The sequence below is a fragment of the Candidatus Electronema sp. PJ genome, assembly GCF_048287395.1.
Taxonomy (GTDB): Bacteria; Desulfobacterota; Desulfobulbia; order Desulfobulbales; family Desulfobulbaceae; genus Electronema.
Genome location: NZ_JBLWEO010000024.1, coordinates 1 through 55,325 on the forward strand (window position 1 = coordinate 1; position 55,325 = coordinate 55,325).

The 55,325-nt window shown below is 53.3% G+C and carries 60 protein-coding genes and 1 pseudogene (1 of these 61 running past the window's edge); 28 read left to right on the forward strand and 33 right to left on the reverse strand.

All coding sequences use genetic code 11. The features are described from left to right. Positions 1-8 precede the first annotated feature (8 nt). Positions 9-143, forward strand: a pseudogene (locus tag ACNKIB_RS02980) (transposase); the annotation flags it as partial. Positions 144-188: 45 nt separating this feature from the next. Here ACNKIB_RS02980 and ACNKIB_RS02985 read toward each other — a convergent pair. The 16 genes from ACNKIB_RS02985 to ACNKIB_RS03060 all read right to left on the reverse strand — a co-directional run bounded on the left by ACNKIB_RS02985 (position 189) and on the right by ACNKIB_RS03060 (position 12,310). Continuing rightward, positions 189-1,355, reverse strand: a complete 1,167-nt coding sequence (locus ACNKIB_RS02985; RefSeq protein ID WP_417909058.1) for a Glu/Leu/Phe/Val dehydrogenase dimerization domain-containing protein — start codon at positions 1,353-1,355, stop codon at positions 189-191. 30 nt (positions 1,356-1,385) lie between these two features. Next, positions 1,386-1,940: a hypothetical protein gene (locus ACNKIB_RS02990; RefSeq protein WP_417909059.1), complete on the reverse strand. Its 555-nt coding sequence runs from the start codon at positions 1,938-1,940 to the stop codon at positions 1,386-1,388. Between the two features lie 20 nt (positions 1,941-1,960). Then, positions 1,961-2,824 carry a universal stress protein gene (locus ACNKIB_RS02995; RefSeq protein WP_417909060.1) on the reverse strand — a complete coding sequence of 288 codons (864 nt, stop codon included), beginning with the start codon at positions 2,822-2,824 and terminating at the stop codon, positions 1,961-1,963. Between the two features lie 30 nt (positions 2,825-2,854). Next, positions 2,855-3,241: a diacylglycerol kinase gene (locus tag ACNKIB_RS03000; protein WP_417909061.1), complete on the reverse strand. Its 387-nt coding sequence runs from the start codon at positions 3,239-3,241 to the stop codon at positions 2,855-2,857. A gap of 3 nt (positions 3,242-3,244) precedes the next feature. Then, positions 3,245-3,478 carry a type II toxin-antitoxin system HicA family toxin gene (locus ACNKIB_RS03005; protein WP_417909062.1) on the reverse strand — a complete coding sequence of 78 codons (234 nt, stop codon included), beginning with the start codon at positions 3,476-3,478 and terminating at the stop codon, positions 3,245-3,247. After that, a complete protein-coding gene (locus tag ACNKIB_RS03010; protein WP_417909063.1) occupies positions 3,478-3,687 on the reverse strand; it encodes a type II toxin-antitoxin system HicB family antitoxin in 210 nt (69 codons plus the stop codon). The genes ACNKIB_RS03005 and ACNKIB_RS03010 overlap by 1 nt, the downstream gene beginning before the upstream one ends. After that, entirely contained in the window at positions 3,684-4,550 is an 867-nt protein-coding gene (locus ACNKIB_RS03015) for an NAD(P)H-hydrate dehydratase (RefSeq protein WP_417909064.1), read from the reverse strand. The genes ACNKIB_RS03010 and ACNKIB_RS03015 overlap by 4 nt, the downstream gene beginning before the upstream one ends. Before the next feature lie 2 nt (positions 4,551-4,552). Next, the gene (locus tag ACNKIB_RS03020) at positions 4,553-5,101 is read right to left on the reverse strand and encodes a DUF3343 domain-containing protein (RefSeq protein WP_417909065.1); all 549 of its coding nucleotides are present in this window, start codon (positions 5,099-5,101) and stop codon (positions 4,553-4,555) included. A 78-nt stretch (positions 5,102-5,179) separates the two neighbouring features. Then, entirely contained in the window at positions 5,180-6,010 is an 831-nt protein-coding gene (locus ACNKIB_RS03025; protein WP_417909066.1) for a hypothetical protein, read from the reverse strand. 56 nt (positions 6,011-6,066) lie between these two features. Next, positions 6,067-7,170, reverse strand: coding sequence for a YedE family putative selenium transporter (gene yedE / locus ACNKIB_RS03030; protein WP_417909067.1), 1,104 nt, complete (start codon positions 7,168-7,170; stop codon positions 6,067-6,069). Next, a complete protein-coding gene (locus ACNKIB_RS03035) occupies positions 7,171-7,728 on the reverse strand; it encodes a hypothetical protein (RefSeq protein ID WP_417909068.1) in 558 nt (185 codons plus the stop codon). A 15-nt stretch (positions 7,729-7,743) separates the two neighbouring features. After that, positions 7,744-8,700, reverse strand: coding sequence for a NosD domain-containing protein (locus ACNKIB_RS03040; RefSeq protein ID WP_417909069.1), 957 nt, complete (start codon positions 8,698-8,700; stop codon positions 7,744-7,746). A gap of 30 nt (positions 8,701-8,730) precedes the next feature. Next, complete coding sequence (locus tag ACNKIB_RS03045; protein ID WP_417909070.1) at positions 8,731-9,654, reverse strand: phosphate/phosphite/phosphonate ABC transporter substrate-binding protein; 924 nt, start codon at positions 9,652-9,654, stop codon at positions 8,731-8,733. Positions 9,655-9,682: 28 nt separating this feature from the next. Continuing rightward, positions 9,683-10,177, reverse strand: coding sequence for a tetratricopeptide repeat protein (locus tag ACNKIB_RS03050; RefSeq protein ID WP_417909071.1), 495 nt, complete (start codon positions 10,175-10,177; stop codon positions 9,683-9,685). A gap of 12 nt (positions 10,178-10,189) precedes the next feature. Continuing rightward, positions 10,190-10,768 (reverse strand): hypothetical protein, encoded by a 579-nt coding sequence (locus ACNKIB_RS03055; protein ID WP_417909072.1) that lies wholly within the window; start codon positions 10,766-10,768, stop codon positions 10,190-10,192. 153 nt (positions 10,769-10,921) lie between these two features. Continuing rightward, on the reverse strand, positions 10,922-12,310 hold the full coding sequence (locus ACNKIB_RS03060) for an SLC13 family permease (protein ID WP_417909073.1): 1,389 nt from the start codon (positions 12,308-12,310) through the stop codon (positions 10,922-10,924). Between the two features lie 225 nt (positions 12,311-12,535). Between ACNKIB_RS03060 and ACNKIB_RS03065 the strand changes: the two genes are divergently transcribed. After that, positions 12,536-13,732, forward strand: coding sequence for a GNVR domain-containing protein (locus tag ACNKIB_RS03065; protein ID WP_417909074.1), 1,197 nt, complete (start codon positions 12,536-12,538; stop codon positions 13,730-13,732). A gap of 6 nt (positions 13,733-13,738) precedes the next feature. On the opposite strand, the gene ACNKIB_RS03070 is transcribed toward ACNKIB_RS03065, so the two are convergent. From ACNKIB_RS03070 to ACNKIB_RS03095, 6 genes are all read right to left on the reverse strand, one after another. After that, positions 13,739-14,698: a hypothetical protein gene (locus ACNKIB_RS03070; RefSeq protein WP_417909075.1), complete on the reverse strand. Its 960-nt coding sequence runs from the start codon at positions 14,696-14,698 to the stop codon at positions 13,739-13,741. 102 nt (positions 14,699-14,800) lie between these two features. After that, a complete protein-coding gene (locus ACNKIB_RS03075; protein ID WP_417909076.1) occupies positions 14,801-15,139 on the reverse strand; it encodes a hypothetical protein in 339 nt (112 codons plus the stop codon). Positions 15,140-15,178: 39 nt separating this feature from the next. Next, on the reverse strand, positions 15,179-16,195 hold the full coding sequence (locus ACNKIB_RS03080) for a tetratricopeptide repeat protein (protein WP_417909077.1): 1,017 nt from the start codon (positions 16,193-16,195) through the stop codon (positions 15,179-15,181). A 132-nt stretch (positions 16,196-16,327) separates the two neighbouring features. Next, positions 16,328-18,172, reverse strand: a complete 1,845-nt coding sequence (recD, locus tag ACNKIB_RS03085) for an exodeoxyribonuclease V subunit alpha (protein ID WP_417909078.1) — start codon at positions 18,170-18,172, stop codon at positions 16,328-16,330. After that, a complete protein-coding gene (locus ACNKIB_RS03090; RefSeq protein ID WP_417909079.1) occupies positions 18,169-20,532 on the reverse strand; it encodes an AAA family ATPase in 2,364 nt (787 codons plus the stop codon). Before ACNKIB_RS03090 ends, recD begins: the two co-directional genes overlap by 4 nt. Before the next feature lie 323 nt (positions 20,533-20,855). Beyond that, complete coding sequence (locus ACNKIB_RS03095) at positions 20,856-21,941, reverse strand: ATP-binding protein (RefSeq protein WP_417909080.1); 1,086 nt, start codon at positions 21,939-21,941, stop codon at positions 20,856-20,858. A gap of 211 nt (positions 21,942-22,152) precedes the next feature. Here ACNKIB_RS03095 and dnaG point away from each other — a divergent pair, with 211 nt between their 5' ends. The 9 genes from dnaG (at position 22,153) to ACNKIB_RS03140 (ending at position 32,825) form a co-directional block, all read left to right on the forward strand. Continuing rightward, complete coding sequence (gene dnaG / locus ACNKIB_RS03100; protein WP_417909081.1) at positions 22,153-23,994, forward strand: DNA primase; 1,842 nt, start codon at positions 22,153-22,155, stop codon at positions 23,992-23,994. Positions 23,995-24,173: 179 nt separating this feature from the next. Continuing rightward, complete coding sequence (locus ACNKIB_RS03105) at positions 24,174-24,296, forward strand: hypothetical protein (protein WP_417909082.1); 123 nt, start codon at positions 24,174-24,176, stop codon at positions 24,294-24,296. A 118-nt stretch (positions 24,297-24,414) separates the two neighbouring features. Beyond that, positions 24,415-25,953, forward strand: a complete 1,539-nt coding sequence (locus ACNKIB_RS03110) for a sigma-70 family RNA polymerase sigma factor (RefSeq protein WP_417909083.1) — start codon at positions 24,415-24,417, stop codon at positions 25,951-25,953. A 17-nt stretch (positions 25,954-25,970) separates the two neighbouring features. Then, positions 25,971-27,086 carry a DNA-processing protein DprA gene (gene dprA / locus ACNKIB_RS03115; RefSeq protein WP_417909084.1) on the forward strand — a complete coding sequence of 372 codons (1,116 nt, stop codon included), beginning with the start codon at positions 25,971-25,973 and terminating at the stop codon, positions 27,084-27,086. Positions 27,087-27,125: 39 nt separating this feature from the next. Then, positions 27,126-29,225: a tetratricopeptide repeat protein gene (locus tag ACNKIB_RS03120; RefSeq protein ID WP_417909085.1), complete on the forward strand. Its 2,100-nt coding sequence runs from the start codon at positions 27,126-27,128 to the stop codon at positions 29,223-29,225. After that, a complete protein-coding gene (locus ACNKIB_RS03125; RefSeq protein ID WP_417909086.1) occupies positions 29,219-29,374 on the forward strand; it encodes a tetratricopeptide repeat protein in 156 nt (51 codons plus the stop codon). The genes ACNKIB_RS03120 and ACNKIB_RS03125 overlap by 7 nt, the downstream gene beginning before the upstream one ends. Before the next feature lie 206 nt (positions 29,375-29,580). After that, complete coding sequence (gene asnB / locus ACNKIB_RS03130) at positions 29,581-31,527, forward strand: asparagine synthase (glutamine-hydrolyzing) (protein ID WP_417909087.1); 1,947 nt, start codon at positions 29,581-29,583, stop codon at positions 31,525-31,527. Positions 31,528-31,549: 22 nt separating this feature from the next. Beyond that, complete coding sequence (locus ACNKIB_RS03135) at positions 31,550-32,569, forward strand: EpsG family protein (protein ID WP_417909088.1); 1,020 nt, start codon at positions 31,550-31,552, stop codon at positions 32,567-32,569. Between the two features lie 100 nt (positions 32,570-32,669). Further along, the gene (locus tag ACNKIB_RS03140) at positions 32,670-32,825 is read left to right on the forward strand and encodes a hypothetical protein (protein ID WP_417909089.1); all 156 of its coding nucleotides are present in this window, start codon (positions 32,670-32,672) and stop codon (positions 32,823-32,825) included. A gap of 21 nt (positions 32,826-32,846) precedes the next feature. On the opposite strand, the gene ACNKIB_RS03145 is transcribed toward ACNKIB_RS03140, so the two are convergent. Then, the gene (locus ACNKIB_RS03145; RefSeq protein WP_417909090.1) at positions 32,847-33,017 is read right to left on the reverse strand and encodes a hypothetical protein; all 171 of its coding nucleotides are present in this window, start codon (positions 33,015-33,017) and stop codon (positions 32,847-32,849) included. A gap of 351 nt (positions 33,018-33,368) precedes the next feature. On the opposite strand from ACNKIB_RS03145, the gene ACNKIB_RS03150 reads away from it, so the two are divergent. The 7 genes from ACNKIB_RS03150 to ACNKIB_RS03180 all read left to right on the forward strand — a co-directional run bounded on the left by ACNKIB_RS03150 (position 33,369) and on the right by ACNKIB_RS03180 (position 38,547). Continuing rightward, positions 33,369-33,866, forward strand: coding sequence for a hypothetical protein (locus ACNKIB_RS03150; RefSeq protein ID WP_417909091.1), 498 nt, complete (start codon positions 33,369-33,371; stop codon positions 33,864-33,866). Then, a complete protein-coding gene (locus ACNKIB_RS03155) occupies positions 33,863-34,534 on the forward strand; it encodes an SGNH/GDSL hydrolase family protein (RefSeq protein ID WP_417909092.1) in 672 nt (223 codons plus the stop codon). The genes ACNKIB_RS03150 and ACNKIB_RS03155 overlap by 4 nt, the downstream gene beginning before the upstream one ends. 119 nt (positions 34,535-34,653) lie before the next feature. Continuing rightward, a complete protein-coding gene (locus ACNKIB_RS03160; protein ID WP_417909093.1) occupies positions 34,654-36,501 on the forward strand; it encodes a carbamoyltransferase in 1,848 nt (615 codons plus the stop codon). A gap of 12 nt (positions 36,502-36,513) precedes the next feature. Next, positions 36,514-37,710 carry a hypothetical protein gene (locus ACNKIB_RS03165; RefSeq protein WP_417909094.1) on the forward strand — a complete coding sequence of 399 codons (1,197 nt, stop codon included), beginning with the start codon at positions 36,514-36,516 and terminating at the stop codon, positions 37,708-37,710. A gap of 24 nt (positions 37,711-37,734) precedes the next feature. Beyond that, the gene (locus tag ACNKIB_RS03170) at positions 37,735-38,139 is read left to right on the forward strand and encodes an SxtJ family membrane protein (RefSeq protein WP_417909095.1); all 405 of its coding nucleotides are present in this window, start codon (positions 37,735-37,737) and stop codon (positions 38,137-38,139) included. Between the two features lie 12 nt (positions 38,140-38,151). After that, positions 38,152-38,304 (forward strand): DUF5989 family protein, encoded by a 153-nt coding sequence (locus ACNKIB_RS03175; RefSeq protein WP_417909096.1) that lies wholly within the window; start codon positions 38,152-38,154, stop codon positions 38,302-38,304. A gap of 84 nt (positions 38,305-38,388) precedes the next feature. Then, positions 38,389-38,547 carry a hypothetical protein gene (locus ACNKIB_RS03180; RefSeq protein WP_417909097.1) on the forward strand — a complete coding sequence of 53 codons (159 nt, stop codon included), beginning with the start codon at positions 38,389-38,391 and terminating at the stop codon, positions 38,545-38,547. A gap of 210 nt (positions 38,548-38,757) precedes the next feature. Here the strand turns inward: ACNKIB_RS03180 and ACNKIB_RS03185 are convergent, their stop codons facing one another. Both ACNKIB_RS03185 and ACNKIB_RS03190 read right to left on the reverse strand, forming a co-directional pair. After that, positions 38,758-39,663, reverse strand: coding sequence for a biotin--[acetyl-CoA-carboxylase] ligase (locus ACNKIB_RS03185; protein WP_417909098.1), 906 nt, complete (start codon positions 39,661-39,663; stop codon positions 38,758-38,760). An 18-nt stretch (positions 39,664-39,681) separates the two neighbouring features. Further along, a complete protein-coding gene (locus tag ACNKIB_RS03190) occupies positions 39,682-40,530 on the reverse strand; it encodes a hypothetical protein (RefSeq protein WP_417909099.1) in 849 nt (282 codons plus the stop codon). A 126-nt stretch (positions 40,531-40,656) separates the two neighbouring features. Between ACNKIB_RS03190 and ACNKIB_RS03195 the strand changes: the two genes are divergently transcribed. The 5 genes from ACNKIB_RS03195 to ACNKIB_RS03215 are packed head-to-tail and all read left to right on the forward strand — an operon-like array spanning position 40,657 to position 44,660. Continuing rightward, the gene (locus tag ACNKIB_RS03195; protein WP_417909100.1) at positions 40,657-41,091 is read left to right on the forward strand and encodes a FixH family protein; all 435 of its coding nucleotides are present in this window, start codon (positions 40,657-40,659) and stop codon (positions 41,089-41,091) included. Positions 41,092-41,112: 21 nt separating this feature from the next. Then, positions 41,113-42,096: a hypothetical protein gene (locus ACNKIB_RS03200; protein ID WP_417909101.1), complete on the forward strand. Its 984-nt coding sequence runs from the start codon at positions 41,113-41,115 to the stop codon at positions 42,094-42,096. A gap of 12 nt (positions 42,097-42,108) precedes the next feature. Then, positions 42,109-42,765 carry a hypothetical protein gene (locus ACNKIB_RS03205; protein ID WP_417909102.1) on the forward strand — a complete coding sequence of 219 codons (657 nt, stop codon included), beginning with the start codon at positions 42,109-42,111 and terminating at the stop codon, positions 42,763-42,765. A 6-nt stretch (positions 42,766-42,771) separates the two neighbouring features. Further along, positions 42,772-43,962, forward strand: coding sequence for an ABC transporter permease (locus tag ACNKIB_RS03210; RefSeq protein WP_417909103.1), 1,191 nt, complete (start codon positions 42,772-42,774; stop codon positions 43,960-43,962). Further along, positions 43,962-44,660, forward strand: coding sequence for an ABC transporter ATP-binding protein (locus ACNKIB_RS03215; protein WP_417909104.1), 699 nt, complete (start codon positions 43,962-43,964; stop codon positions 44,658-44,660). The genes ACNKIB_RS03210 and ACNKIB_RS03215 overlap by 1 nt, the downstream gene beginning before the upstream one ends. 81 nt (positions 44,661-44,741) lie before the next feature. On the opposite strand, the gene ACNKIB_RS03220 is transcribed toward ACNKIB_RS03215, so the two are convergent. Beyond that, on the reverse strand, positions 44,742-44,912 hold the full coding sequence (locus ACNKIB_RS03220; protein WP_417909105.1) for a hypothetical protein: 171 nt from the start codon (positions 44,910-44,912) through the stop codon (positions 44,742-44,744). A gap of 188 nt (positions 44,913-45,100) precedes the next feature. Further along, complete coding sequence (locus ACNKIB_RS03225; RefSeq protein WP_417909106.1) at positions 45,101-46,357, reverse strand: cytochrome ubiquinol oxidase subunit I; 1,257 nt, start codon at positions 46,355-46,357, stop codon at positions 45,101-45,103. A 285-nt stretch (positions 46,358-46,642) separates the two neighbouring features. Here ACNKIB_RS03225 and rsmB point away from each other — a divergent pair, with 285 nt between their 5' ends. From rsmB to ACNKIB_RS03245, 4 genes are all read left to right on the forward strand, one after another. Beyond that, positions 46,643-47,992 carry a 16S rRNA (cytosine(967)-C(5))-methyltransferase RsmB gene (rsmB, locus tag ACNKIB_RS03230; protein ID WP_417909107.1) on the forward strand — a complete coding sequence of 450 codons (1,350 nt, stop codon included), beginning with the start codon at positions 46,643-46,645 and terminating at the stop codon, positions 47,990-47,992. A 108-nt stretch (positions 47,993-48,100) separates the two neighbouring features. Continuing rightward, positions 48,101-49,456 carry an AAA family ATPase gene (locus ACNKIB_RS03235; RefSeq protein ID WP_417909108.1) on the forward strand — a complete coding sequence of 452 codons (1,356 nt, stop codon included), beginning with the start codon at positions 48,101-48,103 and terminating at the stop codon, positions 49,454-49,456. Further along, a complete protein-coding gene (locus ACNKIB_RS03240) occupies positions 49,456-50,049 on the forward strand; it encodes an RloB family protein (RefSeq protein ID WP_417909109.1) in 594 nt (197 codons plus the stop codon). Before ACNKIB_RS03235 ends, ACNKIB_RS03240 begins: the two co-directional genes overlap by 1 nt. A gap of 86 nt (positions 50,050-50,135) precedes the next feature. Beyond that, on the forward strand, positions 50,136-50,594 hold the full coding sequence (locus ACNKIB_RS03245; RefSeq protein ID WP_417909110.1) for a hypothetical protein: 459 nt from the start codon (positions 50,136-50,138) through the stop codon (positions 50,592-50,594). 55 nt (positions 50,595-50,649) lie between these two features. On the opposite strand, the gene rsmA is transcribed toward ACNKIB_RS03245, so the two are convergent. Genes rsmA through tsaD form a run of 5 tightly spaced genes read right to left on the reverse strand, consistent with a single transcriptional unit; the run spans position 50,650 to position 54,092 of the window. Further along, positions 50,650-51,510: a 16S rRNA (adenine(1518)-N(6)/adenine(1519)-N(6))-dimethyltransferase RsmA gene (gene rsmA, locus ACNKIB_RS03250; protein WP_417909111.1), complete on the reverse strand. Its 861-nt coding sequence runs from the start codon at positions 51,508-51,510 to the stop codon at positions 50,650-50,652. A gap of 3 nt (positions 51,511-51,513) precedes the next feature. Next, the gene (locus tag ACNKIB_RS03255) at positions 51,514-52,029 is read right to left on the reverse strand and encodes a DUF2062 domain-containing protein (protein ID WP_417909112.1); all 516 of its coding nucleotides are present in this window, start codon (positions 52,027-52,029) and stop codon (positions 51,514-51,516) included. Next, positions 52,020-52,535 (reverse strand): DUF2062 domain-containing protein, encoded by a 516-nt coding sequence (locus tag ACNKIB_RS03260; RefSeq protein WP_417909113.1) that lies wholly within the window; start codon positions 52,533-52,535, stop codon positions 52,020-52,022. The genes ACNKIB_RS03255 and ACNKIB_RS03260 overlap by 10 nt, the downstream gene beginning before the upstream one ends. 30 nt (positions 52,536-52,565) lie before the next feature. Further along, positions 52,566-53,081, reverse strand: coding sequence for a DUF2062 domain-containing protein (locus ACNKIB_RS03265; RefSeq protein WP_417909114.1), 516 nt, complete (start codon positions 53,079-53,081; stop codon positions 52,566-52,568). Between the two features lie 3 nt (positions 53,082-53,084). Beyond that, positions 53,085-54,092, reverse strand: coding sequence for a tRNA (adenosine(37)-N6)-threonylcarbamoyltransferase complex transferase subunit TsaD (tsaD, locus tag ACNKIB_RS03270; RefSeq protein ID WP_417909115.1), 1,008 nt, complete (start codon positions 54,090-54,092; stop codon positions 53,085-53,087). A 129-nt stretch (positions 54,093-54,221) separates the two neighbouring features. Here tsaD and moaA point away from each other — a divergent pair, with 129 nt between their 5' ends. Further along, on the forward strand, positions 54,222-55,271 hold the full coding sequence (gene moaA, locus ACNKIB_RS03275) for a GTP 3',8-cyclase MoaA (protein ID WP_417909116.1): 1,050 nt from the start codon (positions 54,222-54,224) through the stop codon (positions 55,269-55,271). Positions 55,272-55,277: 6 nt separating this feature from the next. Here moaA and ACNKIB_RS03280 read toward each other — a convergent pair whose 3' ends face one another. Next, on the reverse strand, positions 55,278-55,325 hold the 3' portion of the coding sequence (locus ACNKIB_RS03280; protein ID WP_417909117.1) for a hypothetical protein. It continues 171 nt past the right edge of the window; only the last 48 of its 219 coding nucleotides appear in the window; its start codon lies off the right edge, out of view; its stop codon occupies positions 55,278-55,280.

The following is a 55,325-nucleotide window of genomic DNA, read 5'->3' on the forward strand; positions in this document are numbered from 1 at the left end:
TCGTCGTGATGGATAATGCAGCCTTTCACAAACGTGATGACATTCAGGAGGCCATCTCTTCATGTGGACATCAACTTGAATTCCTGCCACCTTACTCTCCTGATCTTAATCCGATTGAGCATAAATGGGCGCAGGCAAAAGCTCTCAGAAAAAAATATCGATGCTCGGTTGAGGAGCTTTTTATATCGCTACAGCTCGCCGTAAGGCCGAGTATCAGGATACAGCGGGGTCTCGGCGCAGATGCGCAGGGCTGCCTCGCGCGGGGAGATGCCCTCCTCGCGGCTGCGCTGGAGCATGTTTTTGACGATGCGGCGGGTCTTGCGGTCAACGTGATTGAGCACATCCTGCACTGAATGCGACTCGTCCGGCCCAAACAGGCCCTGCATGGAGAGCGAACCGCCGCAGCCTGCGACCATATCGGGAATAAGCAGAATGCCGCGCCGGTGCAGGACGGCCTCGGCCTCGTCGGTCACAGCGAGGTTCGCGCCGCAAGCAATGGCCTTGACCTGCATGGTTTCGGCCTCCTGCACATCAACAGCCCGCTCTATCGCCGCAGGAACAAAGACATCGCAGGATATATTGTAGATGTCTCTCTTGTCACCATACTGAAACTTGCTGGCATCCTGCGCTGATGGAATCAGCCCTTTGCAGGCCGCGCCAGCCAGCAGCGCGGGCAGGTCGAGCGGGGTGCCGTTGATGCTGCACAGGCTGCGTTCCCGGTCGGCCAAGGCGATGATGCGGACTCCGGCCTGATGGAGAAAATAGGATGCGCCTGCGGCCAGACCGCCGAAGCCCTGAATCACCACCCGCGCTTCCGGCAGGGGAATATTGAGGAATTCCAAAGCGGCCAAGCAGGATGCGGCCAAGCCCGCGCCCGAACGCAGCCTGCTCAGGGTTGCGTGTCCGACCGGCTGTTTGAGGAGCTGCACTCGCTCGCTGAAGGCTTCAGGCGTGAAGCCTTGACATTTGGCAATGACCGCCTTGATCGAGGGAATGCCGATGCGGGCGCAGACTGCGTCCAGCTCCGGCATGGTCGTGTTGAGGTCCGGCCCCATCGAATAGCGTTCGAGCAGAAACGGTTTGATCGCCCGAATGAAACGGAACATCGCTTCGGACTTGCCCGGACTTGCAGGATCGTAGTCAATGCCGCACTTGGCCCCGTCCGCCCGGATGCCTGCGATGCGCATCTTCAGGGTCATGGTCGCGGCCAGTTCCTGCACCATCTCGCGGGTCAGGCCGAGCTGCACTCTCATGCCGCCTGCGGCCATGCGGTGGGTCAACGAATCAATGACTAACCAGCCCTTGAATCCTTCCAGCGGGTCAGTGTATTCAACAATAAGTTCAGACTGTTTCATTCCGCTGCCGGACATGGGAAGGTTTATTGGTTATTCTTCGATGCGAATGGGAGTTTCCGCGCTGATCTCGCCTTCATAAAAGGCGCGGATGATCGGCTGCTCAGGATTGACCATCGAAATGATGAAGGAATACATCTTGCTGCCTTTGACCAAGACGGCATCCAAGCCGGTCGGGGTGTCGCGCAGCGGGTCGCCGGGCCACGGCACCACGTGAATGTGGTAGGCCCCGAACATGGTCAGACCGTCGCGCTTGCATAAGTCCATGCACTGCTTGAACTCAAACGGGTCAGTCACCCAGCCGCGCTGATCCATCGGCGTGGTTGAAGGCACGGCGTGCTGCTCCATGAGCTTGTCCATGAAGCTCTTTAATGGCTCGACGTTGCGGGCGTTCTTCTTGACCGGCAGAACTTGACGCACGTGCAGCGCGTCGCCCTCACGCAGTCCGGCCAAGATGCCAAAAGCCCTTTTCACCGGACTCTCACCGGGCAGGAACTCACCGGCCAGCTTTCTTCGGCAATGGGCGATGATGCTGTCCCAGACGGAACGGGGAAGCCGTATCAGGCGTATTTCGTGCTGCCAGCTCATGAAGTGGAGGAAAAGTATATTTAAACTGTCGCTGCCTTGCCGCCTTCGCCTTTCACCACCATGACCGCGCAGCCGACTAAGCCGATCACCCGTTCGGTCGAGCTGCCCATGAGCATCTTGGTCAAACCGGTTTTGCCGTAAGTGCCGACAACGATCAGATCAACGCCTCTACCGCCCGCAGCCTCGACAATCGCCTCATACGACCGGCCCATCGGAGTCAGCGTTTCAACAGCGACACCTTCTTTCTTGCCAAGCTCGACAACCTTGTTGACGTTGGCGGTCGCGTTGTCCTGCTCATAAATGGTGCGAATAGAAGAGAGGGCAATGATCTTGCCGCCGCACTGCTTGGCGATTGCCACGGCTTCCTGCACCGCCGCTTCGCTGTTGGAAGAGCCATCTGTTGCGACAAGGATGTTCTGATAGGTGATGTTTGCTGCTCTGGGCACAACAAGCACCTTGCGCGAGGAATAGCCGATCACCTTTGCCGCCACTTCGCCGAGCAACAGTTTGTCCAGCCATTTTGCGCCGCGCCGTCCGACCACAATCATGTCAACATTCTTTGCTTCTGCTGCCTCGACAATGCACTGATGCGGCTCGCCGCTCGCAAGGATGGTCTCGCACTTGGCCCCTGCCTGCTCCGCCCGTGCTTTGAGCTTCGCAAGATGCTCTTTGGCACTGGCCTCCAAAGACTCTTCAGCAGCTTGCGCTGAGAAACCTTCATAGTCAGCCATCGTCCGCAGTACAGAAATGGCATAAATGGTACTGCCGCACTTTTTGGCAAAGTTGATCGCTTCCCGTACAGCACCTTCGCTGTATTCCGTTCCGTCGGTGGCCAGAAGAATAGTCTGGAGTTTTCCTATCGGACAGCATTGATTGCAGTTCATGATGTTTTCTCCTTGATAGAATTTTGCTTCTTAGCGCATCGCCTGCCAGACGTGGACGGCCTCCAGCGACAGCGTGACTCCCCAAACCAGAATGCTGATGCCCGCTGCTGCCGCCGCAATGTCTTTGATGATGCCGATCTTGGCGTTTTCCTGCGGCTCAAGGAAATCGCAGAGAGCCTCTATGGTCGTGTTGAATATTTCAGCAACCATCATCATCCCAGTTGCCAGAAAGACGATGCTGAAATCAATCCATTGCCGATACCAGAAGCACCAGAGCAAAATTACAGCCGACAGCACGACCTTGTAGGCGACGGCAAAATCATGCAGCACAGCATAACGTGCGCCGGACAAAGCAATCCGCATCTTGCGGAGCGGATGAAAACCTTGATGGCCGGTGCCGAGGAATTTGTTCTGCATGGCTTAACTGTTTGTCTTGACATGAAGAAGCTCTTCAGCCGAGACTTCTATGTCCTTGGCAATCTGCCGCAGGAGGATCGGAGAAATGTCCCTTCCTTGATGGAAGGGAACAGTCGTTGCCCGTCCGTCAGCGTGCCGGAACTGCTTGTGCGAACCCCGCTGCCGCACTTCATGGAAGCCGAGCAGCACAAGCAGACGAATCACTTCCTGCGGTTTCAGCGGAGGAATCTTTGCCATCAAGCGATTGCAATCTGCTGGGTGCCGACAAACTCGGAAGTGAACGAAGGTTCGCCGTCTTCAAGCAGCATTTCGATGACTTCCTTCAGATTCCTGTTCAGCTCATCCAGCGTTTCCCCTTGCGAGTGCGCTCCGGGAAAATAGGGAACATAGCCTACATAAAGATGAGTATCTTTGCAATATTCAACCACAGCGGTAAACAGGCTCACAGCCCCAGCTCCTTATGCACTTTCGCCAATGCCTTGGGCAGGCAGCGGAGGATTTCCTCCACCTGCGTGGCCGGGGTGGGATTGGCTAATTCTCCAGCAGCACGGTTCACGCGGCCAGCAATGCGGCAGGCGAGCAGCGGGCTGCGGCCAGCGTGCATCAGGCCGCTGATCATGCCGGTGATCAAGTCGCCCGTGCCGCCGATTGGCTCCATAGTCTCGATGCTCGGTTCTCTGATGGTGTCAACAATCTCGCCGTCCTGGCAGATGTAATCAACAGCCCCTTTGACAAACATGGTCTTGGTGGCATTGCCGCCCGCGTAGGCCCGTCGGATCAGCTCCGGCACGTCGTCTTCCATATTGAAGATGAAGCCGCGCGTGTACGCCGGATGATCGGCCTTTTCATCCGCCAGAAAGGTGGCCTCGCCGATGTCTGGGGTGAAGACATCATAATATTTGGCATCACCGCCCGCCTTGGCCACATACATGCTGCCTGCGTCAGCAATCATCAGCGGCTTCTCGCGCATGGTGGCAACGGTCGCCAGCACCTTTTTGTTCAGCTTGAGATCAGGCATCACGTAGTGCATGGTCATCACATTGACCCCCATCGTCGGCAGATTCTCCGCGAGATGATTGTAAATCGCCGTGCTGCCCTCGCGCTTGCCAATGTCGCCCGCCACCATGCCCACTGGCATCTCCACGCCGTATTCCTGGCAGATCAGGCTGGCGGCCTTCATCATCGCCTCGTTGCCCCGGTTAATGGGCAGCTCGTGACCGTCAATCTTGATGCCGCGTTCGCTCAATGAGACCGGGCCGATGAGCAGGGGAAGGCGGTCAGCAGGAACCGCGCCGACTAACAGCAGCATGATTACGCTCCAAGTTCCCGGATCATCTCTTCCCGGGCGGTGTTGAGGGAATAGGCGCAGAGGGAGAAGCCGACTTCGTCCGGCGCGGGTGCTTCGTCTAACCGCTTGCCGATCATGGTCGTGGCGAGATAGGGCACGTCCGGGCAGCCGCCGCCGGAGATATTGACGATGATCTTGGTCTCCGCGTCAACGGTGATTTTCATGTTCGCCGCCCTGACCATCAGATACTTGCTGCCGTACCATTTCTTGCGGACAAAGTGCAGCGGCTCCATGCCTTCGGTGGTGATCGGCACCACATCAATCGGATGCAGCTTGACCGCGTTGAGCAGCTCAGTGATAGCCGCCTCTGCTTCCAGCGGGAATTCCACGCTCAGGTCGCAGCCGGTGCGGTAGGCAGGCGGCGGGCTGACCACCCGGATTTTGTAACCCTCGTCACGCAGCAGCTCTTCCACCGCAATGACGGTGGTCGGATGGGCGAAGATCAGCAGACCGCGAGTGACATTCTCGTGCTGAGGCTCTTGGGGCTTTTCCTTTTTTTTGAACCAGTTCATGGGGTATCTTGTTTTTCTAAGGCGATATAATCAAAGATTGTACTTTATCATAAATCGAACAGGCCATAACGATTGCAACTATTTAATCTCAGCATCTATAACCAACATTTGGTGGCCTTTGGCAAGATCAATACGGCGGTCACTTGCTGAGATTATTTTGTCGGTAGGCACAGCTATTAGAGATGACATTTTTTCCCACGGCAGCGCACTAATGGATACGCTCTGAACGCCATGAGAAGGACTCGCAATATTTACTGCATCGCTTTCCGATGTGAATCCAATAAGGATAGGTGAGCTATTTTGTGGATAATGAATCTCGAAATAAGCACTGCCATCTCCAAAACGATTAACAATCTTGTTGGTTAAACTTTCAGTCATACTTCCTTCAGAAAAAGTCATATAAAAAATGGAAACAAAGAAATATGTACCTCTTGGTATTTCAGCGATTGTTTGACCAGATTCTAAAATTTCCAAAGCTCGAAGCTGCCGTCGAGAACGGAGTGATTGCAATATGCTATTAACTTTCTTCTCTTGGATACCATGGACTGCCACAATATTTTCTGCTGAAGTAGGAAACGCTACAGTAGACGATTCTCCCGTCTTCTGCTTCTGATTAAATGCCTGTTGCTGCTTTACCACAATATTTTCTGCTGAAGTAAGAAACGCTACAGTAGACGATTCACCCGTCTTCTGCTTCTGATTAAATGCCTGTTGCTGCTTTATTGAGATCGCGCTATCTGTATTATTCTTCTTTGTATATTGAACCAGCCCCCACAAAACCGATACATTGCTACCTGATGCGGAAGTGAAGTGTGCTAAAGACCACAAAATAACGACACCTAATAATGCTGCAATGAATATACGTAGCAGCCCATATTTATCCAGAAGGCGTGATAAAAATTGATCCATCTGTTATTTGTCTATATACATATAACTGTGTTGATATATGGAAACTTTCCATCTTCTTATCCTGTATAAGACGCAGCCTTCCTCCGATACGCCAGCACCACCGTCAAGCAAAAGATCAACCCAGCCAGCGTGGCAATCTTGCCGTTGAATTCCGGGCCAGCCGAGGTGCTGCGGAGCTGCCAGCTAACGACAAAGGCCGCGCCGGTCAGCATTCCAAAGCAGGTGAGGCCCGCGTCCACATCGCCTTGGCCCGCCTTGATGAGCTGACGGAACGGGCAGCCATCCACAATCACTGCTGCCAAGCCGACCAGCACCATCGCTAAAAAGCTCCAGAGATTGCTGGGATGCGAGCCGGGTTGCTCGGAGAAACCAAGGCTAAAGCTAGCCTGCTCAGTCACACCGAACTTGTGCAGCAGGGCAACAAACAGAGAAATCAGCATGGCCGAGCCAAAGGCGGCAATGATGCCCATGAGCAGAGTTTTCTCGCGGAAAAGGAAGAAGTTGCGCAGGCCACCGGTGATGCAGAGGCCAGACCGCTGCGACAGCGCACCGATCAGCAGGCCGACTGCTAAAGAAATCAACATTGGCGCGTGCTGGGCCGCCGGGCCTGTGGCTCCTTGCTGAATAAACGCAGGCTGAAGCAGGGCGAAAACCAGCAGAAGCAGGCCGATGCCGGGCAAGATGTAGCCGTTTATCAGTGGCAGTTCTTTGTCTCTGTCCAAGACCGACCCGGCGCGGATGTAGCGGCTGCCAAGCCAGATGCCGAACATCAGGCCCAGCAGAGCAGCGATCGCAGTCAAATCGCCAGCGGCCAAACGGAGAATCATCTTGATCGGGCAGCCGATGAAGACCCCACAGCCGACGATCATGAAGAAGCCGAGCAGAAAACGGATGACCGGCGAAGAACCGCCAGTCACTCGGAACCTCCGCATCTTCTTGGCCATCAGGAAGGAGCCGAGGAGGAAGCCGATCAGCTCCGGCCTGATGTAGCTCATGCGACTGACATTGTGCATCTGGAGCGAGCCAGCCAAATTCTCCAGAAAGCAGGAGATGCAGATGCCGGAGTTGACCGGATTGCCAAGCAGGCTCAGGATTACCGCACCCGCACCGAGAACAATGCCAGTAGTAACAGCAAGATCAGGGAATTTCAAACGCGCCATTTATTCACATCCGCCAGCCAGTCGCCGCTGGACGTAAAGCAGTTCATTCAGTGCCCTTTTGATGTCAGGATCATTAGGCTTCAGCGTGACTTCGCGCTGCAATTTGTCTTTTGCTTCCAGCACGTTTTTCTTAATGGCCTTGCCAACAAAAATGGGCGATTTCCGGTCTATGTAGCCTGGTTCATGGTCAATGGCCTGACGGTAGCTGGCCAGCGCGTCAGCAAGGTCGCCGTTGTCGTACTGGAGCTGGGCCTGCCAGAGAAACGAACGAGGGTTGTCAGGATGCACATTTTGCACGTCCTTCAGCTTTTCCATTGCCGCATCGTACTGCCGTTGCTCGGCCAAGGCGGCTACTTCCTGATACAGTACCCTGTCCTGAGCCAGCCGCAGCTCAATCCGCCGAAGCTCTCCCGCCACGCCGCCAGACTCGGCAGCGTTCGGAGAAGCGGTCAGCCGCTGCTGTACGAGCATGAACAGCATGACTACTGTCAGCCCGGCCAGCGCGGCTTTCGTGAGCAAGTCCAGCGGATCGCTGGCAAGAGGGTGAGCAAGATTCATGATGGGCGGACTATATCAGAGAATCCCGGCTCCGGCAACAGCGGCTGTGTAAAAATTACTCAGATCAGCCTTACCGATGACGCTGCCGTCGATTTTATCCAGAACCTTCTCACGAATTTTCGGCTCATCCGCAGTACCCCACCAGTTGTTGGGGAAGGCCATGTCCTTCTCCTGGCCTTCAAGCATGGACAGGTTGTAGTCAGTGTTGTCCGTGATGTTGTTGTCGCTCAGGTGCATGGCTTTAACTGCGTAAAGAATGACCCCTTTGCCGTTGCTGCTGATGGTGTTGAAGCGCACTGGCGCGTAGTCGCAGTTCTTGCCATAAACCCCGAAGAACTCGTTTTTGGTAATCTCGTTGCGGAAAACACTCATGCCGTTTCCAACAATCACCCCGCCGCCGTTCTCGGTGATCAGGTTGTTCAGCACCGGAATGACGCACTTGACCGGGTTGTCCTTGAGGTTCTTGTTGCCAATGGCCGTACCGTTATGCTTGAACTCATTTGCGGCCACCACCACCTGCGAGGAGTGGCAATGCACGCCAGTATCTGCGTGCATGATAATGCAATGCTCGACGATATTGCCCACGCTGCTGTTAAAGTTCAGCCCGCCCCAGTCTCCGGGCTTGGGTGAGGCTTCTGCGCTGGCAAAGGTGATTTTCTTTTTCTTGGTGCCCTGAGCGTAAAGGAGGCCACGCACCAGAATCTCAATCCGAGGCAAATGGTTGTCCTTCTCGATGTGCAGCTTTTCCGGGCCGAATGGTTCAATCTTGGCGAAGCGAACAGTGGTGCCAGGCATGATAGTCAGGGTCGCACCTGCGGCAACTTCGACATCGCCCTTGACCAATATCTCGCCTGACCAGGTAGTGTTCTTGTCAATCACCCCTTTGTTGACCACCGTTTCCGCACTAAAAGCAGGCTGGAAGCTGAGAAACATCGCAGCAGCAGCGGCAAAAAAAGACAGTATGTAGTTCATCGTATCCTCTCTAAAGGGCAAGTTGTGCGCTTAGTGCTTGTCGTAGGGAGCCATGTTGCAGCGTTTGAGCTTCTCCCGGATGATGTCGTACTCGCTGTCCACTGCCGGGGCAAAGCCGTCCAGATGCATCCGCTTCAACACCTTCAATACTTCACCATCGATCAACACGGTCTCGTCTTTTTTCAGATTGAGAGCCAGATTTTTGACCTTCTCCTTCAGCCCCTGATCAACATGCGGGAGCGCACCGATGGTGCAATAAGGCATGGGTTCGCTTTCAGCAATGATGTTATAGTCATCCAGATCGATGATCTCGCTTTTGACCATCCGGTCGAGGTCAATACGCGGTGCGGCACCCACGTCGTATTTGCCGTATTCTACGCCATACATGATCTTGTCATGCTTGAGCGAGCCAGGCGGAATGTCATAACGGGCAAGGTCGGTCTCTGGGTCTATGCCGTTATCCAGCAGCATCGCATACTGGGCCATGTAGCCGAACGGAGCCAAGGCCGGGCCGAAGAGCACAGTTTTTCCTTTGATATCAGCAATGGTCTTAATGCCGCTTTCCTTGCGGGCTATTAGGGTACCGGTGGCTTTGTGGCCGTTTCGCCCCTGTATATCTACTCCCAAGAAATCGGCCTTGTGCCGTTCCTTCAGTACCACCGCGACTGCCGAGTTGACGTGAAAGAAATCAAACTCCTTGTTCTTGGCTGCCGCTTCTACATCAAAGGTATTCTTTAATACCATCTCCACCTTGCGACCGAGCTTTTCGCTCAGATAGGCGGTGAAGGGGGCAAAGCGCTCAGAGGATAGCTCGCGGCTATCACAGATCATATAGCAGAAGCGGAGCGGCGGCTCGGTACTTTCCGCAGTGGTCTTTTTTTCCTGTTCGCCGCTGCACGCCTGGAGCGAGAGTACGGCAGCAGCGAGCAAAAGATAGTACTTAATCTTCTTCATTGTTTTCCTTGGGGTGAGAAAGGGGGATTCAGGGCTGGGTGATCAGCTTGATCTCGTTCTGGACAGCAGCAGCACCTTCTGGGCCGGGAGCTAGCTCGCCTGCCTTCTTCAGGGCAGCTGCGGCTTGTTCAGCCTGCTTGAGCTGCTCATAGGCTACAGAAAAATGCACATGCAGCAGAGCATCCTTGTCGTTGATCGCCAAGGCCTGCTCAAGATATTTCAGAGCCTCGTCAGCCTTTTTCTGTTTGAGAAGAACAAGGCCCATGCCGTCCAGCGCATCGAAATTCTTTGCATCCTTTTTCAGTACGCCTTCCAGCTCCTGCACCGCCAAATCGAGCTGCTTGGTGCGGAAATAGGCCATCGCCAGATTGTTTTTGGTTTCTGTATCCTCAGCATCCATGTACAGCAGCATCTTGTACTGCATGATCTGCACGGAGTCAGGCAATTTGGAGATATCTCCGTGCGCAGCAGCTGAACCGACGGAAACCGCCAGTAGAAAGAGAGTGAAGAATAATTTTTGCATAGTCTTCTCCTCTCAGATCAGTTTCTGTGCTTTAAGGATATCTTTGGCCGCTGCTGCCGGATCGCTGCCTTGGCTCTTCTGGATCATCTCCTGCACAAGGGCATCAGTGACCATGCCGCTCAGTTTATTGATCACTCGGTCCAGCACAGGGAATTTGCCCAAGGCCTCACGGGGAGAGACAGGCACTGCCACTGAGGCCTCAGCCTGCTGCGCCACTGGCCCTTTGAAGGCAAAAGGCTTCAGCCAGACGATATTTTTGTTTTCTAAATAGAATTCCTTGGCCTTGCTGTAGGCTGCCTGCTCGTCTTGGGGCTGTTCGCCGCCCATACTGACCAATGCAGGCTTGAGGTACTGAATACAGACATCCGTGGCGCAGGTACCGTCCGCGCTCTGCTGCTTTTCCACCAAGTTAACCGTAGTGCCGGTGCGCTCATTGATGTAAGTCGCCATCAGCTGCCCTACTGCCTTCTGCTCTGCCGAGCCATCAATGGAAAGATTGAGAATTCGGCCCACACAGCTATGACCAGGGGGGGCAGCCAGGGCAGTCAGCAGGACAGAGCCTGAAAGCAGGGCTGCAAATTTTTTCGCCATTGTTCTCCTCACTTTTTTGTTGAATGCATCAAAGCAGGCAAGCAACTTGCTCAAGTCCTGCCCTTTTGTTCCTGGAATTAGAAGGGAATTCCACAAGTCACCCGGTAACTGCCAAAGGTGGCGCGACAGTATTGTTCAGAAATAGCATATCATTTACAGCCAGTCCAGAAATTTCCACCAGAAATAATTAACCGGTAGGAGGACGAAGACGGTGATCAGGGCCAATGGGACGCAGATCTTGGCGGCATCTGCGAGTTTTTGCCCGGAAAGCTGAAGACCTACCACAATTGGTGGCCCCTGATAAGGCAGCAGCACCGTGGCGAAACCTGTCACCTGCATCATGAGCAAGGCTTTGACCGGCAGACCAGTGGCCTGAGCCAGGCTGTCAGTGAGCGGGGTGAAGACCGCAGGCACCGCAGGCAGGGTAGTAATGACCCCGGTGAACGTAGAGGCTAAACTGACAGACATGTAATTTATGAAATCCTGCTCCTTGGCTAAAGGCAGCAGTTTCAACAGGGCAGTTGCAAAGGTATGGTCTAAGCCAGTCTTGCTGATCATGCCGCCTAAGCCGAGGATACCGGCAGTAAAGACCATGGAAGCCCAGTTCAGCTTCTGATTAAACTGTGTCGAGCTGACTATATCAATGCCGGGCAGCATCAAAAAGAAGGCTCCGCCCAAGGCGATCCAGGCCGGTGAGATATGATGGAGAAAGTCCGTAATCCACAGCACAAGCATGAGCAGCAGCACAGCGGAAAGAATGATCTCGTTGCGGGTTAGCGGGCCAGAGCTGTGCTGATTTTGCTCAAGCTGCTCGACTGGCTGATCTCGATAAAAAAGGATGATCAGGGTCGCGATGATCACGGCCTTGGCCAAAGTCAGCAGCGGGAAATGGAGCAGCAAATACGGGCCGTAGAGCAGAGAAATTTTGTACTTCGTCTCAGCCATGCCTGCCAGCACCACATTAGGTACATTGGCAGGCAGAATACCAAAGGCGGGGATATAAGTACCAAGGATAACAGCCAGCATAATCCCTGTGCGCCCCTTTGTGCCTTCCTTGAAGCCGAAGTGATCGGCGATAGCCAAGGCAATAGGGGTCAGGAGAACGATTCTGCCCATCGAGGAAGGCATCAGAAAGCTGAACAACACCACTGCGGCAACCAAGCCGCTGATGATTTTCAGGTAACTACCGTGCAGCCGGGTGGCTGCATATTTGCCTATTCTGTCACCTAAGCCAGTAGAGCTGATCGCTGCGCCGACAATCAAGCCGCCAAAGACGAGCCAGACCGCTGCTGAGGAAAATCCCGAAAACACTACCTCTGGCGGCGCAACAGCAAAGAGCAGGGTCAGCAGGAAGAAGAGCAAGGCTGTGAGATGCTCGGGAATGAGCGCAGTGGCCCAGAAGGCAAGGATCAGTACGGCAATGCCTGCTGCCTTGGTCATGGCGGCAACCGGAGCGAGCTGGAGCAGAACTACTCCGGCTATGGCCAGAGGCGGGGCAAGAAGCCGGAAAGAAGACTTGGCTGGCTGGCTGGGTTGGCTCATGAGCTGGGGGAAAAAACAGTTGCAGTTTGCGCAGGGATCTGGGTAAAAAATAAACAGGTACCCTATTACTACCCTGCCGCTGCGGCCAAGGTCAAGCAAGAAATTGTGCAGCGGAAAGAGAGAAACAGGTTGCGGCAACCAGGCATGATTGAGTAAGAACACCCCGCTGCTGACGATGAGGTGCTGTTGCCTGTCTGCTGAGAATAACGAAAACCCATGAGAGCTATGCCCGACTTTTTCAACCGAATGAAAGCGCATCATGCTGGGATGCTCGCTGTTTTTTTTCTGATTGCCCTGCCCGCAGCCGTGTTCATGATCCGGTGCCTGCCTCCTGAATATAAGGTCAGCTCCAGCATTCTGATCCGGCAGGGCAAACGGCAGGTCAGCCCGGACATGAAACCAGAGTTGACTGTGCTGCACAGCGATGCGTTAGCCGAGCAGGTGTTGGCTGCTGTTGGCGCAGAGCAACTTTTCCCTCAGGCAAGCCAAGGGGGCCGGGTGCAGCAGTTTCAGCAGCGGTTTCGGGTACAGCCAGTGCAGGGAGCTGACCGTATTGTCGAAATCACCTTCCAGCATCCTGAGCAACAATTGGCGGTTGAGGTGGTCAGTGCAGTGATTAGGCTGATTGGGCTGGAGCTGAAGAAGCTGAACGAACCGCAGGCTTCCCTGCTTGAGGAGGAGCTGTTGCTGCACCGGCAGCAAATGCAGCAGGCGCAGAATGTCCTGGCCATGTTTCGGCAGAACAGCCGCCTGTATAGCGATGATTGGCAGATGCAGTATCTTGAGATCAAGCGCGGCAGGTTAGAGGTCGTGCTGGAGGAGGAAACCCGGCAGGAGCAAGAGTTGGCCGGAGAGCTGGCCAAGCTGCGGCAGCAGTTTGCCGCTTTTCCTGTGGGCGATGCAGAGAGCAAAGAGGAGTTTCTGCAAATGAAGCTCTACCGGCAGGAGATCATGCGCAAATACGACGCGAAAGAGCCGCTCATTGCTTCGGTTGAGGAGCAGCTTAAGCTGCTGCGGCAGCAGATTCAGGCGGATAAGGCGGTGGAGCGTTTGGTTGACCAGATTGCTCAGGCCAGTGCCGCCCATGCCGAGCAGCAGGGGGCCAAGGAGGCAGTGCAGCGGGAGCTAAATCAGATAGCGAGGAGCCTCCAACAGCAGGCTGAACAGAAGAAAGTCTTCAGCAGTTTAGAGGCTGAGGTCGAAGAGAGCCGGACGCGCTACGCCCAGCAGCTCAACAAAGTGGAGGAAATACGGAAAGCAGGCATGAAAGAGGGCTATGTAACGGTGATTGAGCAGCCTGAACCCTCTGAGCCGGTCAGACCGAAGAAGCTGCCCCGTCTCGCAATGGCAGTATTTTTCGGCCTGATCGGCAGTTTGCTCTATGGCTTTTTTCGGCGACTACCAGGAAAAAACCAACTCTGATGTCTGTTACTTTAACTTGAACTGCGGCTGCGTACCTGGCAGTACGTGACTGCCGGAAAGGTTCTGATTCAGAGATTCCTGTGCCTTCTGATTGATAGCGGCCTGGATGGCTGGATCAAGTTTGACATTGGAAAGAGCTGCATCAAGCTGCAAGCCGCCTGGTTGAACCATTTGCGGGGCTGAATTCCCGCTAAACACTTGCTGGGGCACAACCGAAGGAACAGCTGTCGGCATAGCCTGCTGCATGGCCTGGTCTGGCATCTGGCTAGCAGGGGCTGCACCTTGTACTTGCTGCTGCATCTGTTGCATCATCTGCTCTTGCATCTTCTGCTGCATGCCACTCATGTCTGGCATTCCCGCTGCGGCCTGCTGGGGTGCCCCGCCTTGCATTTGCGCGGCAGGCGATGCGCCTTGCATTTGCTGCATCATCTGTTGCATCATTTGCCCCTGCATTTGTTGCTGGATACCACTCACGTCAGGCATGCCACCAGGAACTTGTTGGCCCCCGGCTGGAGCTGCTTGCGGCATGGCTCCGCCTTGCATCTGGGCCGCAGGGACTGCCCCTTGCATTTGCTGCATCATCTGTTGCATCATTTGCTCTTGCATCTTCTGCTGAATGCCACTTACGTCCGGCATTCCGGCTGCGGCCTGCTGGCCACCGGCTGGATCTACCTGCGGCATGGCTCCGCCCTGCATTTGCGCGGCTGGTGCTGCGCCTTGCATCTGTTGCATCATCTGCTGCATCATTTGCTCTTGCATCTTCTGCTGGATACCACTCACGTCAGGCATTCCACCCGGCATTTGCTGGCCTGCTGCCGAAGCTGCTTGCTGTCCACCCAGCGGCTCAAGATTGCCAGCACCCTGCGCATCGTTATACTGCGCTACTGCGGCGGTACTGGCCAGCAGCAGGCAACATGCTGCTGCCGTTCCAAGGGTGAATCTAGCTGCGGATTCTTTCCTGTTCATGTCGTTCTCCTTTTTTCTCAATGAGCTGCCGTGCCGCCCCCGGCCCGGCAAGATGTTGCCTTCTTTTATATCGTAAAAAAGCCCCAGCGGCAATTCTGTTTGTCAATCTGTTTCTCTGCGAACGGGCCAATATATCGAGCTGAAGTGAAAATCATGTAGACGCAGCTCTCTTGCCAGGAAAACAACAACCACGCCAGGCTCTGCACGGCTAAAACACTCCTTTTCTGCTCGCTTGCACAGGAGTTCGGCTCGGCAACAAAGGAGTTGGAGTCGGCCAAACTCCTTTGCGGCTTGGCCAGACTCCTTTCTTAGTCGGCCAAACTCCTTTCCAAGTCGGCAGAACTCCTCTGCGGCCAAGCCAAACTCCTTTGTGGCTTGGCCAGACTCCTTTCTTGCCGAGTACAACTCCTTTCCTACTCGGCCAAACTCCTTTGCGGCCAAGCCAAACTCCTTGCCAACCGAGCAGCATTCCTGCCCAACTTACTTCGTATCGCTCATCTTGAACTGCTCGGCCAGGCTTTGCCACACCTGCACGCCGCCTTCTAAGCCAAGTTGCCTGGCTAATTGCTCCAAACGCTGCAAGGCTTCGGCGCGATTGATTTGTTTTGCCAGCAGATACGTCCACGCCCAGGTTTGCAAGGCTCTTTCCTCGTTGCCCTGATCGCTGTAGAGGTGGCCAATGTTGAACAGCGTGATGCACATCCCAGCGGCATCGCCAATCTCCTGCTGAATGGCCAGGGCTTGCTGGCGATAGTCGAGCGCGGTCTTGGTATCGCCTTGGCTACGATAAAGTCCGGCGATATTATTGAGACTTGCGCCCTCGCCCTGCTTGTCGCCCAGTTCTTGCCAGATAGCCAGCGACTGTTGGAAATAGTTGCGTGCAATGTCATAGTTGCCTTGGACATCGTAAATCAGGGCAAGGTTATTCAGCGTGGTGCCTTGGCCTTTCTTATCATTGAGTTCCTGCCTAATTGCCAGTGCTTGCTGGAAAGCAGCGAGGGCAAGCTCCTCATGACCTTGGGCATGATAAAGCACCCCGATGTTATTCAGGCTTGCGCCCTCGCCGGCCTTGTCACCAAGTTTTTTTCTGATGGTCAGAGCCTGCTGAAGCGCATTGAGGGCCAGTTCTAATTCGCCTTGGACATGGTAAATGGCCGCAAGATTGTTGAGACTGGTGCCTTCACCCTGTTTATCATTGTTTGCTTGCGCGATGACCAGAGCCTGCTGGAAAGCAGCCAGCGCGGTGTCGTATTGGCCTTGGCTATGATAAATGGCCGCGATGCTGTTCAGGCTTGCGCCTTGGCCCTGCTGGTCGCCAAGTTCCTGCTGAATGGCCAGGGCCTCTTTATGGCAAGGTAGCGCGTCGTCCAAATGGCCAAGGGCTTCGTGCAAAGCGGCCACATTATGCAGCAACTGGGCGCGATAGGCGTTGCGTTCCTGGTGTTCAGCCAGCAGCACAGTCAGACTGTGCAGTTCAGTGTTTGATTCGACGGTCATCCTCAGTAGAAAGGCGTTGTTCTCAAGGCCAAGCCCGTCCAAAAGCAGCAGGAGCGGTTCTGGCTCATTCGGTCATAAGCTGGCAAGGGTGTCACAAGGTAGGCAAAGAACTTCATCTGACTTGACTTACCCTTATTTGCCGGAAAAGTCAACGCCATGCAGTTTTTCCCCAAGTCCAGAGTAGCGTTGGGTTCTTGCCCGCACAGTTGTCGCGAGAATTTCTCGATCTGCACAGAGAATCAGCTTGGTCCGAGCGCGGGTAATGCCAGTATAAAGCAGTTCGCGGCTGAGGACGCGGCTTGTTTCTTCTGGTAGCAGGAGCAAGACCTGTTCAAATTCTGAGCCTTGGGCCTTGTGCACCGTGACGGCATAGGCGGTTTCATAGTCAGGCAGGAGCGAGGGCGTGACTGGCTGCAAGGTATTGTCTGGCCGCCGGAACCAGGCTTTTAACTGCCCGCTCCGGTCGCGCCAAAGCAGGCCCGTGTCGCCGTTAAACAGCTGGAGGTCGTACTGATTGCGCAAAATAATGATGGGCCTGGCCTGATCTTGGTTGCGCATCAAGCCCGCCTGGCGCAAAACCGCAGCAGCCAGGTTATTGATCTCCTCCGTGCCGTTTGGCCCTTTGTGAACAGCGCAGAGAAAGCGGAATTTTTCCATGGCGGCAAAGCCCTGTTCCAGCGAAGCTGCACTTGCCATCTCCCGAAAACCCCGCAGGATCTGCGCCCGCAACCAGACCTCCCGCTCGGGGCCTCTGCTCTGTTCAATTTCTAAATCTGGCCAACCTGCGGCCAAGACCTGCTCAACTTCTTCAACCGAACCACTGTTCACGGCTGCGGCCAAGGTGCCAATACCGCTGCTGCCCTGGAAGCGATGGCCTTTGCGCAGCAGAATGCAGGAATCAGCCAGCGGCCCGCCTGGCTTGGCAACAGTGTGCGGGCAGTTGCCCATGAGCAAACGCAGCTGCTCGCCGAGTTGCGCTGACCAAGCTGGCTTGCCATCGCCGCAGAGATCGGCAAAAAGGCTGCCTGCCTCGACTGAGGCTAACTGGCTGCGGTCGCCAAGCAGGATCAATCTGGCCTGTGGCGGCAAGGCTTCTAACAGGGCAGCCATCAGCATCACGTCAATCATCGAGGCTTCATCAACAAGCAGCAAGTCAAGATGCAGTGGGTTGTCGCGGTTGTGGCGAAATTCATTCGTGCCAGGTCGTGCGCCAAGCAAGCGGTGTAAGGTCTGGGCCTGCTCTGGCATGTTGTGGCCCAAGCCGTCTGGAAGCGACTGGCGGGCCGCCCGAATCGACTCATCAAGCCGAGCAGCAGCCTTGCCAGTGGGTGCAGCCAAGGCCATACGGAGCGGTTTGTCGCCGCAGTGCAAGGCTTGCAAGAGGGCAAGAATGCGGGCGGCTGTGTAGGTCTTGCCAGTGCCTGGCCCGCCGGATATTACCAGCAACGGCTTGAGCAAAGCTAAAGCCGCCGCAGTTTGCTGGAGATCAGGCTCGTTGTTATCGTTGTTGCGCGGAAAAAGCCGAGCCAAAAGAGGAAGAGCAGCCTGCGCATCAACCGTGCTGATCTCCCTGGCTCGGCGGCGAAGGTCAGCGGCCAGCAGTTCCTCGCAGCAATGAAAGCGGTATAAGTAGAGCCGATTCTGTTGATCCAGGATCAGAGGCGCAATTTCTCCTGGCTGACCAACTACCCCGCTGGTTAGCAAGCTGTTACGCCAGCGGGAAGGGACGGGCAGCAGGCTCGGAGGGAGTGCAGCGGGTAAAGCAGCGTTCTGGGCCAAAGGCCAGCAAACGTGGCCACTACCCACAGCGGCACTGGCCAGAGTTGCAGCTAGGAGCACCTCTGGAGCTTTCCGGCTCTGGCCTTTAGCCACTTTGCTGACCTGCTTTTCTAGGAAGAGACCAAGGTGCAGATCAAGCCGCCGGATTTCCCCTTGCTCGCAGGCTTGTTCTAAGAGAGAGCGGGTTGAGCGGATCATAGTTCTTCCTCCTCAGCTTGCAGTTTTGCCACAAGCCACTGCGCAAGCAGCGGTACGCAGAAGACCCAGCCGCCGTTCTCCTGCATTAGAATCTCCTTGCGCAGCAGACCAGGCGCGGCTGTTATCAATTCCTGAGGGATTGGCTCCGCCTTGGCCACGGCAGCAAGCAGGCTGCGCTGCTGCTTATTCAATGCCTGCCAGAACTCATCAAAGTAGTAATGCCCGTGCTCAAAGGCAGCAGGTAGAATCTCCTCCACATCGCTGACCTGCGCGGCCTTGGCTTTCTTCCGGTTAAGGTGGTCAACGACCTCTTGGCAGAGCAGCTGGGTGAGATACGGCTGGCCTTGAGTGAGCTGCCAGACCGCTTCAGCCGCAGCCGGTGGCCAGATATCCGGGAACTCCTCCACTGGCGAGCGGATCAGCGCAAGTGCGTCGTCCCGGTCAAGGAAGCTGATGCGCAGGGTGCGGGTGTTGATCAGGTAATCGCTCCAGTACGGAGCCAGCTCCTCTGGCGTGTGCGCACCGGCAAGGAGCAGCGTCCAGCGGTTGCGGTGCTGGATGATATGGCGGAGGAAGTTGAGCGGGGCGCGGCTGCCTGTCGTAGTAATCAGTTCTTCCAAGCGTTCAAACTCATCTAAGCAGACGAGGAAGGTCTTGCTGCTGGCTGCCTGCTCGACCGCATCCAACCAGCCAAGCAGAGCGGCGAATGGATCGCGGCTCAGGTTGTCCTTATCAGGGGCGGGCAAGTCTAACTGCTGCACAGCGCGGGCGGAAGCAATAAGCTGTTCGGCAAAGAGCTGGGCAAAGCCGCTCAAGGTGCTGGACGCAGCTATGCCTTGGCAGTCAACAAAGAGCGGCAGGATGTCCGAAGGCATTTGCTTGGGTAGATAGTTGAGGGCCGAGCTTTTGCCGGTGCGTCTGCCGCCGTGCAGGGCCAAGGTGGGCCGCTGGGCTGAGAGCGTCAGGCTTTCGATCTGGAGGAAGAGGTCGCGGCGGCCTTTGAACAGGTTGCCTGCTCGGTTCGGGTCTAAGGCCGGGCCTGCCAGATACACCTGCGGTATTTCCTCGCTGCGCTTGGCGGATTCCCGCAAGGTGCGGCGTTTGCTTTCCAGGAGCCGCAGCCAATGATCCAGCACACCACCAAAGGTTGTAGCTTGGCGGGCAGAAGCAGCAGCCAAGCCAGTGCGCAGGCGGATGATCTTTGCGCAAACCTGCTCCAGCCGCTGTTCTTGGCGAAAGACAGAGCTGGCCTCCAAGGCCGCGCTGACATCCTGCGAGATATCCAGGCAGTCTTGCAGCTGCTGGCTGGCGAACTTGGCAGGCAGCCAGTCGAGCTGCTCGCGCACAGCAGCAATGTTCTCTGCTTCCTTGCAGCGGCGGAACTCCTCCACGGCAATGGCGACGACCGCTTTGCCTGCGGCCTTCTGTTGATTGGTGGAGGTGATGAGGTAATCAATAGTCTGGCGGGCAGCAGCCTGGTTCTCCTGATAGGCTTCGGCGATGAGGCCGGGAAGGAAAGGCAGGGGGAAATAGATAATCTGGTCGAGCTGCGTGGGCATCAAGGGTAGCTTGGCCGTAGCCTTGCCCGGCCAGAATCTGAGCGGGAACATCCACAGCACCTCTGGCAGCCAGCAATACACCCGCAGTATACCGAGTATAAAGAATGCCACGTTTCCAGTTATGCCTCCCGTAATGCCAAACACCGCCACGCCGACCGCATCCGCTAATGCCACTCCTAATACTACGCCGAATGCCACGCTGGCCGCTATTCCTAACGCTACTCCTAATACCACTCCTAACGCCACGCTGACTGCCACACTTCCTACCACGCCAACTGCCATGGTTCCCCCTATGCCTCCCGCAATGCCTGCCGTCACGCCTCCCATCACGGCTAGTGCCGCTTTTGTAAAAGGATCAGCGACAAGCTGCTTGAGCAATACCGCAGAAGCGACATACAGTACCAGTGCCGCGATAAACAGTATCCAAGCCGTTTTCTCCTCCAGCTTTCTTCGGATGGCTCGGACAACGATCTGCCCCAGCAGCCAGCCTACCAGAAACAGACCGCTCAACCACCAGCCGAAGTACAATATATCAGGCCCAGCAACAAGCCGAGACACGCCTTCCGCCAGCAGCACATACAGGAAGACTAAAACAATCGGTACCAGCGCACTCAGCCACCAGCCCTGCTCATCGTAACGCTTCAGGCGTGGGTTGGCCTTGGCTGCTGCCGAACGGCGGTAGAAGTTATCCCTATAGGGATCGGTAATCTCTGGGCAGATGCTCTGCACGTGCTGCTTGAGGGTGTAGGGCTTGAAGTATATCCAGTACAGCAGCTGGAGGCATTCTTTCACATATTGCATGGGGTGTTCCTTGGTTGGTGCGGAATGTTTGGCCTTGCGAACGCCATGTTCTTTGCTTGAAATACCGCGTTTCCTGCATCGAATGCCTTATTGCCAATAGGAAACGGCTCGTTGCCAGCAGGAAATACCTCATTCCTTGTTGGCAATGCCTTACTCCTTGTTCCAAACGTCACGTTTCCAGCATCGAATGCCTCGTTGCCAACAGGAAATGCCTCATTCCAAGCTGGCAATGAGTCATTCCCTGCTTCAAACGCCTCATTGCCAACAAGGAATGCCACGTTTCCGGTTGGCAATGAGGCGTTTGAAGCCCGGAAAAGCAGCTTCTATTTCCCGATGATCAGCTTCAGCAGCCAATCCAGCACATCTTTCGGGGGCATCTTGCCAGTCAGCAGGGCATAAGCCAGCCCGGTCAGCACGAGCAGCGGTAGAACAAGTGTCAGCAGAATTTTCCTGCACCTCTCCGCATCATCGGCCATTATCCCCAGAGCACTCCGGTATCCCTGCGCAATTGCTTTTATCGACAATGGACGATTCCATAGGCTTTCTTTCTTCAGCTGTTCGCTCTGTGCCGCAAATTCCTTCTTTACCCAAGCATGGTTCTTGCCGTCCCGCTTGGCTTCAAACAGCACCCGTCCTGCAAGCTGGAGCAGATACGGATGCCTGCCGCCCCACTTCCTGGCCAGCGCGCGTTCTTCTAGCTCTAGCGCAGGCGCAAGCGGACTGGGCAGCAGAAGCAGCTCGTCCGCCTCCTCATCCCTGAACTCGCCCAGCCGCAGCAAGTAGGCGTTATTGAACGCATTGGAAGTTAGCTTCTGCTCTTTGACATACACAACTACTGGCTTGCGGCTGGCAACGATGAACATCAATCGACTGGTATCCATCAGGCCCCGCAGGTGATCAAGGAAGCGGTCGCCAAACTGCTCCTTGCGCTTCAGCAGCATCTCGAATTCATCCAAGCAGAAGACCGGCAGTAAGCCACGCCCAGCCAGCAGAGCAAGGGCAGCGGTAAAGTCCTGGCAGGTGAAGGGAGAGACGGTAAGCGCGGCTGCAAGCTGGCTATCTTGAGGCAGGTCTGGGCGGGCCAGCAGCAGCTTTGCCAGAAGCTGAAAGAAGGCATCTTCAGTCGGCGGATCAGCTTCCTGAAAGTCAGCATAGAACACAGCAAAGCGGGCAGGTACGTCCACCCGCTGCTCCCAAGTCCGGTAGAACTGCCAGAGCAGAGACGACTTGCCAATGCGCCGCTCGCCAACCACGTTGACGCTGACTGGCTGCACACCGCTCATCCGGGCCGCAAGGGTGCGTAGCTCATCCTTGCGGCCAACAAAGAGCAGCGGATCGATAATCTTCGGCCCAGCGATAAAGGGGCAGGCTAGGCTGCCTGGCGAACGCGGGGTTCTCGTAAAAATCATGGCTGAGTTGCTCCTCCTTCAGGGCTATGCTGATTGCCAGTTCTCATCAGATCGTCTTGATCTTGCAGGACTCTGTTCCGTGCAACAAGTATTGCTTCCCACTTTTTTTATTTCTCGAAGAAATTCTATTGATATTTTGCCAGTTATAGTGTACCACTTATGGCTGCTTCTAAACAATGCACCAAATTGGCAGAACGTTGTTGGAAAAATCATGACATTCAGTGACTCCTGGGATGAAGCGATCAACCGGGTGCGCGAGGCCGCCGACATCGTGCAAATAATTGGCGAGCATGTCCAGTTACGGCGAGCCGGAGGGAATTTCACCGGACTCTGCCCCTTTCATGGCGAGAAGACTCCCTCTTTCTCGGTGAACCAGCAGCGGCAAACCTACAAGTGCTTTGGTTGCGGCGAGTTTGGGGATGTCTTCACCTTTCTGATGAAATATCAGAATCAGACCTTTCCTGAAACGTTAAAGGCGTTGGCCAGCCGTTACCAGATTAGCCTGCCTGAACCCAAGTTGAACGAAGTAGAGCAGGAACGGCAACGGCGGCGGGAGTTGTTGTACAAAGTCAACGAGGCAGCAGCGCGGCTCTTGCATGAACACCTCCTCAAAGCACCGCAGGCAGAACCTGCCAGGAAGTATCTGCACCAGCGGGGAGTGCCGCCAGAATTCGTGGAACAGTATCAGCTGGGGTATGCCCCGGCTCAGTGGGACTTCATAGCCTCCCGGCTGACAGCCAAATTTCCAGTAGAGGCAGTTGAACAGGCTGGACTGATCGTGCGGAAGCAGCAAGGTGGCTGGTATGACCGTTTCCGCGACCGGGTACTGTTTCCCATCCTAGATTTGAGCGGCAAGGTCGTAGCCTTTGGAGGTCGTATCCTCGGCGAAGGCCAGCCCAAGTACATGAACTCGCCAGAGAGTCTGGTTTTCACAAAGAGTCGTTTGCTCTTTGGTCTGCACCAGCACCGAGAGGCCATTCGCAAAAGCCGTCGGGCTGTTGTGGTTGAGGGCAACTTTGATTTGCTCCTGCTTGACGTGCATGGCATCGGCAATACAGTTGCGCCGCTGGGCACTGCTCTCACCAAAGAGCACGTCCGCACCTTGCGCAGCTATTGCCAGGAAGTGGTCTTGCTGTTTGATGGCGATTCTGCTGGGCTAAAAGCCGCCCGTCGCTCTATTCCGTTCTTTCTCAGCGAGCAAGTAGAGGCTAAAGTGGCCCTGCTCCCGCAAGGGCATGACCCTGATTCTTTAGTGCGAGCCAAAGGAGCGGCAGGCATCCAGGATCTGCTAGAGACCGCCGCACCGCTACCGGAATTCGTCTTTGCCGCCTTAGCTCAGGAACACGGCCTTACGCTCGCCGGGAAAAGTAAAATCATGGCCGAGCTGACCGAACTGATCAAGCATTCCCCTGAACAGGCCCAGCGCAAGCTGATGGCCGCGCATTTTGGCAGTAGGCTGGGAGTGTCACCGGTGGATTTGCTTTTCCCCTCTGAGCAAGAGCAGCACAGGGTAGAAGTACTGCCGCCACAACAGCCCCCTTTGCCAGATTGTGCCCTCCGAGAGCAGGAGCACAAACCAGCTCATGAAATACCTGTTCAACTTCCGATAGCGCAACGGCTGCTGCTGGATTTTCTCGTACTGTATCCTGAATTTTTCAGCAAGCTGACTGAGGGCGGACTGCTTGAGTACGTCAGCAGCTGCGCCGCACCGATCCAGGAAGTTGTTGCTGCCATGCAGGAGCTAACAAAAAAGGGACAGATGGTATCGGAACAGCTTCTTACTACCCTTTCCGCCAGAGGGACAGCGCGGCAATATGTCGCGCAGCTCCTCATGACAGGTGGGGGTGGGGATGTGCCGGATGACGCAGAACAAGGGCAAGAACGCTGCGCTGAGTTGCTGAACTGGCTCCAGGTAGCTAAGAAACAACAGGACAGTGCGAAACTGCTACTCCTGCTTAGACAGGCTGAGCAAGCTGGAGATCACGGGCAGGTGCAGAAGCTACAGCAGAAAGACTACTTAATAAAGGCAGAAAAACAAGCATACGTCAACTAAAATTTCTTGCAGAAAATTGCGAACCTGATAGAGTAGGTTTTATTGAGAGTCATTCTTGACAAGTGCTTTCAGTTGGTAGAATCGCAGGTCTTTTTGTTTAACAAGGCGGCGGAACAAAAAACCACAGCGTGGCCGTAGAAATTTCTGTACAATTTATGCAAAAAGTTGTACATTATATCATGGCAACTGAAAGGCTCGGCAAAGAAACCAACAGCAAGGCGAAACTGAAAGTTTTTTTCGCCGTAGCCCGACAGATGACTGGCAAAATCGGGCAGTGGGGCGGCAGTCGTCGTCAGGGTTGAGACACTGGCCGAGGCAGGGTGTAGAAAAAAGGGAAACACGAACGAGGGGAAGGACGGAATCGGCGGATTCCGTCTGAAGAGCAGCTGAGTTTTTTGACGGTACGGAGGAGGTATCTGCGTGAAGAACCAGTTAGAGTTATTGTCTTCGGAAAAACTTTATGAAGACGAAGAGGATGTAACTCATGGCCTAGATGCGGACACCGAGGTGTCTGGGGATGAATACGGCAGTGAGAGCGGACATGAGGAGGAGAGGCCAGTTCCAGATGAGTTCGGTGCTGATCCAATGAATATTTATCTCCGCGAGATGGGGGAGCTAGACCTGCTCAGTTATCACGAGGAGATTGAGCTGGCCAAAAAAATTGAAGAAGGCGAGGCCAGGGTACAGAATGCCGTCCTTCAGTTGACGATGGGATTGGAGGCCCTCAACAGTCTGAGAAACGGTCTGCTGCAAGGCAACCTGCGTATCGGCTCTGTGCTCAACGGGGTATCAGAGAACGACGACAGTGGACTGGCTGCAATCCGAGAGGCCTTCGTTGAGGCAGTGGAAAGAGCGAACCGGCTGGATCAGCAGCGAGTTGCCTTGTTCCGCCAACTCAAAGAGAAGCTCGGTAATCCAGAGGAAGAGGAAGCGCTCACCGATGGCATTCGCCATGTCGGCTTGGAGATAGCGAGCCTATTTCAGCAGTGGCGGGTGAGTTTTCGGAGTCTGCTGTCAGTAATCAAGACAGTAGAGGAGTTCAGCGAAAAGTTCCGCGAAGTACGCATTAGAGCCAGGCGGGAAATGCTCTTGGCCGACAAAGCCGGGGAGCATCATGCAGACATTGACGAGCTAGAGCGGCAAATTAGCTTTGATCTGGCAGAAACAGTGGGCATGGATTGCCGCAGCTTCAACTCTCTTTTCACCGAAGTAAAGATCGGTCGCCTTACTGCCAAGCAGGCCAAGGAAGCACTTGTTCGGGCCAACCTCCGCTTGGTAATCTCTATCTCCAAAAAATTCCTCAACCGAGGCATGATGCTTGCCGATCTGATTCAAGAGGGCAACATCGGCCTGATGAAGGCAGTAGAAAAATACGATTACAATCGGGGCTACAAATTCTCCACCTACGCCACGTGGTGGATTCGTCAATCTATCAATCGAGGCATTGCTGATCAAGGCCGCACCATTCGTTTGCCGGTACACATGATTGAGGCCATCAATCGGATGCTCCGTTTCACCAGAGAATTCCAGCGGGCTGAAAGCCGGGAGCCTACCCCGGAGGAATTAGCCGCCCAGTTGGACACTGATGTCGAGTATATCAACGCGGCACTGAAAACGGCCAAGGATGCTATCTCCTTGGATGCGCCAGTCGGCGATGAGGAAGACACCTTACTCAGTGACTTCATCATTGACGAGATTAATCCTGACCCCCAAGAGATATCCATCGCGGAAAGCCTGAAGCGTTGCTTGTCCAAAGTCATGGACGAGCTGACTGAACGCGAGGCGCAGGTTCTGCGCTTACGTTACGGCATTGAAGTTGCCTGTGACCACACCTTAGAAGAGGTTGGCCAGTGCTTTGCTGTGACTCGGGAGCGCATCCGGCAAATTGAATCCCAAGCAATTAAGAAGTTGCGTCATCCTAACCGCAGTTGCTACTTGGAGCCATTTGTGCGTGACTGACTCATTTATCATTGCTGATGTGCAGCAATGATGAGATCAGGGCATGGCTGGTTTTAGCAGCCATGCCAGGACTGGGTTGCATACTGATTCACCGTCTCATAGCCGCTTTTGGTAGCCCGCAAGCAGCCTTGGCCGCAGGTCAGGCTGTTATCCAAGTTGAGGGCATAGGGCCAAAACTGGCTGCTCTCTTTGCCAATCCAACCGCTCTTGCTCGAGCCTCTTCCTGGGCTATTCGTGAGCAAGAGCGAGCTGCGGCAGCTGGAGTACAGCTCCTCTCGTGTACAGATCCCCGTTATCCCCCTTTGCTGCGAGCCATTCACGATGCCCCTGTGCTGCTTTGGTGTCGAGGCGATCTCTCCCATCTTCAACACTCTGCTGTTATTGCCCTAGTTGGTTCTCGTGCTGCTACTAGCTATGGCCGCAAGATAAGTTTTCTCCTTGCCCGGCAACTGAGCCAAGCTGGTTTTACGGTGGTTAGCGGCCTGGCCGAAGGTATTGACGGCCAAGCCCATGCAGGTGCGCTGGCTGCTGGAGGAAGCACTGTTGCGGTGCTGGGCAGCGGGGTAGATATCATTTATCCGCACTTTCATGGTCATCTCTATAAGCAGATCCAGGAAAAAGGCCTGTTGATCAGCGAATATCCTCTGGGCACACCAGTTGATGGCTTCCGTTTCCCAGCGCGAAACCGGATTATTAGCGGTCTGTCTTTAGGTGTGGTGGTAGTTGAGGCCTCTGCCAAATCAGGTTCTCGCATCACGGCTCAACATGCCTTGGAACAAAACCGCGAAGTCTTTGCTGTGCCAGGTCGAATTGATTCACCGCAAAGTGAAGGCACCCACCGCCTGATTCAACAGGGAGCAAAGTTGGTTCATTCGGTTGAAGATATTCTCGCAGAACTGCCGATGACAACAGGCTATGAGCAAGAGGCAGTTGAAACGCCACCTCCTCTCCCTGAAGATCTTTCTGATTTGGAAAGAAAGCTGCTCAGTCTCCTTGCAAGCTCTCCGACTGACATTGAAGAATTGACGGAAAAAAGCGGCCAGCCAGTAGCTGCTCTGCATGGCCACCTTCTCGAATTGGAGCTGAAGGGCCTGATCCGGCAGTTGCCTGGCCAGCAGTATGAGCGAGTCTAACGCGGCAAGGCCATGTTTCTACAAATATAGGAAAAGATTATGAGTGACGAGCAGCAGAGCAACCAAAACGACCATTTTGGCCAGCTGAATTTTCATCCTGCCCACCTGCGCCAAGAAATCAGGGACTGGCTGATTGATCCAGCTGGACTACCCCTGGTTTTGCAGGGGGAACATGGCATTGGCAGGGAATACTGCCTGCGTACAGCCTGCTTTAACCAGAAATTGCACGACCTGCCCTGGACTGTGCTCTCGGTTGATTTGGCCCTTCAACACAACCGTGATCTCAAAGAGCTAACTGCTTGGCTGGCAACGCAGTCAGAAAACAAGAAAAAGGGCCTGAACTTGCTTGCACTTCTGGCCGAAGCCTTTCCTGGCATTGAACAAGGCATAGCAACTGGGGATGCCCTCTCGCTCACCCTGGTGTTCAGCGTTACTGGCATAATTAAATTTGCCCGTGCCCTGCTTTCCGCCTGTACGATCCCAACTGAATCGCTGCCTGACAACAATCCCTCGAATGCACTCCGCCGTTTGCTGGAACGCATCCTTGTTGAATGCAATCTGATCCTCCATTTCCGCAATGCAGATCAAGTGGATATGGGTACAGCCAACCTTTTTCTCACTCTCGGCGACCTTCTGGATCAGCAAGCCCTGGAAGAGCAGCAGCAAGGCCGCCTGCTGCTGGCCTTTGCCTGTTCCGCAAACGTTCGGCCAGTAGAGTTACTGGGTCGCAGGCGAGAGCACCTCAAAATTTTGTCGGTTGAGGGGCTGACGATAGGGCAGCTGCGGCAGTGTATGCAGAACAACTTTTCTCCCAACCGCTTCAGCGAGGAACTGCTGTCAGCCCTGCATTTTTCCGGCAGAGCCAAAGAAGAAGACCAGCTCTGTGCGCCTGGCTCAATTGCCAGCGCAGTGAATGAATTGCTTGGCAACAAGGTACTAATCTGGGAAAAAGACTGCTGGATCATCAACCAAAATGTTTCCGAAAAGCGAATCAACACGGTTATCGGCCTGCCACTGTGTGATTTGTACCGTGAGCGGCTTGCAGGCATTGCCCCAGAGCTACGGCCGTTAGCAGAAGATTTCATGAGGCTGGCTGGTCTTTGCCGTCAGTGGATACCGCAGCAGCTCCTCTTGGCCTACATGGGCCTAGATGACGCAACCGGCGATTGTCTGCTGGATAGCCTGGAAGAGGTCTTTATTGAACAGAAACCAGCCCTGCTCATAGATGAGGAAGGCCGTTATCCAGGCTTTACCAAGAATGCTATCTACCGTTTTACCTTCCCTTTGCTGGCTGTATCTCTGCGGCCAAGGAAGGGCAGCAAAGAACCAGAAAAGCTGCTGGCCTTTTTGGCCGAGCAAATGCAGCCCAACGACCGAGCAATGGCGGCCCTGTGCTGGCAATTGGCGGAACAAGCCGAGTCAAACGTCCAGGAACAATGGCGGGAGAAGCTAGCCTGGTTCTTTGCCCCAGAATTGGCCGAGCAGTTCGCGGATATGCTGCTGGCCAAGCTGCAAGCCGGGCTGCTTGCGCCAGGCGCACTGCTGGAAAGAGCAAAGAATGAGCATCAACAGCAACCCCTTCATTTTTTGCAGGCGATTATCTCTGCTTGTGACCGCTGGTATCAGGCTCAAGGCGGGGTGCCGAATAATCAGGATGGGGCTTTATTTCTTTCTCTCTTCGGTCTCCTGCTTACTCAACTCGGTCGCTACGAAGATGCCTTGGTAAAACATCAACTAGCACTAGCTATGCGGCAGCTGGTACTGCCCAAAAACCATCCGGACATTGGAAGCAGCTTCAACAATATAGGCTTGGTGCTGAACAACCTTGGTTGCCACGAAGAAGCCTTGGTAACACATGAAGCAGCCCTGGCTATCCTCCAGCGTGTGCTACCTGAAGACAAACCGAATATTGCAAGCATCCTCAACAATATAGGCTTGGTGCTAAACGACTTTGGTCGCCACGAAGAAGCTTTGGTAAAACATGAAGCAGCCCTGGCGATTAAGCAGCGGGTGCTGCCTGAAGACCACCTGGACATTGCAAACAGCCTCAGCAATATCGGCTTGGTGCTAGACAAGCTCGGTCGTTACGAAGAAGCCTTGGCAAAACATGAAGCCTCGGCAATATCGGTTGGGTGCTGAACGACCTTGGTCGCCACGAAGAGGCCTTGGCAAACTATGAAGCAGCACTGGCTATACGGCAGCGTGTGTTGCCTGAAGACCACCCGGACATTGCCAAAACCCGCCGGAACCTCCAAAGATGCCAGGAAAAGTTGGCAAAGCACAAGTGAGCCTGGCTGCCATACCTCCAAATAGAGCCGGGCAGACACAGGGGTCTGCCCAACAAATAACGCAGGTACGCAGGCGATAATGAATGCGCAGGGTACCCATCAGAGTGTCTAGTGGGTACCTACCAGCGTGTCTGATGGGTACCCTCCAGATTGTTTACTGATGCAAGGGCACCGGGTTTACCAAGTATGGGACGATAGATAATAGCATGTGTGGCATTACAGGCATAGTAGAGCACAGAGCAGATGCTGCGCTTAGGCAACGAGTACAGCAGATGACAGCAGCACTCTGGCATCGAGGGCCTGATGATGAGGGCATTTGGACAGACGAGGCAGCAGGTATTGCCCTTGGCCATCGCCGCCTAGCCATCCTTGATCTGTCCCCAGCTGGACATCAGCCTATGGCTTCGGCTTCTGGCCGTTACCTGATTATCTTTAATGGTGAGATCTACAATCATCTTGAGCTACGCCAGCGGTTGCCAGGCCAAAGCTGGCAAGGGCATTCTGATACGGAGACCCTACTGGCCTGCATTGAGGCGTGGGGGCTTGAGGTAACGCTACAGCGTTCTGTCGGCATGTTTGCTCTGGCTGTTTGGGATCAAGAGGCGAGGCAACTGGCTCTAGCACGGGATCGAATGGGCGAAAAGCCGCTCTATTATGGCTGGCAAGGCGGTACGTTTCTGTTTGCGTCAGAGTTGAAGGCGATGAAGGCGTATCCGTTCTTCAGCGCAGAGATTAACCGTGATGCGCTGACGCTGCTCCTGCGTTATAATTACATCCCAGCCCCGTTTTCGATTTATACAGGCATCTACAAACTCAGTCCTGGCACCTTCCTGAACATTCCCTTTGGCCAAGGAATTACTCAGGCTCAGTGTGCACAGCCTGTATCCTACTGGTCACTCCTGGAAACCGCCCTGGCAGGGACACGCGAGTCTTGCCACAGCAGTGAAGCAGAGCTGCTCACGGAGTTGGAACAGTGCCTAGGAGATGCGGTCGCGGGCCAACAGTTAGCTGATGTACCGCTAGGAGCTTTTCTCTCTGGCGGCATTGACTCCTCCTTGATCGTTGCCTTGATGCAGGCCCGTTCCTCTCTGCCAGTAAAAACCTTTACTATTGGCTTCAGCGAGGTAGGGTATAACGAGGCTGAACATGCCCGCGCTGTGGCCCAGCATCTGCATACGGAACACACTGAGCTGTATGTTAGTGCGGCCCAGGCCTTGCAGGTGATTCCTCTTCTGCCAACCCTGTACGACGAGCCTTTTGCTGACTCCTCACAGATTCCCACGTATCTAGTAGCGCAGATGACGCAGCAACATGTGACGGTTGCTTTGTCTGGGGATGGTGGTGATGAGCTGTTTGGTGGGTATAGCCGTTATTTCTGGGGACAACGCATTTGGCGTAAAGTGAGCTGGTTGCCTTTGCCTCTGCGTCGCTTGTTAGCAAGACTGATCACTGCCTTATCGCCCCAGCACTGGGACTACCTGGCCCAGGCGATAAAGGGACAGCGAGGCCTGCTGCTCGGCGACAAGGCCCACAAGCTGGCAGCACGGCTGCATCATGTGCTTGACTTAGATGACCTCTATCTCAGTCTAGTGTCGGCATGGCATGAACCAGCAGCCCTTGTTTGCGGTAGTACCGAACCTGAAACCCTGCTCACCCACCACGCTGCCTGGCCTAACTTGCAGCCCTTTGAACTGCGTATGATGTATCTTGATACCATGACCTACCTGCCGGACGATATTCTTTGTAAGGTGGATCGGGCCGCAATGGGTGTATCGCTGGAAACCCGGGCACCGTTTCTTGATCATCGGGTGGTAGAGCTATCCTGGCGTTTACCCTTTAGGATAAAGATTCGCAATAGCCAGGGCAAGTGGGCCTTACGGCAATTGCTTTATAAGCACGTTCCGCGCCAGTTGATTGAACGCCCTAAACAAGGTTTCGGCATTCCGCTTGCAGAATGGTTACGCGGGCCGCTGCGTGACTGGGCAGCAGATCTCTTGCATCCTACCCGGTTACATAAGGAAGGGTATTTCCAGCCTGCCCCGATTCTGCAACGCTGGCAGGAACATCTGACAGGCAAGCGGAACTGGGAATATTCTCTTTGGTCAGTGCTGATGTTTCAGGCTTGGCTGGCAGCGCAGCAGGGCAAGGGTTGAGCACATGTGGCCCTACTGGTTGATGTATTCTATTCCTGCCGTGGCCGCCTTACTCGTTGTGCCAGGCAAGAAGTCCGCAGGCTGGCTGCCTTGGCTCCTGCTAGGGCTTTTCTTTACCATCTGCATCGGCTTTCGGTTTCATGTCGGTGGCGATTGGAACAACTATCTGCCACATTACTACCGAGAAATCGGAGCCGCATTCACAGACCCAATCAACGGTGATCTCGGCTATGTTCTGCTTAACCGCCTGATGGCACACTTGCACTGGGGCATTTACGGGGTTAATACAGTCTGCGGCCTGATTTTCATCACTGGCTTGATTACCTTTTGCCGGGCGCAGTACAGAGCGTGGTTGGCCTTTGCTGTTGCAGTGCCCTATATAGTGATTGTGGTGGCGATGGGCTACACCCGGCAGGGCGTTGCGCTTGGCCTGATCTTCTGGGCCTTGTCTCACCTGGAGGAAGGAAAGTTTTTCCATTATGCAGGCTTTGTCGCAGTTGCCGCTCTGTTCCATCGCACAGCAGTAGTCATGATTCCTTTAGGTATGTTTCTTTACCAAAAGGGTTGGCTGTTCCGAGCGGTAGCGGTTGCCTTGATTGGCTATGCGCTTTGGGATGCGCTCATGGCTCCGTCTCTGGAACGACTCTGGACGACCTATGTTGAGCAGAAAATGTTTTCGCAGGGAGCAGCAATACGCATTGCCATGAACTTCGCTGCTGCCGTCTTGCTGCTCATTCATTGGCAACAGTGGAAGAAGATTTATCCTAACGCCTTACTTTGGCTTTGGATGGCTTGGGTAGCAATGGCTTGTGTTTTCTTTGTCAATTTTGCCCCAACCGTGGTGGATCGTCTTGGGCTGTATTTGACTCCCTTGCAAGTGGCTGTTTTCGCCCGCCTGCCCCATTTGACGCGAAGGCGGCAAGATCCAGCAATAACCGTGCGATATATCCTAATAGGATACGGAGCTGTGCTATTTGTCTGGCTGAATTATGCTGTTCATGCCCAATATTGGCTTCCTTATCAGAACGTGTTGTTTGAATAGAATAGTTTGGACTGATCTCATGAAATTGGTTATAAATATACATGCGTCAATGAGATTGAAGTGAGGAGTAAAAAGTTTTCTCCGGTTGCGAGATGATGACGTGTTCAACTCAACGAGGAAAGAGTACGGCTCGTTTGCCAAGGAGTTTGGCTCGGCAAGAGAGGAGTGCTGCCGACTTAGAAAGGAGTTGTACTCAGCTGGAAAGGAGTTTTGGTTAGCCGCCAAGGAATCTTGCCGACTTGCAAAGGAGTTTTAGTCGGCCAAACTCCTTTATGGCTCAACAGGAAAGCAGTTTTGCCAAGCCAAACTTCTCTGCTGCCGAGTACAATTCCTTTCTAAGTCGGCAGCACTCCTCGCTGGCCCAGCCAAACTGCTTAGCCAGCGAGCAAAAAAGGAATCGTAACGCAGAGTTCTGCAAGCAGTCTAAGATAAAATCTTCCAGAAACACAGCGCATTCAGAAGGTAAAAATAAAAAATGCTTAAACTCCAGGTAGCCTTTCTTTGCGCTGTGCTTATTCTTACCCAACTGACCGGAACACTGGCCGCAGCCGGAGAAAGTGTGTATGCCGTTTGGGCAACTCCGCAGCCAAATCAGACCACGACCCTGCATTATGCAGCCAAAAATAAGGGGAAGTGGGGCAATCCTGTGCAAGTACAGATCAACCAGGGCGTGCATGTTACACCAGTCCTGGCTGTAGACAGAAAAGGCAGCATCTGGGTTGCCTGGGTTGAACAAAGTGCAGAGGAAAACATCCTACGGTACGCAGTCATTCGCCAAGACAAGACAGAAACCGGGCGCGTGCTCAAAGCAGATAAGGGAACGGAACAAAGTTATGCGCCCACGATTCTGATCGATCAGCAGGATGTTCCTTGGCTGGCGTGGTCAGGTGTCCGAGAACAGCAGTTAGCGGATATTTATGTCAGCAAATGGGATGGCAAAGGCTGGTTGGAACCAGTGCGGGTGCATGAGCCAAATCAAAGCCCAGATATCACCCCAATCCTTGGATTGAATAAAGAAACAAAGAGTCCCTGGGTTGCTTGGTTCGGTATTAGTCAAAAGGAAAATATCTATGTGCGCTTTTTGGCTGAATTGCGGGAAGGTAAATGGCAGGTTGCAGAACAAAGCAATTCCATTGACGAAACCAAAGATTTTCTTGAAAAGAGAATAGCTGTTGAATCGTTCCCAGAACAGGCTGGGCAGTGGTTAACAGGAGCGCTTTTTGCTGGCTTGGAGGGGGAAATCCAGTCGGTATCTGAGCACTTCGTATCGTTCCGCGAGAAGGAGGGAGAAAAATGACAATAAGAATGACAACAAGAAAACTAATCATCGCACTCTGTGGTGTTCTTGTGCTCCAAGGCGCAATTTGTAGAGCAGCCACAGTTGATTCGAGAAAGATCGTTGCTTTTGGTGATAGTATCACAGCTGGTTATCCCTACCTCAAAGTTGGGAAAGGTTGTACCAACTGTGGCGGGTATGAGTTGTTTCTTCAATATTATCTTGACTGGGAAGGCAAAGGACGGAAGGTTTACAATTATGGGGTGTCTGGAGAGTATGTAGTCTTTCAGGGGATCAATCGGATTGACAGCGTGATGGCTGCGACAAGACCAAAGCACGTCTTGCTTATGGAGGGGACGAATGATCTCAGTTTGTACATTGATCCTGCCACAGTTGCCTACAATATCTATGTCGTTGCCTACAAGGTGCTCCTGTGGGGTGGAAAACCGATTGTCGGGACAATCACGCCAGATACGCGCTACGGACAAGACTGGAAAAGAGTTGGGAAAACCAACAGCTATATCAAAAGTTATGTCAAGGCCACACCGCAGATGTGTTTGAGTGATCAAAACAGTGCCATAGCCCCGTACTGGAATAGCGGCTATAATTACGAAAAGCTGCATCCCAACTACTATGGCTATTGGATCATGGGACTGAATTGGTATTACGCGTTGTATTACTGCAAATAAACGCATTCTTTGTTATGAAGTCTTGGGCCTAAGACCCCGTCACCCTTGGCGGGGATTTTTATTGAAGCGATCAGCAGACGCATCTCGAAGAAGAGCGGCAAGCAGCAGAACTGAACAGCATGACCTATATTCTCGGCATCTCGGCATACTATCACGACAGCGCAGCTGCGCTTCTTGCGAACGGAAAAATCATTGCTGCTGCGCAGGAAGAACGGTTCACGCGCAAGAAGCATGATCCGGCCTTTCCTGGCAAGGCCATAAGCTATTGCCTGAGCGAAGCTGGCATCACTATTGAGCAAGTCAGCGATGTGGTTTTCTACGATAAACCCCTGGTCAAGTTTGAACGCTTGTTGGAGACCTATTTAGCCTATGCGCCCAAGGGATTCCGCTCCTTTGTCGCGGCAATGCCAGTCTGGATGAAGGAGAAACTCTACATCAAGACCACGCTGAAAAAAGAACTCAGTAAACTCTGCGGCTGCAAAAAATCAGCTTTACCCAATCTGCTCTTCTCTGAACATCATCAGGCTCATGCTGCGTCAGCCTTTTTTGCCAGCCCCTTTCAAAAGGCAGCGGTTCTCTGCTTAGATGGTGTTGGTGAATGGGCGACGAGTTCAGTTTGGCAGGGAGACGGCAATACCTTGCAGGCGTTATGGCAAATGGATTTCCCGCATTCGCTTGGTCTGCTTTATTCTGCCTTCACCTACTATACCGGCTTCAAGGTCAACTCCGGCGAATACAAGCTGATGGGTTTGGCTCCGTATGGTGAACCCAAGTATGTCGAGCTGATTCTGAACAATTTGCTTGATCTGAAAGAAGACGGCACCTTCCGGCTGAACATGGCGTATTTCAACTACGCCACCGGCTTGACCATGACCAATGCCCACTTTGCCAAGCTGTTCGGAGCAGAAGCCCGCAAGCCAGAAGGCAAGCTGACTCAGCGAGAAATGGACATTGCCCGCTCCATCCAGGATGTAACCGAGGAGATTGTTCTGCGTTTGGCCAAAACGGTGCAGAAAGAAACCGGCGCGGAGTATTTATGTTTAGCAGGAGGCGTTGCCTTAAACTGTGTTGCTAATGGTCGTCTGCTCAGGGAAGAGGGGTTATTCAAAGATATCTGGATTCAGCCCGCCGCAGGTGATGCAGGCGGCGCACTCGGTGCGGCTTTAGTGGTTTGGCATGAAAAATACCAAGGCCAGCGCAACGCAGACAATGTCCATGATGCCATGTTTGGCTCGTATTTGGGGCCGCGCTTTGCCGCAGCAGATATTGAATCCCGCTTGAAGGCCTTGGGTGCCCGCTACGAGCGGCTTGACGATCAGCAGCTTATGCCTCGACTCGCGCAATTGCTTGCTGATGAGCAGGTAATTGGCTGGTTTCAGGGACGGATGGAATTTGGGCCGCGTGCGCTGGGAGGACGATCCATCCTTGGCGATCCGCGCAGCAGCAAGATGCAGTCAGTGATGAACCTGAAGATCAAATTCCGCGAATCGTTCCGTCCTTTTGCCCCTGCTGTGCTGGCCGAGGACGTATCCTTCTATTTTGAACTGGATCGGCCCAGCCCTTACATGCTGATTGTGGCCGATGTCAAGAAAGAGCACCGCATTGCCATGACTGAGAAACAGCAGCAGCTCTTCGGAGTTGAAAAACTGAATATCCCCCGCTCCATCCTGCCCGCCATCACCCATGTGGACAACTCGGCCCGCATTCAAACAATCCATGCAGAGACCAATCCCCGCTATCATGCGTTAGCTACAGCCTTTAAGGAGAAGACTGGCTGCGCTGTGCTGGTCAATACATCCTTTAATGTCCGAGGCGAACCGATTGTTTGCACGCCAGAAGATGCTTATCGCTGCTTCATGCGCACGAATATGGACTGTTTAGTTCTCGAAAATTATCTGCTTCTCAAGACAGAACAGCCAGCATGGAATGATGACAAGAAGTGGATGCAGGAGTTTGAGCTGGATTAAGGTTGGAGCCAAGTGAAATTCAAAAAAATATACAGCGTTGTTGTTTTATTCCCTCTGGTTGTCCTCATCTGTCTCTGGTCACTGCGATATTCCTTGGTGCCGTGGCTGTGGGTAGATCTTGCCATCGCTGTTTGGCTACTTATAGCCGGTAGGATAGCGGAAAAACAGTTAAGCAAAATTATCCTGTTTAACTTAGCGGCAGTGCCGTTTGCTTTTTTCCTGGCCGAATTGTATTACTATGTTACAACTGGCCAGGAACAGATTGTCAGCACTGGAACCTATGCCACAAAAAGCTTTTTCAAAAAGGATGACCAGCTGGGATACCGACCGATCCCCAGTATCACCTGCAATCTAAAGCGATTAAGAGGGAAAGAAACTGTCTGCGATGTAACTTATACGATCAACGCGGATGGTTTGCGCGATACCCCTTCGTCAAACAACAACTCAGACAAGTGCCTGCTCTTTTTTGGCTGCTCTTTCGCTTTTGGTGAATGCCTGAATGACCAAGAGACGCTGCCCTATTTTATGGGAAACGAATTGCCAGGAAAGTACAAAATCCTCAATTTCGGTTTTCAAGGATATGGGCCGCATCAGATGCTGGCTGCTCTGGAAACAGGCATTGTGGACAACGTAATCAAAGGCTGTCAACAGGTCGATGTGGTGTATAGTGCCATTCCGCACCATGTTGCCAGAGCAGCAGGGTATTCCCCGTGGGATAAGCATGGGCCTAAATACGTGCTGGAAAAGCAAACCTTAGTCCATAAAGGGGCTTTTGACGGTTCGCAAGTTACCACCTCGGTCTTGAATAGAGTAAAAGCGCACATGCTCCGCTCGCCAGTTCTCAAAAAACTGCTTCCTAGAAAGAAGATTGTCACTAGCGACCTTGAGAAGGATACGTTTATTGCTATCTTAGAAAGAGCACAGGCTCTTATCAAGAGGAAATATAGCGACGCACGCTTTATGGTCTTTTTCTGGGACGCAAACTATCTCTCTAATGATTCCGATAAAAAGGACAGCGAAATTATCATAAAGAAGTTGGCAGAAAAAGGCTTTGAATACTATCAAGCGCAAGATGCTCTTGAAGATTACAACAAGGATCCCCAGCGGCGTTATACAGTTGGCAAATATGACGGCCATCCAAGTGCGGAGGCCAACAAGCTCATTGCCGCATTTCTGAAAAAAAAGCTAGAAACTCAGCAGCAAAAATAACCTTTTCTGCCAGCGTGCACCTCAATGGACGAAAAATTATCATCCTCAGAACTGCGTAAGTTTGGCCTGATTCTTGCAGGTGGCTTTGTTCTCTTTTTCGGCCTGCTCTTTCCTCTCCTGAAAGGCAGGGGAGTTCATCTGACCAGCTGGCCTTGGCTGTTGGCAGGCATTTTGGTGCTTGTCAGTCTGGCTGCGCCCAAAGCTCTCGGCCCGCTGAACAAAGCTTGGCTTTTTCTCGGCCATATTCTCGGCTGGATTAACACCAGAATCATCCTGGGACTCATTTTCCTGGTGATTTTTACCCCTGCGGCGTTAGTATATAGGTTTCTGGGTAACGATCCACTACAACGCAGCCTTGATCCAAAGCAGAACAGCTATCGTACAAACAGCAAACAACCTAATCCAAAAAATTTTCCCCGTCCTTACTAACAGGAAAAACACATGCTCGATTTATTAAAAGACCTCTGGGGCTTTCTCAAGGAGCGCAAAAAATTTTGGCTGGCTCCTATTATTCTCGTTGTCCTACTTCTAGGCGCGCTGCTCGTTCTTTCTGAAGGCTCGGCGATTGCGCCATTTATTTATACCCTATTCTAACATCTATTTGACGACAGGCACGAGCAAGAATTCTCTTTTCTCAATCATCTCCAGCGAATTGTTATCAAAAATTGCCTTGAAGCAGTGCTTGCTGATGAAATTTGTCTCGAATGGTACTCGCTAGACAAGAAGTTTTGCTTGGCCGCAAAGGAGTTCTGCCGACTTGAAGAGGAGTTTGGCCGAGTAGGAAAGGAATCTGGCTCGGCAGAAAAGGAGTCTGGCCAAGCCGCAAAGGAGTCTTAGTCGGCAGAAAAGGAGTTTAGCCGAGCAGGAAAGGAGTCTTGCCGACTACCAAAGGAGTTTGAGTAAGCCGGAAAGGAGTTCGGCTCGGTTGCAAAGGAGTTTGGCCGAGTAAAACTCCTTTGCGGCCAAGCAAGACTTCTTTCCTACCGAGTACTATTCGAGACGGCATGAGGTTTATATCAACGGGGCGCGGCAACTTAGGTACGAGGTTTAATACACAATCTCACCTGAATACTCCGTTACCTTGCTCCCGTCCTCCAATTCCATAATTAAGCCGCCGCAAGGATCAAGATCAACCGCCCTTGCCTGCCAGAGCGGCTCCTTCTGCACGTCAAAGCCGTACTCCACCTGGCGGCCCACGGTGTCACTCATCTGCCGCCAAGCAGTCAGGAGCAGAGAAGCTCTTCCCTCTTCACAGGTTAGGTTTTCGCGCAGGGCTAATTCCTCGTCATAGTGCAGTAAGCCAATAGCCCAGCTGAGTTCTGCCAGCAACTTGCCTGCCAGTTCTGTTAAATCAACCTGGCGGCCTAAAACTTTGGCTAAACTGATCGCGTTGTGTTGCAATGCAGCGGGGAAATCCTGATTGTTGGCATTCAGCCCAATGCCAAGCAGATGGTAGCGGTCTTTGTTCGGACGAAGGACGGTGGTACAGAGGATACCGGCGATTTTGCGCTGCTGAACCAGCAGGTCATTGACCCATTTGAGCCAGGCATCCACGCCATATTGCCTGACTGTGCGGCAACAAGCCAGGCCAGCCGCAAACGGCAGCAAGCGGCTGAATTCAGGCAGGAGGATATCTGGCCAAGCTACGGTCAACCAGATGCCACCAAGCGGCGCGTGCCACTGGCGCTCAAAACGACCGAGGGAGGAACTGAGAGTATCGGCCAACACAACTGTGCCTGCGGCCAACACGTCGCCCTTGGCTTCTGCCGCAGCCATGAGTTCTTGGAGACGATTCATGCAGCGGTCAAGCTGCTGATGATGCTCGACCCTTGCGCCGACTGGTGCGCCATAAGCCAGGATTTTTGCTGCCTCTGCTGGCGAAAAGCCAGAGTAATCCACGGCGGCTAAATACCGCTGTCGGTGCTGAAGCACCTGTTCTTGAAAAGACGGCAAGATCAGCAGGGGTGTCGCCTATTCCCACTCAGCCTTTACCCTGGTGATCACCTTCTGCACCAGGGCGAATTTTTCCTCTGGGCAGATGCCGATCAGGGGTGCGCCTTGATAAACGCTGTCGCCAGGCTTGAAATAGATCGAATGGATCAGGCCGGCCTCGCCGTTGTAATAGACCGGGGTGTCTCGCTTCATCAACGACATGGTAATGATCTCGTCACCGGGCTGAATGAAGATCGAGCGCACTCCTTTCTGGTCAATACGGGATTGAATGTCGAGCGAGAAGTAATAACGTGCCCGCTCTGGTGCTCGAAACAGGAAGAGCACCTCCTGAAGGATAGCCTCAATGACCTCTTTCTTCTTGAGCGGATGGCGAATGGTCAGTAACTTTTCGCCAGCCTCGACAAACTGGCCATTTAACTCCTGACAAACTGAGGCAATCTCGCCGTTGGTCTTGGCTGTGATCACCTTGGTGTTGCGTTCTCGCTCAATCTCATATAACGGCGTGCCAGGCTTGTGCTGCCATTCGCCGGAAATCCCTTCAACCGGGCTGTTTTCCTGCGTGAGAAAGCGCACCTTGCCAGTGTGGACGGCGCAGATATCAATGTAATGATAAGGATCGGAGCGGTAGCGGCTGATGATCTCGTCAAAATGGATTTCCTGCTGGGAAGACATGGCGGCAATCGGGTGCGTGAGATGAGCATGAAAAAAACGGTGGACGCAGCTGCGACCGCCGGGTTCAGAGCATTGTAACGTGCAGGCGGGCAGATGGCAAGGCTGTTCCGCAGGCCCTGCCTTCAGGAAGCAGGCAGATTGGGGTTCCTTGCATTCCCCTCTAACCAGCAGCCGTTGCGGGCTTTCACCCAGCATCTTTCTGTATTGACATTTCTCGTTCTCTCCGCGTAAGCTCTATCTAAACCACCAGCGCCAGGGTTCTTTCTGAACCTTCATTGCAGGCAAATCCGCCTGATCCAAGCGATTATAAGGAGATTCATCATGCAAACCCGCTTCAACCGTCTGTTTCAGATCCTCGTTCTGACCCTTTTTTTCCTTGCCACGGCTCTCCCCCTTCATGCTGAGGAAGCGAAATACGAGCCGCTGCCTGGAGAAGGCAAGAAGGTCGAGATCGGCGAGGGCTATTCCTTTGTCTATAATTTTGCCAAGAAGCCGCAGCTTGGTATCACCATCATCAAGATTGAAGTGATGGATAAAGACGGCAAAAAAGACTCTTCCTTGAATATCATCGGTAACTCATGGATGCCCTCAATGCCTGGACATCATAATTCCGGCGATGTGCCATTTAAGCTGAATGATAAAGGCGACTATCTGTTGCCAGTGGATGTGGTTATGCCTGGTGGTTGGGAAATAAAGCTGATCTTCAGCAATAAAGATAAGGTGCTTTACCGAGGTGTCATCAAATTTGACATCTGATTTCAGCTCAAGGAGAACGCCATGCAAGCCCTGACATCTGCTTTCATCCTCTGGAGCTGTGCCATACTGCCATCTGCCGCCTTAGCCTCCAACCGCTTGCTCTATTTTGAAGCCCAAGGAGTTGCCGGATATGCTGACAAGGAAGACCTCATCTTCCATTCTGCAAGCACGGAAGATGTGATGCAAAAGTCCTCGGTTGGCTTTGACTTTATTCAGCGGCTGGCCGGGGAAACTGGCGATTACGGCATGATCGCCATTCAGGCTAGGTTGGCTTATGATCCTGATGCGGAAGACGAGCTTGAGCCGCAGCTCTACAATGCCTATTTGAAGTACAAGGCAGGCTGGTCAGATCTCTGGCTGGGCCATAGCCGGCCTGCGCTTGGTCTCTCCTCAGTGCTTGACAGCCATGCCCTCTTACTGCCAACGCTGGCGATGGAGGGTTTTGGCTTTGACCGGGACTGGGGAATCGGCACGAGCCGCGATTTGTCGTGGGGCAACCTCAGCGCATCCGTCACCACTGGCAGCGGAATGCCGCTCCGCTTCGAGGGCAATTATCTTGCCTCAGCCCGCATCGCCAAAGGCTTTCTTAATCAGGATAACTACAACCTCGGCTTCTCGCTTGCCCACGGCGAAACCCTGCACACCATGGGCTATGAGGTGATGCACGATGAGCCGATGGAGCTGTCCCTTGCTGGGCTGGATTTCTCCTATCTTTGGGACAACTACGAAGCCCGCTTTGAGGCGATGGGCGGCACCAGCATGGATGAGGATGCCTATGCGCTCTTTGCTCGCTTTGGTGTCAATCTGTTGGATGAAGGCCGCTTGAAGCTGGAAGTCCAGCCGGAATACACCAAGGTCGGCGATGAGAAGGGAGTCCATTTTGCTGCCGGGCCTGCTTACCAACTCACCGATGAAATCACCCTGCGCGCCATGTATCATTACGATGAGCTTGAAGACGAGCAGCGGGTAGTTGTGCAGGTCTATTATTACAGCAAGGTGCTGTAAGGGGGAAATATCATGCTCCAATCATGGTTGAAGAGTATAGCCCTGGTGATGCTGCTTTGTCTCAGTTTAACGGATACGCTCCATGCCGCAGTGGGCTGTGATCTTAATGACCCGGACAAGGATGTCGCTCGGCTTTTCCCGGAATCCACCAGTTACAAGACGAATTATCTCTCCATTGACAAGCTCGGCGGCCAGCCTTTACTGAAGGAGATTGAAAAACGTCTCGGCGACTCCTTTCAGGGTTTGTATGAAACTGCTGACGTGCCGTACACGCTCTACGAAATATTTAAGGACAAAGAGAAGATCGGCTACATCCACGGGGTGAATCAGAAGGGCAAGTACGGCGGCCTTCAGGTCTTTCTCGTGCTGGATATGGAAGGCAAGATCAAGTCGTTTTACTTCCAAAAACTCACCTCCAAGGCAGCCAAGAATTTGCGGGAACCAGCTTTTGGCCAGCAGTTTGCAGGCTTGAGTTTGGCCGATTTTTATCCCTATCAGGTGAAGACCGGCAAGAGCGTGCCGCCTGGCAAGGTCGATCAAATCAAGAATCCAGTGCCAGAAGCGGAAGAGGATTTCCGGGCCTCACTGCGGGCAACCAAGAAAAACCTGATTCTGATGGATGAGTTTGTGCACGGCAACAAACATCTGCAATACTTCCAGGAAAAGTGAGAGGCCATGCTGACCATCTACAAAGTCTGCTACAAGAATCTCCTCCGCAAAAAGCTCAGGAGCAGCCTGACTATCATCGGCGTGGGGCTGTCAGCCTGGGTTTTGGCGAGTCTGATGGGTTTCAACAAAGGCTACGAAGCCTCGCTCAACCGCGACATCGACAACATGGGCTTTCAAGTGGTAGTGACGGCCAAAGGCTGCCCCTATGAAGCCGCCACTTTGATGTTGAAAGGCGGCACCAGCCTGCGCTACATGAAAGAAGAGGTCATGCAGACCGTGGCTGCCCATGAGGAAGTCGATTCCATGACTCCGATGTTGATGCAGGCGATCTTTGATCCCAACAAAGGCGAGAGCGGCGGCATGTCAGCCTATCTGGGGGTGGATCCAGCCACCTTTCCGCAGATGAAAACCTATCTGGAGTTCAAACAGGGCGGTTGGTTCAAGGATGCAGCGGCTTATGAGGCGGTGCTGGGCTATGAGGCGGCGGAATTAGAGCAGCGTGAGATCGGCGACATCCTTCTCATCCCTGAGAAAAATGTTGAGCTGAAGGTAGTCGGCATTCTCAAGCGCACTGGCACCCAGGATGACGGCACTATTTTCATTCCCTTCAAAGCGGTGCAGAAGATTTTTGCCCGTCCTGGCGAGTTAACCGGCCTGGGCATCAAGGTGAAAAAAGATGCCAATATTGCCCAGCTCGAGGAAAAGCTCTACGCCTTGCCGGATGTGCAGGTGGTCTCGCTCGCGCAGGTCAAGCAGACGATCATGAACCTGGTTTCGACGGCCAAAGTGATGGTCCTCTCGATTGCCATCATTGCGGTGTTGATTGCGATGGTTGGGGTAATCAACACCATTCTTATGTCGGTCTTTGAGCGTTATCAGGAAATCGGCATCCTGAAAAGCATCGGAGCCATGCCAGAAGACATCTTCAAACTGATTTGGATTGAAACCTTCATTCTCTGTCTGTTTGGTGGTTTGCTCGGTACGATCATGGCTTTTGGGCTTTCGCAAATCACTGAGGTTCTTATCCGCCAGCTTTTGCCTTATTCGCCCACGGGTTCGCTGATTCTGCTCGACGTTAAGCTCATTTTCATGACCCTCCTGTCTGTACTCATGATTGGTTTGCTGAGTGGCATCTATCCGGCCTGGAAAGCAGCACGAGTCAGACCTCTTGAATCCATTCGCAGCGAGGCAAACTGATGAACAACGATATCGCTATTGCTGCCCAGAATTTGACCAAGATTTACCGGCGCGGCACTGAAGAGATCTTTGCGGTCAATGCAGTCTCGTTGGATATCCGCAAGGGTGAGTACGTGGCCTTTATTGGCCCTTCTGGTTCCGGCAAAACCACCCTGATCAACATTCTTGGTTGCTTGGATAACCCTACATCAGGCAATTTATCCATTGCAAATCGGACGATTTTCGGGCAAAAGAAAGCTGTGTCCGAACGCGAGCTGACCAAAGTCCGGCGGGAGCTGTTTGGCTACATCTTCCAGAAGTTTTATCTGATTCCCACCCTCAACGTGCTGGAGAACGTGCTGCTGCCCTGCACTTTCTACTGCAAAGAAGCCGCGCCAGAAGCCTATGCCGCCGAGTTGCTCCAGTCACTGGGCATGGAAAAGCGGATGAACCACCTGCCGGGCCAGCTTTCGGGCGGCGAAATGCAGCGGGTGGCGATTGCTCGCTCGCTGGTGAACAGGCCGCAAATCCTGCTCGCCGATGAACCCACGGGCAATCTCGATTCAGCCCGCAGCGGAGAAATCAGCCAGGTGCTCCAGGAGCTAAACCGCAAGGAAGGACTGACGATTATTCTGGTCACACACAACCCGGAGCTGGCAAAAACCGCGCATCGGATTATCGAACTCCGTGATGGCAGAATTGTGGACAAAATGGCCTAACTGCGGCTCATTTAAGGAGGATCCTGGCAGCAATTTGGCTCGTTTTCACTCCTTTGCAAGTCGGCAAAACTCCTCTTCGGCTTAGTAGAACTCCTTTGCTGCCGACTTCAACTCCTTTGCAAGTCGGCCAGACTCCTTTGTGGCCAAGCCGTACTCCTTTTTTGCCGAGCAAAACTCCTTTCCAAGTCGGCAAAACTCCTCTTCGGCTTGGCCAAACTCCTTTGCAAGTCGGCCAGACTTCTTTGCGGCCAAGCCGAACTCCTTTCTGGCCGAGTAAAACTCCTTTGCAAGTTAGCCGCACTCCTTTGTTGCCGAGCACAGTTCGAGCTAAATCTGCTTCAAGGGATGATGAATGCGGAAAAAAGGAGGGCAAGCGGAGAAGAAAAAAAATCTCCCTGACCAGCAACGCCAGTCAGGGAGAAGGAGAGCAGAGAGGTTGCTTACTGCTTCAGCAGATGGGTAGTAAGGGCTTCCAGTTCTTGCTCTGAGCCGGAGAATGGCGGCATCTTCATGGCTGCCGCGTCCTTAGGCTGACGGATAAAGTCCATTAACTTGGCTTTATCGTACTTCTGGGCCAAGCCAGTTAAGGCCGGAGCGCCTGCACCACCTGCATGACAGCTCATACAGCCCTTATCTTTGAGTACCTGCTCGCCACTCACGGCTGCCTTCGGGTCTGCGTTGTTTGGTTTCTCGTCAACAAACTTCTGGTTCATGTACATCGTGTTCCAAACTAAGTAAGGCTTTCTTGCCCGCTCGCGGGTAAAGGCTCCCATGAAGAAGGCCAGGAACATTGCCAATGACGCAGCGACCAAGGCGGTGCGGCCCTTCTCATGACCTCGCACCCAATAGGTTACGCCGCCGATCATCGCGATGATGGCCAAGGTGATCATCGTGAACAGGAAAGGCCGGGCCATGCCACCCTCTGAGAGCTGCGTCCACGGGCTAGGTGCAGGCAGAGACAATGTCTCGGCTTTGACTTTGAAGTAGAAAAAGGCACCGGAAATCGGCTGGAGGAACAGTATCGCTGCGCCGATCTTGGCGGTAAACAGGTTCATCTTGTTGAAATAGGCCTGCTCTGCGCCTTGGGCCTTTTTCGCCTTCAAGTACGTCCAGAGGAACACCAATAAGGTTGCGTTGATCAGGCAGGGCAGCAGGATGTGCGTGGTTGATTCAAACAAAATAGGATTGAAAAAGGCATCCCAACGATCATGAGTTTGAATCCACTTGCCTGGCACCAGCATAAAGGCCCAGATACCGTTGATCAAGAAGCCGGCCATCAAGGCAAAGAAGCCGGTTACGGCACCAATAAGAATGTGTGCGCCCCGCGAGACGGAATCCCAGGTGTGATGATAGATGACTGAGAAGATCATCAGCAGAAGGAACACCGCGCCTTCAGCTAAGAAGGGCCAGAACTGCACGGAATAGAGAAATGCACCGAACTGGCTCCAGAGGCCAATGGTTAAGACCACGATGGCCACGCCGAGCACGCCGTTGATCTTCATCATATCCGAGAGGAAGCCGGATACACCCTTGGCCAGCCGGAGATAGTCCTCGTCCTTCTTTTTCGTTCCCCACCATTCCGCGACAACAGAGAGCACGGAACCGCCAACGGCAAAAAAAGCGAAGAATACATGTACCAAGATAACTACTGCCATGATGATGCTGTTGCCCAATACGGGGAATTGCACGCCGTCCACTTTGTTTCTCCTTTTTAGTCAAACCCACCGCCGGAGCGCAACCGACGCGCAGGCTCCTGCTTGTTTAGCAGATGGTTTATTGAAATAGAAAAACTGCTCTCTTTTGAGAATTGGTTACATGATGGCTCAGGGAAAGTCAACGTTTTTTCCCAATCAGCCTAAACTGTTGCGGCATATTTCATCTCCGCCTTTATTTTCAGTGTATCACAAGAGATCAGGGAAGTGTAAGATAAATTCTCATTAAACTTGTAGCTACAAAGCAGCCTTTCAGCAACCGTATGGATTATGAAGAAGAAAGACGGAAAACAGACGAGCCGTGGTCAGGCCATTGCCTGCCTGGTTGCCTGGAATGGCACGGGTAAGCCAATCCAGGGCTTCCTTGATACCCTGGTTTATGACTCAGGTCTTAGCCATGAAGACCGCCAACTCGCCGGGATGCTCGTCTTTGGCGTGCTGCGGCGGCAGGGTTATTTGGATGCGATCATCAGTCGCTTTGCCAAGACAGCCCTGCGCAAGATGGAGCCGCTGACCTTATTTGCCTTTCGGGTAGGGGTATTGCAGCTCTGTTTCCTTGAACGGATACCTGCGGCTGCCGCAGTCAACGAAACTGTGGCCGCCTTGAAGACAATGCACCAACCAGCCTGGTTGCTCGGCTTTGTCAACGCTACGTTGCGGGCTATTGCCAAGGAAAAGGCGAGTCTAACCGAGCCAGAAGCTGTTGGCTTGCTTGACCACCCTGTTTGGCTGCTTGAACGCTGGCGCAAGCATTTTGGTGAGGAAACCATGCGGGAAATCTGCCGGATTAACAGCCTAGAACCGCAGCTTTGCCTGCACAGCTTGCGGACAGGCAGGGAGGAATTGGCCCGGCTGTTGGCTGCGCAGGAGATTCGCAGCGTAGCCGGCCAATATGCGCCGGAGAGCCTGCTGCTTCCTGACTGGCGCGGCGCAATTACTTCTCTGCCTGGTTTTGCCAATGGTCTGTTCCAGGTCCAAGATCAGGCGGCGCAGCTGGTTTGTCAGCTGCTTGGCCCATTCCGAGAACAGGGCCGTTACCTTGACGGCTGTGCTGGCCTGGGTGGCAAAACCTGCGCCTTAGCTGCTCTTCTGCCCGCAGGCGCAGCACTGAATGCGGTCGAACCAGATGAGCGGCGCGTCCGCCTTCTCCACGAGAATCTCAAGCGGCAAAAGGTGCAGGCGCAGGTCAGCATCTTTCCCGGCGACCTGGCAGCCTTTGCCGCGTCAAAGCCGCTGCTCTTTGACGGCATTCTGATTGATGCGCCCTGCTCTGGCACCGGCGTAATCCGCCGTCACCCGGATATCCGCTGGAATCGCCAGCCTGGAGACTTTGCCGCGCTGCAAGCCACGCAGCTCAGTTTGCTGAATACTGCCGCCAAACTGCTTGCGCCCGGCGGTGTACTGGTTTATGCCACCTGTTCCCTTGAACCAGAGGAGAATCAGCAGGTGATTGAGCAGTTTCTCTCCGTACACAACGACTTTCGCCTGAAAGATTGCCGGGATTTTCTGCCTGCTTCTGCCGTTTCGTTGGTTGATAAGCAGGGCTTTTTCCTGCCCTTGCCCGCAGAGGAGATTGAGGGCTTCTTTGCCGCCCGTTTAGAGCGGGTAGGTGGGGAGTGAAGGGAGTGGTTTAAGAGATATTTTCTCTTTTCGCCTTGAAATTTTTCCGGCAAACTCCTATGGTGAGCTGTGTAACAGAACGAAAAGTACACCTTAGGAGATAACAAGATGATCATCAGCTTCTCGCTTGAAAACTGGATGTCTTTCCGCCAGCGCGTTACCTTTTCGATGGTTGCCAGCAGGGAGCAGCAGCATGGCGAGCGGGTTGCCAAGCTCGATAAATACAAGACAAAAATCCTGCCAATTGCGGCGATCTACGGTGGCAACGCCTCTGGCAAGACCAATTTTTTCAAAGCATTGAGTTTTGCCAAATCCTTGGTGGTAAAAGGCATCCCAATTGACGGACTGATTCCTGTTGAACCCTTTCTTCTCGATGCTGACAGCACCAAACAACCTACCCGCTTTGCCTTTGAGCTGTTGATTGACGATTTGATTTATGAGTTCAGCTTTGCCGTGACCAAAAAGGCGGTTGTCGAGGAAAAGCTCGTGCTGATTACCAGTCGCAGCGAGAAAATACTCTACGAGAGATACGCAGGCAAAGCAACTTTTGAGGAATCATTGGCAAAAAAACTGCCGCTTGAGATTATCTTCAACGGTACCAGAGATAATCAGCTGTTTCTCACCAACTCTGTTTCTCAGAAAATCGAGGCCTTCAAGCCGGTTTACGATTGGTTCAAAGATACGCTCCAATTAATCGCACCGGATTCCCGTTTTGAGCCGTTTGAGCAGTTCTTTGATGAAGAGCATCCACTCTATAACACGATGAGTGCGATGTTGCCGCAGCTCGATACAGGTATTGCCCACTTAGGAGGCGAAAATATTCCGTTTGAACACCTTCCATTGTCTGAGGCATGGAAAATCAGGCTCCAAGAAGAGTTGAAAGAAGGAGGAGGGTTTGCTTTAGAGATAAAGACTAGTCGGTCACAGCCAGATCACTTTGTTATCACCCGCAAGAATGGGGAATTGAGTGCAAAAAAACTGGTTGCTTATCACCCTAAATCAGATGGAACAGAGGTAAAATTTGAGATGGGGCAGGAATCAGACGGATCACGGCGGGTTATTGATCTTCTGCCAGCATTTCTCAATCTTTCTGAGCGAGATTCAAAACGAGTTTATCTTATTGATGAAGTTGATAGAAGTCTGCATACTTTATTGACCAGGCAGTTAATTGAAAGCTATTTATCCAGCTGTTCTTTTGCAACAAGGTCACAGCTCTTGCTCACTACCCACGATGTCTTGCTCATGGATCAGCAATTGCTGCGGAGGGACGAAATGTGGGTAGCGGAAAGGGATGATTCGGGTGCATCAACGCTTTTTTCCTTTAGCGAGTACAAGGATATTCGTTATGACAAGGATATTCGGAAAAGTTATTTGTTGGGACGCTTGGGCGGCATCCCGCGCATCTTGCTGAGTAAGTCCTTAAGGCAAAGCAGCCCTGTTGAACCAAGTTCCCATGAGGAATAATGCCTCCGAAAAGACGAACATTTGGAAGACCTCAGGGGAAAAGACTCTATCACAAGCTGTTTGTCCTTGCGGTGGAAGGCGAAAAGACCGAGCCAGAGTATTTCGCTCTTTTCAAGAACGTTGGCGTGAAATGCTTGCCAGGTACCAAGAAGACGAGCTGCACGCAAGTGCTCAAGCGATTGAAGCACTTTCTCGAAAAAGAGAATGTGCGGGAGCCGTATGAAGCGTGGCTGGTGATTGACAAAGATGATAACAGTGAAGAAAAGCTCCAGGAAGTTTACAAGTGGTCGCAACTCAAAGAACAGTACGGTTTCGCCCTCAGTAACCCCAATTTTGAATATTGGTTGCTCCTACACTTTGAAGATGGCTCGAATATCCACTCTGTCCGCGACTGCTCAGACCGTTTGAAGCGATATCTCCCAGATTATAACAAAGGGATTGATGAGCGAAAGATCACCGTGGATGCAATCAACAAAGCCATTCTCCATGCCAAGCAGCGCGATAATCTTTCTTGTTTAGATTGGCCGAAAGATATCTACGGCACAACCGTGTATAAGCTGATTGAGAAACTTTTGTCGTCAGAATGTTTCTAGTGGAGTGTTTTGCCAGAGCATTGCAAGCTAGGTAGCAGCGAACTCAGCTTGATAACAAAGGAGTTGTACTCGGCAAGAACCTTCTCTTGCCGAGCAACAAAAGGTTCTTGCTTGGCCATAAAGAGTTGTCAGCAGCTTTTAGACGTGTAAATGGAGTATTCACATGTTTGCTTGGAGCATTCAGACGTGTGAATGGAGCTTTTGGATGTTCCGAAGCAGTATTTACTCGTCTGTTTGCTCCTAATAAACGAGTAAATACTCCAAACACTCGTTGCGAAGCTGCTCGCGGAGGTGTGAATGGAGCATTTACATGTCTGAATACAGCATCCACACGTGTGAATACTCCAAACAAACGTCTATCAGGAGCTTTTGCTCGTTACAAAGCTGTTTGCGGACGTGCGAAAGCAGCATTTACATGTCTGAATAGAGCTTTTGCATGTGCAAAAGCTGCAAACAAACGTTTGTCAGGAGTTTTTGGACGTTGCAAAGCTGTTCGCGGATGTACAAAAGCAGCATTTACACGTCTGAAAGCTCCTAACAGATGAAGGCAAGGCAGCCAAACAGCAAAAAGACGCAGTTCAAAAGAGAATGCTGTTACTCTCACAGCTGATTGGGGCTGTTTGTCATCGCTCTTGCCAGGCAGACAAAATCCTCTAAGCGCAACTGTTCGGCGCGCACTGCTGGCGGGAGCTTGGCAGCGGCGATGCAAGCGGCCAAATCCTCTTTGCTGGCCAATGCAGCTGCGGCCAGGCCGTTGAACAGGGTTTTCCGCCGCTGGCCAAAGGCCGCGCTGACGATTCGCTTCAGCAATTGCCGGTCAAATGCGCCGAGCCGCTGCACTCGTTCCGGCATCGGCTGGAATGATAGCCGCACCAACAGGGAATCCACCTTGGGCTGAGGATGAAATTCCTCTGGCCCAATCTCCAGCAGCAGCTTGATATTGGCGCAGGCCGCCAGCAACACCGTGGGTGCGCCGTACTCTTTGGTTCCGGGTTGGGCGAGCAGCCGCGCGGCCAGTTCCTTTTGCAGCATCACCACGGCAAAATCGATCAGCTCGCTGTGTTCAATCAGTTTAAACAGGAAGGGCGAGGAGATCGAGTAGGGCAAATTGGCGACAATCTTCAAGCGACCGTAGTTTTCTGCCAAGGCCTGGAAATCAGCGGTTAGCACATCCTGGTGCAGCAGGCGCACATTGTCGGGCAGGTCTTTTTTCTCCTCGTGCAGCCGGATGATGCCGGAATCCATCTCCAAGCCAATGACTTGCCCGGCATTTGCCGCCAATGGCCCGGTCAGGGCACCAAGTCCAACCCCAACCTCAAGGACGGTATCCTCTTTGCACAGGCCTGCTAGGTCAGCAATCTGTTCTGCGGTGTGCTTATGCACCAGAAAATTCTGGCCTAATTTTTTTGAAGCGGCCAAACCCTGCTGTTTCAGCACATTTTTGCTTTTTTGATAGAACATGAGTTAGATTCGAGCGTCCAAGCGGTGTTTAAGAGCGCGTTTCTTCTTGATTGCCCAGAAGAACTTGCGGGAGCAAAGATAGCTCGCTAGGCCTGAAACCAGGCCGATAATGGTGCCGCCGGTCAGCAACACGCCCAGGGTTTCCAAACCAAGGCCGCTCATGGCCGCCAAACCAACGCGCATCCCCAAGTCAAACTTGCCTAAGGCACTATGGATGGTTTCCCAGGAGCAGTGGCCGTGCAGAATCGCGTTGCCCACCTTCCAGGACAGATAATATTGAAACATCACGGTTAAGGGATTGTTGACCACGGTAGAGGAAATGAAGGCAGCCACCGTGCTGATCCGTAGCATCACGGTCAATGAAAGCAAAAAGATGCTCTGTGGCATCAGGGGGAGATTGCCGATAAATACGCCGAACCCGACGCCTCTGGCTAAATACTCAGGATCGCCTTTCAGTCGTTTGACTCGCAGGTAATAGTACTTGAGGGCACGCAAAATCGTTTTCTTCCTTATGGGCATTGGTTTTTCTTCAAGTGCTGTTTCTTTAATCGCCGCTCCTGCACGGCACGAAAGAAGCTGCGGGCGGGAAAATAGCTGATCACTGCGGCAGGGATGCCAAGAATGGCCCCGCCAATTTCAAGCACGGCAAGAGCTTTGATGCCGAGATAACTTAAGGCCATGATACCGTCGAACATCCCCTGTTCTGAGATGACTTGCAAGGTATTTTGGATCTGGTCCCACGTTACCCAGCCAGGCAGCATCGTGTTGCCAACCTTCCAGGTGAAGTAGTATTGGGGAATAAAGGTCAGGGGGTTACTCACCAAAATGCCAGCGATAAAAGCAGACAAAGGACTGATCCGCAACAGGATGGTCAGGGGAATCAGGATGAGTGTTTGCACCGGCGCAAGCGGTAAAACCCCCATGAATACCCCGAAAGCAAAGCCTTTGGCAAGATATTCCGGGTTGCCACGCAGGCGTTTGATCCGCAAAAAATAGTATCTCGGCAACCGCAGCAGTTTTCTCAAGAGCGTTTGGCTGGCGGTCATGCTGGATTGTCAAACATCAAGCCGGTGTTTCTTCTGCCGCCGCTCGCGGACAGTGCGGAAGAACTTGCGCACCGGATAATAGCTGCCAATAGCCATGACCAGGCCCATGACCACGCCGCCGAACTGGAGGACAAATAAGGTATCAAAGCCGATCTGGCCGATTTCTTTAAAGCCGTCAATCAGTCCTTTCTCAGCAAAGGTGCCCATGATATTATGCAAATGCTCGAGTGAACCTCTACCAGGCAAAATAAAGCTGCCAATCCTCCAAGCCAGATAATATTGGAAAGTGACAGTGAATGGGTTGTTGACGATCACTGAGGAGATGATTGCGGCAACTGTGCTTGACTGGAGAAACACAGTCAAAGGGATGAGCAGGAGGGTTTGCGGCACAAAAGGCAGGTTGCCCATGAACACCCCCAAGGCAAAGCCCCTGGCTAAATACACTGGATCGCCCTTCAGTCGCTTAACCCGCAGCAAATAGTAGCGGGGTAAGCGCAGAAGTCTCTGGAAAAAGAGCGGCATCATTTCTCAGTTGAGTGGCGAGCGGGAAAAGGCATCGGCATCTAGCCCAACTTGCTTGCCAGTGGCAAACTGATGCCAGCCAACTAAGCCGATCATGGCGGCATTGTCGGTACAAAAGATCGGCGAGGGAAGAAAACAGAGCAATCCCTCCTCAGCACAGCGGCGAGCTACCTGTTGCCGCAATCTTCTGTTGGCAGCCACGCCGCCACCTAAGACAACCCGCTGATGTCCGCACTGCTTGGCGGCGCGAATCGTCTTCTCAGTCAGTGCATCAGCCACGGCCTGCTCAAAAGAGGCGCAGATATCCGCTATAGGCAGGGGCACATTCTGTTGCCGGAAGCGGCTCACCTGATTCAGCACCGCCGTCTTCAAGCCACTGAAGCTGAAATCGACGCTGCCATCTGCTAAAGCGCGGGGAAAGGCAAAGGCATCCACCCTGCCCTGCTCGGCCTGCTTGCTGACCGCTGGCCCACCTGGGCAACCCAGCTCCAGCAGTTTGGCCACCTTGTCAAAGGCCTCACCTGCTGCGTCATCACGGGTGCGACCGAGCAAGCGATACTCTGTTGGGCTGTTGACCGCGAACAGTGAGCTGGTACCACCGGAAACCACCAAGGCGGTATAGGGGAATTCCGGCCTCTGCTCTTCTGCCTCTAAGTGGATGGCGAGCAGATGTCCAGCCAAGTGATCTACCCCCACGCAGGGAATCTGGCGTACCAAGGCCAACGACTTGGCAAAGGTGAAAGCAACCAGCAAACAGCCGACCAAACCCGGCCCTTGGGTGGCGGCAATCAGATCAATCTCCTCCAGCTGCACGCCAGCAGTATTGAGAGCCTCTTGGACTACGGGCCAGATCGCTTCAATGTGGCAACGCGAGGCTAATTCCGGCACCACGCCGCCGTATTTGGCATGGACAGCGAATTGGCTGCTAATCACGTTCGATAGAACCTGGCAACCATCCTGTACTACTGCGGCTGCGGTGTCGTCACAGGAGCTTTCAAGGGCAAGAATGAGCATATTTTTTCTCTCGACGCTGCCACAATCTTCAGGTAGTTTATTATAATCCATGTCCACGAAAGGCAGCTCAATGCACCGGTTGTTGGCTTAAACTGCATTGCGCGTCCATGAAAATACAAGCCCACACCAATGCCTGCAAGCAAAAGCGTCTCTGAATGTGGTTCTGCTGAGAATAATCGCAGCCTCGTTGATCTGTTTAGCCGCACGATTTCCTACCTGCGGCTCTCGCTGACTGACCGCTGCAACCTGAAATGCCTGTATTGCGTGCCAGAAGAAGGCGGTCTGCCTAAGCTGGAACAGGAAGACCTGCTCAGTTATGAGGAATTGCTGCGGGTAGTACGGGCCGCAGTTAGTCTAGGCATGACTAAATTGCGGCTTACTGGCGGTGAGCCGTTAGTGCGGCGCGATCTGATGCGCTTCGTCAAGCAATTGGCCGAGATTAAAGGGCTACGCGACATCCGTATCACCACCAACGGCGTGCTTTTTGAGCAATACGCAGAGGAATTGCGGGCTGCGGGGATCAGTAAAATTAATATCAGCTTGGACAGCTTAAAGCCAGAGCGGTTTGCCCGGATTACAGGCGCGGATTGCTTTGCTCAAGTCTGGCGGGGCATCGAAAAAGCGCAGGCTGTTGGCTTTGCGCCAGTCAAATTAAACATGGTGGTCATGCGTGGCGTGAATGACGACGAACTTGCTGACTTTGCCCAGCTCTCCCGCGACACTGCGCTGCACGTGCGCTTCATCGAGTTCATGCCTATCGGCGAGTCTTCCCGCTGGCACAAGGATACCTATGTGCCTTCAGATGAAATCAAGGCCCGGTTGCGGGATTTAGGCGAGTTAATTCCAGTTCATCGGAGCGAAACCGACGGTCCAGCCTGCATGTTCCGCGTTGGCCAGGAGGCAAAAGGCAAGCTCGGCTTTATCAGCCCTCTCAGTCACCACTTTTGCGACCGCTGCAACCGCCTGCGCCTAACTTCCGAGGGAATGCTGCGCGCTTGTTTGCTGCATGATGCGGAAACCGACCTCCGTTCTCTGCTGCGGCATGGCGGCACAGATGAGGAAATCCGGGCGGCACTGCTGGCGGCTGTCCGTAGCAAGCCGCAAGGCCACCGGATGGAAGAACGGCTCAAGGCGCAAGAAGGCGGCTGCCACGGGCGAATGTCACGGATAGGGGGCTGAAGGGTTTTAGAGCGGGAGAACTTCTTTGGCCAGCTCTTGGCGAAGATTCGCAAG

Bases quoted from the DNA above. Each gene is read 5' to 3' on its own strand.
- ACNKIB_RS02985 (WP_417909058.1), bottom strand. From the start codon at position 1,355: ATGAAACAGTCTGAACTTATTGTTGAATACACTGACCCGCTGGAAGGA.
- ACNKIB_RS02990 (WP_417909059.1), bottom strand. From the start codon at position 1,940: ATGAGCTGGCAGCACGAAATACGCCTGATACGGCTTCCCCGTTCCGTC.
- ACNKIB_RS02995 (WP_417909060.1), bottom strand. From the start codon at position 2,824: ATGAACTGCAATCAATGCTGTCCGATAGGAAAACTCCAGACTATTCTT.
- ACNKIB_RS03000 (WP_417909061.1), bottom strand. From the start codon at position 3,241: ATGCAGAACAAATTCCTCGGCACCGGCCATCAAGGTTTTCATCCGCTC.
- ACNKIB_RS03005 (WP_417909062.1), bottom strand. From the start codon at position 3,478: ATGGCAAAGATTCCTCCGCTGAAACCGCAGGAAGTGATTCGTCTGCTT.
- ACNKIB_RS03015 (WP_417909064.1), bottom strand. From the start codon at position 4,550: ATGCTGCTGTTAGTCGGCGCGGTTCCTGCTGACCGCCTTCCCCTGCTC.
- ACNKIB_RS03020 (WP_417909065.1), bottom strand. From the start codon at position 5,101: ATGAACTGGTTCAAAAAAAAGGAAAAGCCCCAAGAGCCTCAGCACGAG.
- ACNKIB_RS03025 (WP_417909066.1), bottom strand. From the start codon at position 6,010: ATGGATCAATTTTTATCACGCCTTCTGGATAAATATGGGCTGCTACGT.
- yedE (WP_417909067.1), bottom strand. From the start codon at position 7,170: ATGGCGCGTTTGAAATTCCCTGATCTTGCTGTTACTACTGGCATTGTT.
- ACNKIB_RS03035 (WP_417909068.1), bottom strand. From the start codon at position 7,728: ATGAATCTTGCTCACCCTCTTGCCAGCGATCCGCTGGACTTGCTCACG.
- ACNKIB_RS03040 (WP_417909069.1), bottom strand. From the start codon at position 8,700: ATGAACTACATACTGTCTTTTTTTGCCGCTGCTGCTGCGATGTTTCTC.
- ACNKIB_RS03045 (WP_417909070.1), bottom strand. From the start codon at position 9,654: ATGAAGAAGATTAAGTACTATCTTTTGCTCGCTGCTGCCGTACTCTCG.
- ACNKIB_RS03050 (WP_417909071.1), bottom strand. From the start codon at position 10,177: ATGCAAAAATTATTCTTCACTCTCTTTCTACTGGCGGTTTCCGTCGGT.
- ACNKIB_RS03055 (WP_417909072.1), bottom strand. From the start codon at position 10,768: ATGGCGAAAAAATTTGCAGCCCTGCTTTCAGGCTCTGTCCTGCTGACT.
- ACNKIB_RS03060 (WP_417909073.1), bottom strand. From the start codon at position 12,310: ATGAGCCAACCCAGCCAGCCAGCCAAGTCTTCTTTCCGGCTTCTTGCC.
- ACNKIB_RS03065 (WP_417909074.1), top strand. From the start codon at position 12,536: ATGCCCGACTTTTTCAACCGAATGAAAGCGCATCATGCTGGGATGCTC.
- ACNKIB_RS03070 (WP_417909075.1), bottom strand. From the start codon at position 14,698: ATGAACAGGAAAGAATCCGCAGCTAGATTCACCCTTGGAACGGCAGCA.
- ACNKIB_RS03080 (WP_417909077.1), bottom strand. From the start codon at position 16,195: ATGACCGTCGAATCAAACACTGAACTGCACAGTCTGACTGTGCTGCTG.
- recD (WP_417909078.1), bottom strand. From the start codon at position 18,172: ATGATCCGCTCAACCCGCTCTCTCTTAGAACAAGCCTGCGAGCAAGGG.
- ACNKIB_RS03090 (WP_417909079.1), bottom strand. From the start codon at position 20,532: ATGCAATATGTGAAAGAATGCCTCCAGCTGCTGTACTGGATATACTTC.
- ACNKIB_RS03095 (WP_417909080.1), bottom strand. From the start codon at position 21,941: ATGATTTTTACGAGAACCCCGCGTTCGCCAGGCAGCCTAGCCTGCCCC.
- dnaG (WP_417909081.1), top strand. From the start codon at position 22,153: ATGACATTCAGTGACTCCTGGGATGAAGCGATCAACCGGGTGCGCGAG.
- ACNKIB_RS03105 (WP_417909082.1), top strand. From the start codon at position 24,174: ATGGCAACTGAAAGGCTCGGCAAAGAAACCAACAGCAAGGCGAAACTG.
- dprA (WP_417909084.1), top strand. From the start codon at position 25,971: ATGTGCAGCAATGATGAGATCAGGGCATGGCTGGTTTTAGCAGCCATG.
- ACNKIB_RS03120 (WP_417909085.1), top strand. From the start codon at position 27,126: ATGAGTGACGAGCAGCAGAGCAACCAAAACGACCATTTTGGCCAGCTG.
- asnB (WP_417909087.1), top strand. From the start codon at position 29,581: ATGTGTGGCATTACAGGCATAGTAGAGCACAGAGCAGATGCTGCGCTT.
- ACNKIB_RS03135 (WP_417909088.1), top strand. From the start codon at position 31,550: ATGTATTCTATTCCTGCCGTGGCCGCCTTACTCGTTGTGCCAGGCAAG.
- ACNKIB_RS03155 (WP_417909092.1), top strand. From the start codon at position 33,863: ATGACAATAAGAATGACAACAAGAAAACTAATCATCGCACTCTGTGGT.
- ACNKIB_RS03160 (WP_417909093.1), top strand. From the start codon at position 34,654: ATGACCTATATTCTCGGCATCTCGGCATACTATCACGACAGCGCAGCT.
- ACNKIB_RS03170 (WP_417909095.1), top strand. From the start codon at position 37,735: ATGGACGAAAAATTATCATCCTCAGAACTGCGTAAGTTTGGCCTGATT.
- ACNKIB_RS03175 (WP_417909096.1), top strand. From the start codon at position 38,152: ATGCTCGATTTATTAAAAGACCTCTGGGGCTTTCTCAAGGAGCGCAAA.
- ACNKIB_RS03190 (WP_417909099.1), bottom strand. From the start codon at position 40,530: ATGCTGGGTGAAAGCCCGCAACGGCTGCTGGTTAGAGGGGAATGCAAG.
- ACNKIB_RS03195 (WP_417909100.1), top strand. From the start codon at position 40,657: ATGCAAACCCGCTTCAACCGTCTGTTTCAGATCCTCGTTCTGACCCTT.
- ACNKIB_RS03200 (WP_417909101.1), top strand. From the start codon at position 41,113: ATGCAAGCCCTGACATCTGCTTTCATCCTCTGGAGCTGTGCCATACTG.
- ACNKIB_RS03205 (WP_417909102.1), top strand. From the start codon at position 42,109: ATGCTCCAATCATGGTTGAAGAGTATAGCCCTGGTGATGCTGCTTTGT.
- ACNKIB_RS03210 (WP_417909103.1), top strand. From the start codon at position 42,772: ATGCTGACCATCTACAAAGTCTGCTACAAGAATCTCCTCCGCAAAAAG.
- ACNKIB_RS03215 (WP_417909104.1), top strand. From the start codon at position 43,962: ATGAACAACGATATCGCTATTGCTGCCCAGAATTTGACCAAGATTTAC.
- rsmB (WP_417909107.1), top strand. From the start codon at position 46,643: ATGAAGAAGAAAGACGGAAAACAGACGAGCCGTGGTCAGGCCATTGCC.
- ACNKIB_RS03235 (WP_417909108.1), top strand. From the start codon at position 48,101: ATGATCATCAGCTTCTCGCTTGAAAACTGGATGTCTTTCCGCCAGCGC.
- ACNKIB_RS03240 (WP_417909109.1), top strand. From the start codon at position 49,456: ATGCCTCCGAAAAGACGAACATTTGGAAGACCTCAGGGGAAAAGACTC.
- rsmA (WP_417909111.1), bottom strand. From the start codon at position 51,510: ATGTTCTATCAAAAAAGCAAAAATGTGCTGAAACAGCAGGGTTTGGCC.
- ACNKIB_RS03255 (WP_417909112.1), bottom strand. From the start codon at position 52,029: ATGCCCATAAGGAAGAAAACGATTTTGCGTGCCCTCAAGTACTATTAC.
- ACNKIB_RS03265 (WP_417909114.1), bottom strand. From the start codon at position 53,081: ATGATGCCGCTCTTTTTCCAGAGACTTCTGCGCTTACCCCGCTACTAT.
- tsaD (WP_417909115.1), bottom strand. From the start codon at position 54,092: ATGCTCATTCTTGCCCTTGAAAGCTCCTGTGACGACACCGCAGCCGCA.
- moaA (WP_417909116.1), top strand. From the start codon at position 54,222: ATGCCTGCAAGCAAAAGCGTCTCTGAATGTGGTTCTGCTGAGAATAAT.